Below are 57,671 nucleotides of genomic sequence, written 5' to 3'. Positions count from 1 at the left end.
CTGATGGGGACGTAAGCTGCGTTAATCGCATCTTTTTGCGCCTCAACAAACGGGTCATGGATAAACATAAACTGCTCGTTGTAACCGCTCAACACCACCCAATGTGGGCCTTTTTCGCCATTAAAACGATAGGTGCTGATCATCAACAGCACCACGCATCCCTGGTCTATCCAATATTTTAATTGAGTAATTGTTGGCGAGGCGTTATGCACCACAACGCCTTGTGAAGCCAACTGTTGGCAAAAATCATTGTGTACTAGGGTGATGACCGCTTTTTTGTTCTTGTCGCGCACGCTATCGATAAATGGTACCGATGAAGACTGGCTGTAAATGGCAATCTGTAAGCCTCGCTTGATTGCCGCCAAGGCTAAGCCATGCACGCTGCAACCGCCATGACCGCTGGTCATAAATATGGTAGTGGCTTCGCGCCAAATACTTAACTCATCGACTCGACTGGGATTATATTGCGGTTTTATCGCACTCATGGCCATCATCAAACACGCCGCGCCGCAGGTAAACGGCGTGGTTTGTACATACAAAGGCATATTGATCACTTTACTTGGCCCTGGCGGATCTAGGCGTTTGTGCATGCGCACGCCATCGGCTAAGTCATCGTAATAATGCACTAAGGTTTTCAGGACCTTATAACCCATTTTTAAGTAAAGATTTTTTGCAGCGATATTGTCGTTTCGCACTTCGAGGCGTAATGTAATAAAGCCACGTTCGACGACGATTTGCTCGCAGCGACTCACTAGCTCAAAGGCAATGTTACGGCCTCTAAATTCCGCCGCGACAGCAATTGAATACAGTCTGGCGAGCCTAGTGCCTCGGTTAAACAGCACTAAAGCATAAGCGGCGAGTGTGCCGTCTATTTCTGCGACGAACAAACTGTCTAAAGGTGAGTTGATAAAACGTTTCATTTGCCGAGGGCTAATTTTATCGCCGCTAAAGGCATTGTTTTCAATGGTATTGAGTTGGGGTAAGTCGGTGAGGTTGGCTTGGCGCAGCAGCATGAGTCGGCTCGAAATGGCAAACAACTAGTGGGTTAATTTACGCGCTAAACCGCATAAGAGGCAATAGATATTTATGGCTCAGTTTTTAATTGTCACCGACGATGTCAATGATTGGCGTCCTTATTTGCCCAGTGATCATATGGTCACGGTTCATGATTATTTAGAGATGGGGGCGTATTCCGATAAAAGCGCCATGCAAGTGATTAACCTATGCCGCAGTTATGACTACCTCACTACCGGCTATTATTGCTCGTTAATGGCTGAAGCCCGCGGACATCGAGTGATCCCTCGGGTGATGACTATTAACGATTTGTCGCAAGACCGTTTTTTTAGTTTACCTCAAGCAGGGCTTGATAAGCTGGCAGACAATGTGACTAGCATTGCGATGAAGGTGTATTTTGGCTACTGCGATAACCCTGCATTAGATAAAATAGCCCGTAAAATATTTGAACGTTTTACCGTGCCCATTTTGCAAGTGAATTTGCTTAAAGTGTCGGGTAAATGGCAGGTGGATATTATTGAACCTGCGGCATTTCAGGACTTAACCGAACCCGAACAAGATTTGTTTGCCCGCTATTTAGAAGTATTCTCTCAAAAAGTGTGGCGCTTGCCTAAGCCGTCAAAACGCTATCGTTACGAAATCGCCATGCTAGTGGATGAAACCGAAAAAATGCCGCCGTCTGATAAAGCGGCATTGAAATTATTTACCAAAGCGGCCAACCGTATTGGCATGGATTTAGTGCAAATCGGTAAACACGATTTGGCTCGTTTAAGTGAGTTCGACGGTTTGTTTATTCGTTCAACCACCAACATTAGTAACTTTACTTACCGTTTTGCAAAAGCGGCTGAGCAACTCGGTTTGGTGGTGATGGATGACCCTGAATCCATTATGAAGTGCACCAATAAAGTGTTTTTAACCGAGTTACTTTATAAGCATAAAGTGCCAGTACCTAAAAGCGTGATTTTTAAAGCGTCAGATAACAACTGGGCTGACGATGTGATAAATGCCATTGGTTTGCCCATAGTGTTAAAAGTACCCGACGGGGCATTTTCGCTTGGGGTGGTGAAAGTAAAAGACCGCCAAACCTTGCTTGAACAAGCAGAAAAAATCTTTGAGCATAGCGCGCTCATTTTAGCGCAGGCCTTTATGCCAACCGATTACGATTGGCGCATTGGCGTATTAAATCGCCAGCCAATTTACGCCTGCCGTTATTTTATGAGCCGGGGCCATTGGCAAATTTATCAACATCATCAAAGCGGTCGAGTCAGCAGTGGCGATTTTGACTGTATTGATTTAAAAATGGTGCCGCACAATATTGTTGATGCCGCAGTAAAAGCCTCGAATTTAATTGGCGCTGGTTTATATGGTGTTGATTTAAAAGAAATCGATGGCAAAGCGTTTGTGATTGAGGTAAACGATAATCCGAGTATTGATCATGGCGTTGAAGATTTGTTTTTAGGCGACTTAGTTTACGATAGAGTGATGACAGAGTTTTTAAGGCGTATTCAACTACGTGGAATGTAATAAACGTATAAATTAAAAAGCCCTATTCTTGCGAAGGAAAAGGGCTTTTTCTATTAATTAGTTGTCTATTCAAACCAACGCCATGGTGCTTGCACCTGAGCGAGTCTTCAAGCTACATTTGTAATCTGCACTGTTAACCTACATCGATGCGATAGCAATTGCGACCAGCCGCTTTAGCGGCATACATGGCTTTATCGGCGCGGTCGTATAAGTTGTCTGCCAGTTGCTCTGGGATGGATTCGGCAATCCCTAAGCTGCATTTTATGTCGTATTCGGTTAATTGAGCATGTTTTGGCATCATATCAATAATTCGCTGACAGACTATCTCAGCTGCTTGTGTGTCACCTTGAGTGATAATCACAAACTCGTCACCGCCAATTCTAAATGCCTGGTCGGTATTGCGAATGGCTTCGTTAATTAATTCGGCAAAGCCCACTAAAACATAGTCGCCAGCTTTATGGCCATGTATGTCGTTTAGTTGCTTAAATTTGTCCAGATCAATCACCACCAATGATACCTGACCTTGGTAACGATTTGCCCGTGCCAAGGCCGTGCCTATAGCCTGATTATAATAATGACGATTGCCCAAACCTGTTAACGAATCAAACATGGCCTGTTTAGACATGTTTTGATATTTCAGCGCGTTATTTAAAGGCTGGATCAACATTGCTTCTAACCGACTTAACGTATTCTCTTGATTGGCGCTAAGTGGCATAGCAAGCTGATAAACCAGGTTAAATTGGTCTTGTTTATCGGCAACGCTGCGTTGCAGTTCAATACCGTAATGACGTCCCCAAACAAATTTTTGTTTGTCTAGGGTCAACTGTAATCCTTTAATCGGCAAATGTTGTCCTAGAATTTTGCCGAAACAGGCAAAAACTGTCCTAGGATCTAAACTTCCATGTAGCTGTTGAATTACTTGAATCAGATCCAGTTCAGAATCCATATTCAAGTAAGCGTCTGAACGGTACCAGTAATCTTCAGGATACAACTCTGTAGCGAGTGCAAAATCCATGGTATTTTCTCCAGTACGTGACAACTAATTACTTTGTTATTAGCAATAATCGTGCCCATGAAAAAAATTCTTTAGTTATTAGTTGTTTGATGATTTACTGTAGGAGAGGTACAGCATTTATTTCCCTTATGACATTTTTTTGACAAGGAGCCCAGACCGTAATGGAACACAGCATTTTTATTCATATTCTTTCAATGCTTGTGATTGCGATTGTGGCGATTGCATTATTACGCCGCCTTGGCTTACCGGCCATTTTGGCGTATCTGCTAACGGGTGTGGTGAGCGGTCCTAGCGGTTTTCATTGGTTTACCCAATTACAAATGCAGTCGGTGGCTGAGCTTGGCGTCGTACTACTTATGTTTACTCTCGGGCTTGAGTTTTCGGTGCCGCGGTTATGGGCGATGCGCCGCACTGTATTTGGCCTAGGCAGTGCGCAAATGATTGTCACCGCATTGGTTGCCGGCGGTATTGCCATGTTAGTGGGCCAAAACCTGGTGGCTGCGGTGGTGATTGGCTCGGCGATTGCGCTGTCATCAACCGCCATTGTGCTCAAATTACTAAATGAACAAAATTGGTTACGCAGACGCCACGGTGAGTTGTCGGTCAGTGTGTTGTTATTTCAAGATTTAGCCGTGGTGCCTTTACTCATATTAATGCCGTTACTCGCCAATGATGGCACCCAAATGAGCTTTAATGCGATTGCGTGGGGCTTGCTCACCGGTATTTTGGCATTTTTAGGCTTAATGTCGTTTGGTAAATGGATATTGCCGCGTATTTTCGATGAAGTCGCGCGTTCACGTTCAAACGAGTTATTCGTACTGTCTACTTTGGTTGTTGCGTTGGTTACCGGTGCATTTACCCAGTGGCTAGGATTATCCATGGCATTAGGGGCATTTATTGCCGGCATGTTATTGGGCGAAAGCCAATACCGTAGGCAATTAGAAGCCGATATTAGGCCGTTTCGTGATTTGCTGATGGGGCTGTTTTTTATCTCGATAGGCATGCTGCTCGACTTTAACTTAGTGATGCAATATTGGTGGCAAGTGTTATTGATTTTAGTCAGTGTGGTGTTGGCAAAAATTGTCATTGTGTATGGCATACTGAAGTTGGTGGGTGAGAATGGCAAAATTGCATTAAGTACCGCTATCAGTTTAGCTCAAGTCGGTGAGTTCAGTTTTGTGTTACTGGCACTGGCAGTGAATTACCAATTACTCGAAAATGAAGTCAGCACGGTTCTCGTGGCAGTTGCGGTTATCTCAATGTCGATAGCGCCGTGGCTTATTCGTCACAGTATTGATATTGCTAAAAAGCTTACGGGAGGCCATAAAAAGCCGCAAAATGAACCGTTAGAGGTAAATTTACCCATTAGTGATGACAGCGATTTAGTGCTGATTTTAGGTTACGGCCGGGTAGGGCAAACGATTGCGCGGTTTTTAAAAACCGAGGCTGTACCGTATATCGTGCTTGATCTCGATCCTACACGAGTCACCGAAGCCCGAGCAGCCGGGGAGAATATCTATTTTGGTGATGCATGCCGTATGGCGTTATTAAAGAAAATGGGCATTCGTCAGGCTAGTTTAGTGGTAGTGACATTTTGCGAGCCAAGGCAATCAGAAGAGTGTCTTGCGGTAGCCAGAAAGCTCGCTCCCGAAGTGAAAATTTTAGTGCGCACTCGCGATGATTCAAACTTACATGAGCTCAAAGAGGCTGGGGCGACGCAAGTGATCCCTGAATCGCTTGAGGGCAGTTTAATGTTGGTATCGCAAGTATTATTTAAATGCGGCGTACCATTAGCGCGGATTATTAAACGCCTAGAATCGGAGCGTCGTAACCATTACCAGTATTTACACGGCTTTTTTTCCGGCACCGAAACCGATTTCACCCTCGACTTATTGCATGCTGTGTCGTTAGCCAATGGTGCCAGTGCCGTAGGAAAAACGGTAGCCGATATTCCTTGGCAAACTTTAGATGTCGAATTAAGAGCCGTGCGTCGCCGCGGTGAAGAAATGGACCCTCCACCGCCAGATTGGATTTTAAGGCGTAATGATATTTTGATGTTGGTGGGTAAACCGCGCAGCATCGAAAAAGCCGAAGAGTATTTACTGCAAGGCTAATCTGTACTGTTTATCTTAAGTGTAGATGTCAGTTATTTTTTAAACGAAAACACCCTCATTGCAAAGTGAGGGTGTTTTTTTTATGGCTCAACTTTCAGTATTCAACTTTCTATTTTCAACTGTGCCGCCGAGGTTATGGGTTAGGTTGATTGTTCCGTTTTATTTTTCAAATGATGCATCCAAAAGGCCAGTTGCGACGTATTGTCTTTATTGGGCCGTTATTTTTGCCAGCAGACCTACCAATAGGAAGCATCGTTGACTATGGAACAAGACACGTTATTAGGGTTGCTTAGTGCAACTGCCGCAGGCGATAAACAAGCCTTTGCAAATCTGTATAAACAGACGTCTGGCCAGTTATTTGCCGTGAGTTTAAAAATGCTCGGCAGGCGAGAACTCGCCGAAGAAGCCTTGCAAGAAGCCTATGTCAAAATATGGCATAACGCGACCGAGTATCAACACGGTAAAGGTCTGGTACTCACGTGGATGATTAGCATTGTACGTTACCGAGCACTAGACATGCTGCGCTATCACAAAGTGCGTAAAGAAGATCAATTTGAAGATGGCCAAGAAGCCATGTTCGAGGATCCTATGTCAGGTGAGGGAGCAGATGAAGGGCCTGATATCACCAAGACTAAGCTTGATAATTGTATGGGCGAGCTTGAACCTCAACAAAAACAAGCCATTCATTTAGCCTATTACAACGGCTTAACCCACCATGAAGTGGTTGGACATTTAGACTTACCATTGGGCACGGTTAAAAGCTGGATCCGTCGAGGCTTACAACAATTGCAGAGGTGTTTAGCATTATGAATTATCGCGACCCTGAAATACGAGATGCATTAGCCGCCGAATACGTTTTGGGCACATTACGTGGCCAGGCTCGTCGCCGCTTTCAAACCTTGATGATGCAGATCCCCAGCCTGCGTGAAAGTACCTGGCTGTGGGAGCAACACCTACATGGCATGAACGAGCGTTTAACCCCAGTTGAGCCTGACCAGGCAGTGTGGCAACACATCAGCCAACGTCTTGGTTTTACCGTGGCTAATGCCGATATTGACACGCGTGTTGCAACTGATATTGCTGATGTGCAAACCAGTGCGCCATCAACATCACCTCAGTCAAATGTGGTGTCATTGTCATCATTTAAGACTCGCTTATGGCAGGGGGCAGCATCGTTTGCGACCGCTGCGGCACTAATCTTGGCCGTCGTGTTAGTTAAACAACAATCCATTGATTTACCCGTTGCCCAGCAGATGGCCGTAGTGCAAGGCGCTGAATCGCAAGCTTTATGGTTAATTGAAGTGACTGAACGCAGTATTGAAGTGCGCTCAACCAGTAACTTTACGCCACTGGCCAATAAAGATTATGAGTTGTGGATGATTGCTAAAGGTGTTGAAAACCCAATATCACTGGGCTTGTTGCCAAAGTCGGGTCAGTTATCTTTGCCTAAAAACAGCCAATTTGATGAGGTTGATATTGTCGCATTAGCGGTCAGTTTAGAACCGTTAAATGGTTCGCCAAATGGCTTGCCGACAGAGGTGCTCTACACCGCTGAGTTAGCCATATTGTAGTTTAAGTTTGTCGTTACAGGTGCAGTTAGAGCTTGTAGCTCCAAGTTGAAGTATCAAGTTCTAAGTATCAGTTACTCAGCAACAAATACTCAACAACAAGTACTCAACAAGTGCTAAGTCACAGGTAAGCGTTATCATTGCTTTTGGGTGATGAGTTTAATCACCTAAAACGGCCTAAATTTTTTAGGCCGTTTTTTTATGATTTAGCGGAATGTGCATATTTTATTTTTAAAGTTTATTTTCCTTATAATCAATGTATTAAGTGTGATTTCTCTGAAGTGTAAAAATTAAATCTCATTTATTGCATCCAATATCGCATCTCATCCGTTTATTGACATGACTCTACTCAAAACAACAAGGACATAGTCATGCAAGTACTCAAAGTATCGCTCATCGCAAGTCTCGTTTGTAGCAGCTTTCTAGGCGCTAACGCCTTAGCATCAAGCCATCGAGAAGCACCAAACATTACCCGTATGCCAACATTAGACTCGACCGATTTTTATGCCTTTAACAGTTACGAGGCGGGACGCGAAGAATACGTCACGTTAATTGCCAATTATATTCCCCTGCAAGATGCCTATGGTGGACCTAACTATTACGCAATGGACCCCGCCGCGGTATACAGCATCCACATTGATAATGACGGTGATGCGATAGAAGATTTAACCTTCCAATTTCAATTTACCAACGAGCTCGCCAATAATAATCAAGGTATTGCTTTGACAGTTGGGCCTGCCGGTAATCAACGCAGCGTTGCCGTGCCGCTTAAAAATGTGGGTGCCATTAGCGCAGGCGATCAAAGCGCTGCAAACGTGACTGAATCTTATCAATTGAGTTTGGTAAAAGGCGCGCAAATGGACGGTAATGCTACGGTATTAAGCCACAGTGCTGGTGGCACCACATTCAATAAACCGCTTGATTACATTGGTAATAAAAGTTTTGGTGATACCGCGGCCTATGCCGACTACGCCAGCCAATTTGTGTATGAATTTGCTATAGAGGGCTGTGAAAGTCCAGCCAAAGTGTTTGTTGGCCAACGCAAAGACCCGTTTGTGGTTAACCTAGGTAAAACCTTTGATTTAGTTAACTACGTACCTGTTGAAGGCGACAGTGCTCCTGGTGCGGGCGATCAAGGTGGATTTCCTGGTGGTATTACTCAATCAAGTGACAACGATGACTTAATGGATAAAAACGTCACCGCCCTGTCGATTGAAGTCCCCAAGTCATGTTTAACCACCCAGGGTAACGGCACGATTGGTGCGTGGACTACTGCGAGCTTACCGCAAGCACGCATTTTAAACCCGAACGCTAAAAACGGTAAAACGGAAGTTAACGGTGGTGCATTAACTCAGGTATCTCGTTTAGGTAATCCATTGGTTAATGAGTTGGTGATTGGCTTAAAAGACAAAGACACCTTCTCGAGTGCCCATCCAAAAGATGATACTCAATTTGCTGATTATGTCACTCACCCAAGCTTACCTGAGCTGTTAAACATTCTGTTTAAAGATGCCGTTAATCAAACGCTGGGTGCCAATATTGCAACCCTAGCACCAACAAACTTTCCACGAACAGATTTAGTCACCGCCTTTTTAACCGGCTTTGCTGGTGTTAACCAACTTGAAACCGTGACGCCATCAGAAATGCTGCGTTTAAATACCGGTATTCCCGCTAAGCCACAAGCAATGCAATCTGCATTTGGTGTTGCTGGCGATGATTTAGCCGGTTTCCCAAATGGTCGTCGCCCAGGTGATGACGTGGTGGATATAGCCCTGCGCGTGGTGATGGGGCGTTTATGTTATCCCATCCCGGTTAACGGAACAGACACAGACTTAGGCTTGTGTACTAAAGATGATGCCAGTGTCGGTGACGTGCCATTTACCGATGGTGCTCCGATTAATGCAAGCATGATGATGGATCACTTCCCTTACTTAGCGACGCCATTGTCGGGTTCAAAATAAGGAGTCAATAATGAATACATCGACTAAATCTATCACTAAACCCTTGTTGTTAATTAGCCTATTAAGCGCTGGTTTGCTGGCTGGATGTAACTCAGATGACCATAAGAAAAATGCTGTCAATAAAGCGCCAATGGTTGACGACATCATGTTAACCACAGAAACCGAAACGGCAGTGATGGCGAAAATTACAGCCAGCGACAGTGACGGCGATGTTTTAGGGTTTACCTTAAATCAACAACCGACTTTGGGCATGGTGAGCTTAAAACCCAATGGCGAATTTACGTATACGCCAAACACGGAGGTCACAGGTACAGACAGCTTTACCATTGCTGTGACTGACGGCATTAATGACTCTGTTAATGCCACGATAATGGTGACGATTGATGCACAACAGTTGCAGTTTTCAAGTTTGAGTCGTCAGGCATTTTCACAAGATGCTAACGATGAGCCGTTACGACTCAATGGTCGCGATGTCAGTAATGATGTCAGTGAAGCTAACTTCTATGACGATCTGTTACTAGATTAAGCCTCAACTAACTGTTAAAAAGGACGAAAATAGCCAGGGATGGCACTAAGGAGAATTTATGCAAGGTGTAGCAACTAGGATAATACGCACAACATTAACCGCCTTGATGGGGCTGGGTAGCGTGTTTGCAAATAACAGTGTGGCTGCGCCATACACGCCGGTATCGCAAGATGAAGTCATTGCCACCTGGAAGGTACTTGACGATTCACCCTCCTATGCAAATGATGCAAACCAGGAAGTTAGCCTCGCGCAAATCAGCGAGTTTATTGAGCAAGGCCAGTATCCTGGTGAGGCCGATTATCGTTATGGCCGGGCCAAAGCATTGTTGCAAGCCAAAATGAGTCAACAAAGCCCCGATGCGCAAACCTTTTATTTGTATGCGCGGGTGCTACAACATCAGCATCAATTTTCTAAAGCGATTAAGGCATTAGATCGCTCAATTACCTTAGACCCACAGGCCGTTAATAGCTGGTTATTAAAAGCCAATATTCATTTAGTGCAAGGTGATATCGTCGGGGCGCGCGAAGCCTGTTTGGCGTTAATCGGTAAAGCCGATATTTTACTCATTTCGACCTGCGCGTTAGAAGTGGCAGGGCAAAATGGTAAGTTGCCAGAAAGCTACAAAGAGTTGGCGCGATTATACAATTTATATCAACCCATTAATGAACAAGAACAATATTGGATTGTGCAAATATTAGCAGATATGGCCATGCGACAAAGTCTTGCTGACAGTGCCTTAACGTATTTAAATCAGGTTGATTTACAGCGCGCACCAGTGAGCTTATTAGCCCTTTGGGCCGATGTGCAAATGTCTTTACAACAGTATCAGCAAGTTGTTGATACATTGGGTGATATTGTTAACGGAAATCCTATACAAGATGATGCACTCTTGCTGCGTTTAGCAAGAGCTGAAAAGGTGCTTAACGATTCTGTTGAATGGCAATGGGCCTTTGCGCAACGGGTTGAACTGCGTGAACAAAGGCAAGACAGCTTACACGCCTCTGAGTTGGCACAATATTATTTATATGTCGATGTGCAACCAACAAAAGCACTGTACTGGGCCAAAATAAACTGGCGTATAGCAAGGCAAATTAATGATCGCACTTTGCTTGAAGAAGCGCGTTTATTGCTCAAACAACAAACCAAAGAGACGGTTTAAGCCGTAACCAGTAAAAAGGAATACACTGTGAACCTATCTAAGTGGTTAATGACCGCAACTAAAAGTATCGCATTAATCGGTTTGTTGATTATCAGTCACGCCAGCGTTGCTCATCAAATGAGTACCAGTTATTTGTCGGTAAACTTAGATCAACAAGGGCAATTGCAGGGCGCCTGGCAAGTACGTTTTTTCGATCTTTATCAAGTGATTGATATCGACCAGAATCAAAATGGCCAGTTAACCTGGGGCGAGCTACAGCGCAATCAGCTTGCGGTAACCCAATATTTACAATCAAATTTAATCATAAGCCGCAATCAAGACTGCGAACTGGTGTTTGATGTCGCCCAGCAAGTGGACCAACATTTTAACGAGGGTTATTTAGTTGCATCATTTAATGGCCAATGCCAGGGTGATGGTGCGTTAAAAATCGATTATCAAGCTTTTTTTGATGTCGATACCGACCATAAATCGATTGTTACACTCGACACGCCTGAGCATCAATATACCCGGGTTATCAGTAATGATAACCGTACATTACTGATTAATTTAGCCGAGAGTTCAACCTACGACACCTTCACAGAATATGTTTATCAAGGTGTGATTCATATTTGGAAAGGTACTGATCATATTTTATTTTTATTGGCCTTATTATTAACTTGCGTGCTTATTCGTGAGCAAAAAAGCTGGCAGGCAATTGAAAGCCCAATAAAAATTATCAAACAGACCGCATGGATTATTACTGCGTTTACCTTGGCTCACTCGGTGACATTAACGGCCACAGCATTAGGTATTTTAGATTTTAGTAGCCATTGGGTTGAACTTGGCATTGCTTTATCGGTCTTATTTGCAGCACTTAATAATATTTGGCCGATTGTATTGCGTTTAGGTTGGATAACATTTGGCTTTGGTTTACTGCATGGGATGGGGTTTGCCGGTGTGCTCGGTGAGTTGGGATTACCTGAAAACCAAAAGTTACTGGCCATTTTAGCGTTCAACCTAGGTGTTGAAGTGGGCCAGTTAGCGATTTTAGCCGTAGTGTTACCCATATTGTTTTTTTGCCGTCATCAACACTGGTATCGCGTGTGGGGCATGCAAATAGGCTCAGTTGCGATTGGTATAATGGCGATTCAATGGTCGGTAGAGCGTTTTTAATACGCGCTCATTTTAACATTGCCATCGGCAAATTAGCTTGTTGGTGGCGTTAATACTCATTGTAAATAGAGGTAGGAGTCGTGTTGGTTGCAATTATTGGGACAATAGTGACACTGATAGCCGCGATATGTGCGGTTTATAAACTCAATCAATGTACTCATGGTATTTGTTTATATATTCAACAACATTATCAAGATGAATATCAACATTGTGAAACACTTGCTCGTATTGCTGGTGGTGGGCAACGCAATACATCGTTGTTTGTCATGGAGTCGTTTCACTCAGGTAAACTGGCGAGTATTGACGACCCGCAATTACAACATATGCGTCAACAACTTACGCGCTTAAAAACACTGTTTATTTTATCGCCGACATTGATCTTTTTAAGCATAGCCATCATTGCTGAGCCCTGGGCTAATTAAAACGTTACATGAGCTCGAGTCACACTTAACCGAGCATCTCTGAACCACCTCATTAATCTTGGCTGATGTTTATACTGCATTTTCAGCGAATAGCGCTATTCATATCAAGTCAATCCTGCAAAACCACTACTATCAAGGCGCAGTATTATGCGCCTTGGCAGCAAAGTTTCGTTCTGTTGTGAACACATTCTAGGCTTGCCCTCAGTTAAATAATTGAATTGAGCGACAAAGGGTAAACCGAATTTCTGTCATCAACGTATCAAGATGCAAAGCGCATTTACGTTTATTCGTGGTTAATTAACGGATAACAACACGCAAAAGCTAGATATTGCATGCTTTCTTCCATAGAATGGTAAGTTAACTTTTTATCAGCAGTGATAATTTTCTGCTGGGTTTTTATTAGGTATATTGATGTCGGCGAAACTGTTTAATCTTCCCATTAAGCTTTCATTAGAGATGATTGCGAAACTGTTTTCGGCTACCCAAATTCAAAAAGCACAAAACTACTTGATCCAGGGTCGAGTACTTGAAGTGACTGCCAGCAGTAATAACCATGATATTGAAGCCTATGTTGAAGGCTCTGCAGATGAGCCATACCGTCAAGAAATTACCCTCGTTAATGTAAACCACAAAATTGTTATGCGTTCGCATTGCACTTGCCCAGTGCGTACCAACTGCAAACACGTTGCCGCCGCAATGCTGGCGCTGGTGGATAAAAAGCCCGTAGAGGAGCAGCGCATCCACCAGTGGTTACGTCAGCTTGACGAGCAAAAAACGGTGACTGATTTTGAAGATGAAGAAGAGGAAAAAGACCGCATTATTTATGTGCTGTCCAACGACCCTAACGGTATCTTTGTCGAATTTAAGCGCAGTAAACTCAATAAAAAAGGTCAATATAACAAAGGCAGTAAGCTGGCGTTAACCGACATTCGCTACAGTATGCCGTGGTGGATTGCCCCAGACGATAAGCAAATTATTAGTTTATTATTGTCGTCAAATAACCAGGGCTCAAAAATTTATATCGACGGTGAAATCTCATACCTGGCGTTGGTTAAAATGCTCGCAGAGCAAGTGTGTTTTTGGGAAGAAAATCGCACCCCACTGACCTGGGCTAAATCTATCGCGCCAGAGTTTATCTGGTGTGAGCTCGATAAAAAACACACGCAAATGCAAATGCGTATGCCCGGTCTTGAAAACTGGGAGTTTATTGCCACTGAGCCGCCATTGTATGTTGAATTAGATTACTTGCGCCTGGGTAAAATCGACACTGACTTATCGGCTAAAAAACTCAGTTTATTGCAACATATGCCGCCTGTGCCACTGGCGCAAGTGGACCAAATTAGCCACAAAATGTTGCAACACTTTTCGCCTAAAACCGTGCCTGTACCCAGCGAAATTGATTTTTGCGAAATCAACGACCCACTCAAAACCAAACTGATTTTTACTCGTGAAATCTATGCCAATAATCCTATATTGCAACCGGTTATTCGGGTTGAACAGCATTACGGCGATATCAGTTTTAATGCCTCATTGAAACCCGAACGCATTAGCCTGGTTAAAAAGGGCAGTGTGCAATATCAAGTGCATCGCCATGTCGACCAGGAACTCGCCATTTTACAAGCGTTGACCGAAGCCGGCCTAGTGACATTTATTCCGAGCGAATACGGTAAACAACCTGAATATTTTTTAAGTGTTGGCTTATTGCCTGAATCGATTTTTGAATGGTCTGACTTAACTGAGAATGGCCTTGATGCATTAACCGCGCTTGGCGTAGACATTGAGTTTGAAGATGATTTTGATTTAAAAATTGTCGATGCACAGTTAGATGTTGATTTGGTTGATGATGACGAGTCTGGTTGGTTTTCGCTGTCGCTGAGCGCCGATATTGAAGGCCAAAATGTACCGTTATTAGCACTGGTTGCCCGCTGGCTGCAACAAAATGGTGAGCCGGCCGATGACGATGAATTAATTCTTCCAGGCCCTAATGGCGGCTTTATTAAAATTAAAGCTAAAACCATTAAGCCGCTGATTTCAATCATTCAAGAGTTGTTTAATCGTCACTCTGGCGATCATATTGCGATACCGCGCAACCGCGCCCACATTCTTAATGATTTATCAGCTAGCGATGTGCGCTTGCTCAATGGCGAGCGGGTGCGCAACCTTGCGGCAAAATTAGCGGAATTCAAAGGGGTAACAGAAGTTGAGTTACCTGCAGGCTTAAATGCCACATTGCGCGACTATCAAAAACAAGGGTTTGATTGGCTGTGTTTTTTAAAAGAGTACCAACTGGGTGGCATTTTGGCCGACGACATGGGCTTAGGCAAAACCATCCAAACGCTGGCTTTTTTACTGAAAGCTAAGCAAGAAGCTAGCAAGCATCGCACCAGTTTAATTGTGTGCCCAACCAGTTTGGTGGGTAACTGGTTTAAAGAAGCCAACAAATTTGCCCCGTCACTGAATGTGGTGGTTATTCATGGCAATAAACGCCAGCCATTGTTAGAACAAATCGATGACTTTGATGTGGTGGTGACAACGTATCCGCTCATGCTGCGTGATGAAGCCATTTATAGCGATTATGTGTTCGACCATATCATTTTGGATGAAGCCCAGCAGATTAAAAACGCCCAGGCTAAAGTTACCCAGGTGATCAAAACCTTAAAGGGTAAATTTCGTTTGTGTTTGTCGGGCACCCCGCTTGAAAATCACCTTGGCGAACTTAAATCATTAATGGATTTCTGTTTACCTGGGTTATTAGGTCAGCATACTTACTTTAATAAAGAGTTTCGTGGCCCAATTGAAAAACAAGCGGATGTAGAAAAGTCAGTATTGCTCAGTAAGCGTATTTCGCCGTTTATGTTGCGCCGCACCAAAAAAGAAGTGGTGTCTGAGCTGCCAGAGAAAACCGAGATTATTCAGACACTCGAACTTGAAAAAGATCAGCGCAATCTTTACGAGTCTATTCGTTTAGTGATGGAGAAAAAGCTGCGCGAACTGTTCGCTAAAAAAGGCGTGTCGAGTAGCCATATTGAGTTTTTAGATGCGTTATTAAAATTACGTCAGGCTTGTTGCGATCCACGTCTTGTTAAGCTCGAACAGGCGCAACAAGTGAAAGACAACGCTAAACTCACCTGGTTAATTCAAAACCTGCCCGAGATGATTGAAGAAGGTCGTAAAATTCTTATTTTCAGTCAATTCACCGGCATGCTGGCGCTGATTGAAGATGAATTAAAAACCATGGCAATAAGCTACAGTAAATTAACCGGTCAAACTCGTGACAGACAAAGCCAAATTGATGCATTTCAAGAGGGCGATAACTCGGTGTTTTTAATCAGCTTAAAAGCAGGCGGAACGGGGCTTAACTTAACTGCAGCAGACACGGTTATCCATTTCGATCCCTGGTGGAACCCCGCAGCAGAGCGTCAGGCAACCGATCGCGCCCACCGTATTGGTCAACTCAATCCGGTATTTGTGTATAAGTTAATTGCCCAGGGCACGGTTGAAGAGAAAATTCAGGAAATGCAGCAGCATAAACAAGGTTTAGCCGACAGCATTTTATCCGATGGCACTCAAGGACCATGGCAGGGTAACGCTGAGGATTTATTGGCGCTGTTGAGTTAAGACTTAGTCTTTAGGTGTTGATCATTTTGAGTAAACGCGAGCTAATTTGAGGTTACAGCATTGCCATCAATGTATTATAAACGCGGTTCTGGTGCACCAAGGTCAAGACGTGGCAATCGTGCAACGCCAGCGCTGCATATGGACTATTTTGAGCAAGTGTTTGCCGAGCTGCGCCGTCATCCTGACAAAATTGCCATTGTTAGGCATAACATCGCAGAATTTCAGGCACAGCCTTTTTTGAAAAAGGGGCTACACACCGCCATTGATAGACTGCTACTGGTGTTTGAAGACAGTGATGATATTGAGTTGCTCTATAGGCAGGTGATGAGTGAAGATATTGGTCAGCGGGTAAGACGCTACCCGCTGATTTTTAAAGGCATAATATCGCCGACAGCCAATGCACCAGATAATGACTAGCCTTGCATCACCTTGTGAGCAAACTCCACTGGGCCGGCCAAAATAGCTCGACCTACTGCGACTAAATCCACTTGCCTGGTGGCTAAAATGGTTTCTATGTAATCCACGCTTTCAATGCCGCCAACACCAATAACCGCCGCAGTAGTTTTGCAGGTTAACGGCGCGGCATCTTCGACTAAAAAGCCTTCGCCGCGTTTATCTTTAGGTCGATTCCAACCGCCAATACCTGATGATACATTGAGTATTTCAACACCCGCAGTCACTAGCCATTGGCTCACCTGCGCCATGTCTGCATGAGTTAAACCACCAGGATATCCGTCTTGGCCCGGAATGCGAGTCATGACCGCTAACCTCGGCGCGACTTGTTTAATTTGAGTCACTATTTCAATTAATATTCTAGCGCGGTTTTCAAGATTGCCACCGTATTCATCTTCACGCTGATTGGTCAATGGTGATAACCACTGATTAATGCCATAACCGTGAGCACAATGGATTTCAACTAAATCAAAGCCGGCTTTGTCGGCACGAATAGCAGCAGCCACAAAGTCTTGTTGCCATTGATTAATATCATCTAGTGTCATGGCCCGTGGCGTAGGCAATACACGGTCGTATGCGGGCACCGTAATGCCAGAAGGCCCCATGATATCGCAGCTAATGCCAGCACTGTCTTTACCGCCACAATGGGTAATTTGTAAGCCCGTTTTAACGCCAGCATCATGCAGTGTACTGGCTATCTGGGTTAACCCTGGTAAACACGCATCATCGTGGGCCCCGAGTTGGTTTTTCTCACTTCGCCCAGCCAGATTCACATGGCTATATTCAACCATCACTAGGCCAGCACCCGATTGAGCTAAATTGTGATAATGGCTAAAGGTTTTTTCGGTTGCCAAACCATTTTCGTTTGCGGTTTGAGATGCCATAGGCGGGACCACTAAACGATTTTTAAAGGTTAATCCGTTGGTTAAGGTTAACGGGGTAAAACGCAGTGCAGTCATTGAAATTCCTATAAGGTAATGGCAACCAAGATACCCGCAAGCAGCATAATACTGCCTGCGGTGCGATTAATGATGTTGGCAGCTTTAGTTGAGGTAAACACTCGTTTAGCCCCAGATGCCAGGTAAGCATAAGCGAGGTTTACCGAACCAAAAGCAGCTGTGGCGATGGTTAAAATAATGATGACATCCAACAAGTTGACTTGAGTCATAGGCACAAATGCGGGGAAAAAACTCACATAAAAAATCAGCGCTTTAGGGTTACCTAAAGTAATTAAAATGCCAGTGAAAACATTTTTAGTTAAACTGGCTTTAGCCGTATCAACAAGTTGAACGCCATGTGCTGTTGCGCGCAGCATACTGATGGCCAAGCCAACACAAATATAAGGCGCTGGCATATTTTATCAGTTCAAATGCAGGCCCCATTGCATTGGCTATGGCAGACAATCCAAATAGGGCTAATAAGATATATGCAAAGTCGCCAAGTAGCACTCCAATTGTCATCGCGACGCCATGAGAAAAGCCATTTGAGAATGAGCGCGACACCACTGCAAACACTGCCGGGCCTGGCACAATGGCCAAAACCAGCATGGTAAAAAATAACGCGATAATCTGTTGGTAAGCCATTAATGTTCTTCAGTTCTGTTTTTATTATGGTGGATGGCACCTGTGCTAATTGTTGGCGATTATAGCGTAAATGGGTCATAAAAATGCCATTGAGATAGTGCTAAAAACTATCAATTATGTAATTCATTATGTCTGAAAATTAGAGCGTAGATGTGTTACATTACTCGATTATTCAGGCGTATAGCACTTTTTTAAGGGTTGTTGTGCAATTCATCTTATTAACCCACTCAAGAGAGTTACTTCGTGCCAGTAACACCGGCCAATTAGTGCTGCAAGTGTTAGGCGAGCGCGCTCGTGTGATTGAGTGGCATCGTAAGCAGCCTGATATGGCATTACTGGCGGCCATTGAGGCTGGACGTTTGGGTTTAGTGTTTCCAACCGATGATGATTCGCTAAACGTGAATGTAGACTCTGCGAAACATGTAAATGCGCCTGCAAAAGATTGTGTTCCCCATCTCGAGTATCTGTTGTTGCTTGATGCCACCTGGCAAGAAGCCCGTAAAATGTATAATCAAAGCCCATATCTTAAAAGCGTAGTCAAAGTGGGATTGCAGCCAACACATGCCTCTATTTATCCGCTAAGGCGAAATCAACTTGAGGGCGGGTTATGCACCGCAGAGTGCGTGGCGTTATTGCTTGAAAAAGCCGGAGAGGCTGGGTTAGCGCAGCAACTAACTGAATGTTTAAAAGGGTTTATTGAGCGCTAGTTTACTGAAAATTGATAAATATATTGGCGGTAAGGCGACCGGTTTGCGGGTTGGCATCAATGTCGGTATCTGGATTGACTAGGGTTGAATGCAGCAAGTTACCGGGGTAAATAACCACCCGATTTGGCCGATATGCTACCCGATGATACAAGCTGTAATGCTCATTGCTGGTAACGCAATAACGCGGATTTGATTGGGTTATTTGATCAACAAAAGGCTGTGCCTGGGTAAAGTATGAGTCAATGTTGTCGTTATTAATCCGCTCAAAACCGCTGGCGTTGTGCCTAAAAAATCCGGTGTCGCCATGGGGACCGTCATTAAGGTAATGCAAAATAGCAAAGTAATATGGATTAGGCGTGTCAAAGTGGGGCAAACATTGCAGTGGTAACAGGTCTTTTTCCTTGGTGTCGATTAACGAAAATACCCCTTGTTGCGGTTTTAAGCGCCGGGTTGTTGGAATACGATACACATCGTAAATAAGCTGGAATACCGCGTTAAGCACATCGATAATATATTGCCTTGGCAGTGCAGTACGCTGACCAGGATAAAACGAGCTTTTATCCTGGTTAAATTGACTGTCATTAAGTGCGATATCAATCAACTCAGAAATATCACCTGCAAAATTATCCATCACAATAACCGGCGTTTGTTGTTGGCCAATCAACTGCACCTGCGGCGCAATAGGATTGACCTGTATTAGTGGTTGAGTGGCTTGCGACGACATCGTTAGCTAGCCTTGCATCGCCGTTGACTTGCAATAGTGTTGCACAAAGTCATGATGCGCTGGCAGGGTGTCAACTTTGCGTTTAACCGTGGCTTTAATGTTATTTAAAAAGCTTTGCAGTTCAGCGGGCTCCATTAAATCGACAATCGGGTGATATTCTTTTGGTAGCAAGCCTTGTCCCATCATCACCTGTATCCACGAGCTTTCGCCAAACAGCTCATTACCGTATTTATAAACTTTGCCAGATTGACTAAACATATCAATACGATGCTGCAATGAGGCGGGAATTGGCATGTTTTTACAGTAGCGCCAAAAACGGCTGTCTTCACGGTCGGTAACCTTATAATGCAAAATAATAAAGTCGCGAATATTGTCCATTTCAATTTTGGTTTGTTGGTTAAATTCGTCGACGTCAGCCTGAATGACGCCATGCGCCGGAAACAGTTGCAGTAAACGCACGATACTGCGCTGGATCATATGAATGCTGGTGGACTCGAGTGGCTCTAAAAAGCCTGCAGATAAGCCAACCGCAACACAGTTTTTGTTCCAATGTTGGCGACGCGTGCCAGTTTTGAATTTAATCACGCGCGGTTGATTAATCGGTTGGCCTTCAATGTTATTGAGCAGTAACTCGGTGGCATCGGCATCCGAAATAAATTTGCTGCAAAACACCAAGCCGTTACCTGTACGGGTTTGTAGCGGAATACGCCATTGCCAGCCCGATTGATGCGCGATAGAGCGAGTATAAGGTATAGGCTGTTGTACCGCTTCGGTTTGTACCGCTATGGCGCTGTCGCACGGTAACCAGTGGCTCCAATCTTCAAAGCCAGTATTTAGCGTTTGTTCTATCAGTAAGGCTTTAAATCCGGTGCAGTCGATAAATAAATCGCCGTCAATGATGTCGCCATTTTCAAGCTGTAACGCTTTAATATTGCCTGAATCATCATGCTGTAATACATCGGCAATTTTACCTTCAATGCGCGTCATGCCGTGTTGCTCGGCAAATTTGCGTAAGAATTTGGCGTATAAACTGGCGTCCATATGATAGGCATGGTTGTAATCTTGATTGGGTAATACGGCAAAACGGCCCTGGCGTGCGGCTAAATGCTCAGTGCAATAATCGCCGATCTCACTGACCATATTTTGCTGCTTGCCTTTAAGCCAAAAGTGCTGAAAGCCACATGCCCAGCAGTCTTTGCCTAAAAATCCAAACGAGTGCAAATAGTCTTTATTGACGTCATGCCAGTTTTCAAATTGGATCCCCAGTTTAAATGTGGCATTGGTCGCGGCCATGACATCTTGCTCTTTTAAGCCTAATAATCGATGAAAAATGTGCAGGGTAGGGATGGTCGCTTCACCGACGCCGACAGTGCCGATATCGTCAGACTCAACTAATACAATATCAAGGTTTTTGCCCATGAGTTTGCTAAACGCGGCTGCGGCCATCCAACCTGCAGTACCGCCGCCAGCAATGACGACTTTTTTGATTGATTTATTCATCTCGGGCTTCCTGTTTAATATCTTAGTTTCTTGCTGTATTCAGCATTATCGTTTTAATTTATTGATTAAATCTGCGCGTAACTTACGGACATTTAACTCATCTAACGGTTTGGTTAACATGCCTTTAGCGGTATCTGGGATATAACTGTCGTCTATATCATCATGATCGAAGATGTAATGGTCGAACATCGCTTTCCACGCCTGGCGCTGCGCCTTTGGTAATGAACGAAGGCTTAACATGCTGTGCAATAATGCGTTATTAGGACGACCTAAATAACCTGGCGTATCACGCCACCAGTGGGTAATGAGCACATTAATATCGTCAATGCCGCGTACATGGTGCCACCACATGCTAGGGATAAATAACACATCCCCCGGGGTTAACTCCGCAGTTAATGCCGCACCTAATGCCTGTTTAAATTGAGGGAAACGCTCAAAATCTGGTTTATCAAAATCCACCATGCTGATGTCCTGTCCGCCAGGAGCAAACTCCATTGGGCCAACATAAAGATTGCTGATTTGCTCTGGTGGAAACAGGGTGAAAGTGCGCTTACCCACTACGTTGCAGGCCAGGTTTAGCGGAAAGTCAAAATGGGCCGCCACTTTAGTTTTGTTGCCTAACCAAATACTGGTCAGTGGATTGATAGGCTGTAAATTAAGGCTGTTTTGCTCACCAAGTCCGGGCAGGCATTGATGAATATCAGTAGAACCCATGTAAATGCCGGCAGGATTAGCGCTGGCGTTTTCTTGCTGTAAGCGTGCGAGTAGCTGATTAAAATCAAGTCGGCCGGCCTGGTAATTAAAACCATCGAGCTGCTGATTGTAAAACACTCGTCCTTGTTGCTCTGGTGGTAAGTAGTAGGCCGTTACAGCAGAGCCTTGATAAAACTGGCGTAAATAGTCTAATGCCTTGTCGGATGATTCAAGCCCTGCTTGCACTAAAGGCCAATGACGACACAACCCTTTAAATACCATGGGTTTGTCGGCATGCTCAATGTGCGCCATCACTTGCGCTAACGTCCAATCGCTGACGCAGTCGACGGGCGTTAATGTGTCATTGGACATCAGCGCGATTCCTTAGCCTTGAGCATTTTTAAGGTTAAGTAAATCGCGCACTTTGCTTTGTGAAGCCAGCGCCATATAAATGGCTTGCAAGTAACCTTGTTGATGCAAGGTGGCGAGCGTGTCGGCAGACAGCGTGGCTAAGGTATTTTCGTTAATGGTGTAAAAGCCAATCATTTGGTGCTTTTTACCGTTGTCGAGTTCGATATCTAAGGTGAAGGACTCAAGTAATTCATGCTCAATGAGCGCGTCAATAAAACGCTGGCTGTCGATAAGACCGTGATGAATGATTTCAAGCATTTCACCGACTTCATCTAATAACGGAGTGTTGCCGCCGTAGGGTAAAAACAGCGCTTCGCCTTCCGTTTGACTCACTCTTGGATGATCTAAATCCACATGAATCACCCGTTGTTGACGCTCTATGCCATCTTCGCGCACGGTTTGTTGGCCGATTAAAAAGGGCTGGCGGCGCACACTGAGCGGCACATAAGAGGCGTTCCAGCCTGAATCGGTTAAAAACAGGTTTTCATTTTGTGCAAACCCAAATAAGGCCACCGAATAAAATTGACCGGTAGCGGCATCTTTATGAAAGAAAATAGGGTAATGAGCCTGAATACTGCGAAACTCTTGCGGAAAAGTGACGCTAAACCACAGGTTGTCGCCTAAGGCGGCAGAGCGGCTGGTGTTTACCTTTAAGTCTTTATGGTCGATGCTGTTCAGTAATACGTGTTGGCTCATGTTGATGTCCTATCTTATTCGTTCAAATACAGTATGTTGTTATGGTTTTTGTAAGTGATGTTATTTATTCAATCTATCTCATTAAAGCTTAGGAAAACCATATTGGGCCACTTTAGCTAATAAAGCACGGTTAGTCGGTAAACTTTTACTCAATGCCTGAGTACGTTGTTGGTTATCGTTAAATAATCGTTGTGCAAGTTGCAACTGAGACGGTTTAACATGGCTTGGTAACTGAGTTTGAAAGCCCATCCCATAAAGCACATATTGAAAACTGGCGGCAGGGAATAGCGCCTCTTTATAGCTAATGTCATGCTGGCTTGGCGCCTGGTAACGCCATAATTCAAGCTGTGCCTGTAAGCGTTCGGGTATTGAGCTGCTGTCACGATGGTCGCGCCAATAAGCATCAGCTTCGCGTTGGCTAATAACATAGTGCAGTTTTAAAAAGTCGATGATTTGTTGCCAATGCTGCTGATAACGTAAGTTGACTCTATCTGCAATCGTGTCCATTACCTGGCGATTGGGTGGTAATTGCTGCGCGAGTGTAGAAGCTGTCCACTCAATTAACGCAAGGGCGGAGGCTTCTAACGGTTCGATAAACCCTGCGGCCATTCCAATGGCAATACAGTTGTTTTGCCAGCATTTAGCATGATAACCCGGGTTAATATTGAGTTTTCGCGGCTCAAGTTGTGAGGCGAGTTGATTACTGGTGCCGTTGGCGGTTACGTAATCTCGTAGCACTTGCTCAGCTTGGCTGTCATTACTGTGGCTTGATGAATACACATAACCGACCCCTTTGCGGGTTGGTAAGCCTATATCCCAAATCCAACCATTAGGCTGCGCGGTTGAGTGAGTACAAGAGGCTATCGCGGTTGCTGGGTCTTCATAAGGCACTTGCATCGCTAAAGCGCTGTCGTTAAACAGCACGGATTTTTGGCATAAAAACGGTACTTGTAAATGTTTGCCTAATAGCAATGATTTAACGCCTGTACAGTCAATAAACAATTGGCCGCTTATTTCGCCGTGTTGCTGGGTGATAAGCTTTTCAATGTCACCTTGCTCATTATTGACGATATGTTCGACATGATCGCGAACATGAGTCACTCCCAGTTTTTGGGTGCAATGCTCGAGCAGTAGTTGGCTGAATTTGCCTGCATTGAGGTGATAACCGTAATTATTTTGAAAATGATATTGCGCTGATGAGATGGTTTTTGGCGCTAAACCGAGCTGTGATAATACTTCCTGGCTACTGACGGCCTGCGCAAAGCTCACTTTTTCTGAGTGAGGTAACCAAAATGGGCATAAATCGAGTTCTTGATGTCCATGTGGCAGGCTAAAAGGATGCAAGTAGCTGTTTGATTTATCGACCGCGTCGGTGCGCCAATTAATAAAGCGAGAGCCTTGTTTGAAGCTGGCATCACAACGGCGAATAAAGTCATTTTCATCAATACCTATTTTGCTCAAGGTTGAGCGCATTGACGGCCAGGTGCCTTCTCCCACACCAATGGTGGCTACATCGGGCGATTCAATTAAGGTGATGTTGAGCTTAGGAGAGATAGCCAATACGCCCTTGTCGACATTATGCTCAGCCGCCAGTAATCCTGCGGTGATCCAACCTGCGGTGCCGCCACCAACAATGACGATTTGGGTGATTGGTTTTTGCATTCTCTCTACCTACGCTTTGAGCGTTATTGTTATTTTAACGGTTCTATGATGTTTATTGGCATCAGAAACATCATAAGTAGAATTTGGTAAAATGTAAGCTGTTTCAATTATTTGTTTTACAGGGTAAGCGAGTTATCCGCAAACAAAAATAGTAACGTCCTTGTTACTCAATATATCGCAATAAAAAGAGGTGACAAAGTGTGTGCACCTCAACGACCTAAATAAAGCCTTGATGTATCCCGTTCAAACTGGGGTAAGACGGGATAACATCAAGTGGGTTATCATTTAGAAAGTGTAACGTGCGCCAATGCTGTAACGTGCGCCAGTTTCGGTTAGGTTTAACACTTGCTCGTCAGCCAGTCCGTGTACACGAACATACTCTTCAGTAATGTTAAGTCCTTCGAAAAACACGGTTAAGCCTTCAACTTGCTCGATGTCATAACTCACTGACAAATCGATTTGCGAGTAAGCTTCAGTGTACTGAGGGAACAAACCAGTACCTTGGCTGGTGGCACTTAAGAACTCATCGCGCCAGTTGTAAGCCACACGAGCCTGGAAGCCATAGTTTTCGTACACTAATACTGCGTTGGCGGTATCACTGATACCGACTAGCGCTAAATCACTGTTAACTAATGTGTAGTTTGCTATCACACCCACTCCGCTTTCGCCGAAGAAGTGCTGCGCTGCAAATTCCCAACCGTCAATGACTGAGTTTTCTGAGCTGTTTAATGGGGTGTTGATGTTAAAGTTTAATAACTCATCATTGTTAGCAGCACTGCCGCTAATGATTTGGTTATCAACATCTACTGCCGCATTGTCAGCAAAGTTTGCGAAAATATAATCACGTACTGCACCCGCTTCAGTGGTGCCTGTTGCAGCCACTGCAGCTTTGTATAAATCACCTGATGCAGGGTTATAAATTCCGTTAGTGGTTGCAACCGGATCGACACTGATAAAGTTTTGCGTGTCTTTACGGAAATATCCCACAGAGACGTAGCTTGATGGCGCGTAATACCACTCTGCCGAGAAGTCGATGTTTTCAGATTCTAGTGGTAATAACGTTGGGTTACCCGCAGAACCACCACCGTTAGTACGGTTAGCCAGTGTGGATAATACTGTGCCGCCTTGAATGTCTGTGTAGCTAGGACGACCAATGGTTTCACTGTATGCTGCACGTAACATGACATCTTCTACCACTTCAATATTGAAGTTAAAGCTTGGTAGTACATAGTCATAATCACCGGTTTTGGTTTCAAAGACTTGCTCACCAGTAGGCGATAATAAAATCTCTGTTTCAGCAATCCAATCTGCGCCATCGTAACCGGCAACTGCCGCAGTTGAGGTGACATCAGTTTGCTCATAACGCAGTCCGAAATGCACGTCATACGGCATACCAGAAATTTCGTTATCGTAGTTGTACTGTACGTAAATCGCTTGTGACTCTTCTTCAGTATAACGATCAGTTTCAGCTGCATAGTTAGTTGAAGGGCAGAAGCCATTACCACAATCGCCACTGACAGAAGAAGCATAATTTGCCGCAGCGTAATCACGTACAGAGGCAAAGTCCCACATGAAAATGGTGTTTAAGATGTCAAAATTACCATCAGCAAGTGAGAAGTCACCGCCATTGGCATCAAATTTGTCATGAATAGTGTCAGCTGGGAACCAGGCATCATCTAAATCGCCTGCTGAGCCTACGCCACCCCAATCATTACGTTGCACGTTAACGGTTTGAGAGTGGTTGTTGACGTTAGTTAATGCAATACCAAAATCAATGCTGCCTGCATCTTCAAGGTAGTATTCACCGTCAAATTGATACTGGTCAATTTCAGACTTGTTACGTGAGTTGGTAAATACTGAACCGGTTACCATCATGTCTGCCGCGGTTACTGCGTTGCCGCCGCCCACTGCAAGCACAGGTAAGTCGCCGCTAAAGTCGGTTGCTGCGCTGGTACGGATAAAGGCTGCTGTACTTAATGTGTTGCTTGAACCGTAAGGGCTATTAGGTTTGTTTTCAGCCACTGAGTTGTGCGCATCAAAGGTCAGCTTTAAGTTATCTGTTGCTTGCCACTCGATGTTGAAACCTAATGAACCACTTTCGTTACGCACGCCCGAATCACCGGCGGCCATTGATAAGTCAGCGGGTGAGTCGTAGGTTTCTGAATAAATAAGCGGTGTTGCATACGGGCCATCAGACCAAACGTTTTCAGTAGGAACAAAGTTAAACCATGCTGATACGTCATTGAATTGGGTGTCGATGTCGTTGCGCATGTAAGTGTAATCTAAACTCGCAGTAACGGTGTCGATTGGGCTGTATTGCAGAACTAACTGGCCGTTTGTGCGGGTGCGCTGTTGTTCTTCAAAACGGTATACCGTGGTTTGTGGTACTGAATAGAAATCATCATCACCAGGGCGGTTAACCTGGGTGTCGTCATTGGCGACGCCGCCCCATTCACTGGCATTAGTCGCGGTACCTGGGAAAGTACGCCAGCCTGTACCGACTTGTGCTTGTTGGTTGCCGCTTTCACGATCTTGGTAGCTTGCAGACAATGAAATACCAAATTTGTCATCGGCAAAGGTATTTGAATATAAGCCAGATACCTCAGGTGTCACTGATCCGTTGTCAGTTGATTTATCATCAACAGCTTTAACGCCCACAGTGGCTTTAAGGCCTGGTGAGCTTAGTGGCTTGTGAGTCAAAATATTGATAGTTGAGCCGATACCACCGGTAGAGTCCGATGCTTGGCTGGTTTTATGAACTTCTACACCGCTGATACTTTCAGAGGCGATGTTAGCAAAGTCAAATGAGCGAGTGCCTGTTGTGACGGGCATTTGACGACCATTGAGGGTAATCAGGTTATAATCTGGGCCAAAACCACGCACCGAGACTTTACTGCCTTCGCCGTTCGAGCGGTCAATCGATACACCGGTAATACGTTGAAGCGATTCTGCTAGGTTAGTGTCTGGAAATTTACCAATATCTTCAGCAGAAATAGAATCTACAACGCCACTTGAAGAACGCTTTACATCCATTGATTTAATTAAACTGCCACGAATACCAGTCACCGAAATGACTTCGATATTTTCTTCGCTGGTTTCATCTGCAGCATAGGCAGGTAGCATACTGCCAACACCAAGCACTAGCGATAAACTGGTCGCAAGCTTAGTTTTTGTAAATTTTGTCGTTTTCATCTAGGAAATCCCCATTGACTAGATTTTATTTTTTTCAATATTGCGAGTTGGGCGCAAATCGTTTTTGTAATTCTCCATCGGCGCTGCAATCATTATTTATAAATTGTTGTCATATAAAACAGCTAATGTAAGCGCTTACATAAAACTAGTGTAAATTGTGACCGTAGTCAACAAAAACAAGTTTAAATTATTACATTTCATTAACTCATGTGATAGGGGAATGTGCATATTCAATTTAAGTTTATGTTTTTATTGTTGTTAATATTTACGTGTTTTTATCATTAAAATGTAAGCGCTTTCTTTTGTTGCAAGAAATGTTATACCAACTTTACCAATTTTAGTGCAGATTTGTCTGATAAATAGCCATGAATAACATCATCAGAATAGCTTTTTGGAGTAATTTTTGAACGTGATGTTCAAGACAATAAAAAACCAGCAAATGCTGGTTTAATACCATAGTGATAGTTGCTTTTACGCTAGCGACCCGGGTTAATCAACCGCTTTGGTGGAGGTGCGGATAAATAATTCCGGCAGGAACGAGCTCTCAACCTCAATCGATTTGTCGTTATAGACGTGTTGTAGCACCCATCTTGCTGCCATTTTGCCCATTTCGTGAATAGGGTTGCTGACCGTCGTTAACTTAGGCGAAATGTATTGTGGGAATGGAATATTATCGTAACCGATAAATGAGATGTCTTCAGGCACACGCAAACCCTGTTCTAAGCAAACCGATATCGCCCCAGATGCCATCTGATCGTTTGCGCATACCACTGCGGTAATGGTTTTGTTTAGCGACAACAAATGCTCCATAGCCTCGCTGCCGCCCGCTTCTTTAAAATCACTTTCAATGCAGAGACTGTCATCAAAATTAATGTTGTATTGCTTAAGTGCGCGTTTATGACCTTTTAAGCGGTCTCTTACGTCGAGCTTAAACAGCGGCCCTGAAATATAAGCAATGTCTTTATGGCCAAGTGACAAAATATGGTTAGTCGCCATAAAGCCACCGAGTTCATTTTCAAGAAAGACGCAGCGCTCTTTAATCGAGTCGATATAACGGTTAATAAACACGATAGGGGTTGAGCCTTTGCTCAGTTCTATAAGGTATTCATCTGACACGGCTTCAATGTCTAAAATTAGTGCATCACAACCGCGGCTCATTAGAAACTCAACACTGTCTTTTTCTTGCGCTTCATCGCTGTGGCCAGCGGCGATGATTACGTGTTTGTTGGCGCTACGAAGCACGGTTTCAATCTCGGTCATCATTGGGCCGTAAAATGGACCGTCGAGTTGCGACACCAACACGCCAACGCTATTAGAACAATTAGATGCTAAAGACTGGGCAATCGTATTGGGGCGATAGCCTAAGGTTTGCATCGCATCTAATACTTTCTGTTTGGTTTTGTCACTGACTTTGGTGTTGTTGTTCATCACTCGCGACACTGTCGCCAGAGAAACACCTGCCATTACAGACACATCGTAAATCGTTGCCATATCGTCATTTCACGTTAAAGAGTTCAAATTAGCCTTGGAGCACAGGCCCCAAGACTAACATGCTTTTATTTTACTTCTCTATTTAATTCTAAGTGGATTTCATCAACTCTTTTATTGTCTAACACATACCAGCGCATCACCAAGGCCACCAAGATTGAGCCAATGGCTGGGAATAGCGTAAATGACATTAAAATACCTTGTTGCGTTGCTTCTGTTTGTGCGGTATCGGCTTGATAACCATAACCGGCCAACAACCAACCTGCAGCAGCACCACCAATGGCAACACCCAGTTTGATGAAGAATATCACCGAAGAATAAATCATTCCCGTGATACGTACGCCATTTTTGTATTGACCATAATCGACCACATCGGCCATTTTTGCCCACAATAATGGGGTTGCCATGTTGAAGGTAAAGCCCCACACAATAAACATAAAGAAGGCCAATACCACTTGATCGCTCGGCACAAAATAGCTGAGTACACATATTGCCGCAGCAATAATTTGTAAGCTGATATAGGCTTTCACTTTACAGACGCGTTTAGCGAGCGGTTCAGCCAAAATACAACCAAAGATGTTACCGACCATCCCCAGGGTGATGAATAGGGTGATGGAATCTGGCATGTTGAGATAATACTTAACATAGTAAATAGCCAAGCTGGTGCGCAGTACCATGCCAGATAATAAACACACCGCAGCAACAGAAAGTACCCGCCATTGATCATTTTTAAGCATGTCGCCAAAGTCTTTCTTAAAACTTGATTGCTGATCGACAGGCGGGTGAAGGCGCTCTTTGGTGCCCCAAAAACACACTAAAAACATCGCCACGCCTAAAATGCTCATTGCGGTAATCGTTAGTTGGTAACCTTTTGCCTCATCACCCTGACCTAAAAACTCGACCAGGGGTAAGGTTAAACCAGACACCAGTAAGCCGCCCAACATGGCAAATACAAAACGGTATGACTGCACCGATACGCGCTCTTTAGGATCGGCGGTTAATACGCCACCTAACGCACAATATGGAATGTTAATAGCGGTATAGACCATCATCAATGCCGTATAAGTCACAAAGGCATAAATCATTTTGCCGTCTTCGGTCAAATCAGGGGTGGTAAATGCCAGCACACTGATAAAGCCAAAGGGCAGGGCAAACCATAATAAGTAAGGTCTGAATTTACCCCAGCGGGTATTGGTTCTATCGGCTAGTGCGCCCATCAATGGGTCTGTGACCGCATCAATTAAACGCACGGCTAAAAACATGGTGCCGACAAATGCAGGCGAAATACCGAAAATGTCGGTATAGAAAAAGGTTAAAAACAGCATCACCGTTTGGAACACAATATTACTGGCTGTGTCTCCAAGCCCGTAGGCGATTTTTTCTTTAATACTGATCATACGTGCCTCAATAATTGTTGTTATATTTTTAATTTGATGCGTTACATAAAATAAAGCCGCTCATTAGGAACGGCTTAACTGTAGGGTTATTTTCTGTTAGCTAATAAGTCTTTGTAGGCATAGGCGCTCGACTTAAGCGTGCGCTTTTGGGTGTCATAATCAACATAGACAATACCAAAGCGTTTTAAATACCCTTCAGCCCATTCAAAGTTATCCATTAGGCTCCAGGCAAAGTAACCCACAATATTAACACCTTGTTCTATGGCGTTATTCACAGCATTTAAGTGGGCATCATAATAAGCGAGTCTGTCTTGATCATCCACCTTACCGTCAATCAATTTATCGTCCATGGCAGCGCCATTTTCGGTGATGTACATCGGCGGTAATGGATAAAGTGCATGCAATGAGACTAATAAATCAGTGAATGATTGTGGGTAAATTTCCCAACCAATATCGGTTTTAGGATTATCAACCATATCAATTTGGCTAAAGCCTGTTACCGCATCTGCTTTGTACACTGCACGGGTATAAAAGTTGATGCCTAAAAAGTCGATAGGCTGCGCAATAATATCAAAATCGCCAGCTTCAATAACCGGCATATCCTCTGGTGCAAAGTCGTTAATAATCTCAGGGTAGCAGCGATCAAACAGCGGTTTAATGTACCACTGATTAAAATACTGGTCGGCTTTACTGGCGGCTTGTACATCTTCGGCAGACTCTGTTGCACTGTAACAAGGGGTAAAGTTAAGCACGATGCCGTTTTCAGTGTTTGGACTGTTTTTTTGCAATACTTTCATGGCCAAACCATGAGCTAACAATAAATGATGCGCTGATTGACGACCATAAGATTTTTTGGCTAATCCTGGTGCATGTACGCCAATTTCATAACCTAGATACGAGCTGCAAAAAGGCTCATTAAACGTCGCATAAGAGTAAACCCGGTCGCCAAAGGCTTGAGTGATTTTGTCGGCATAGTCTGCAAATAGGTAAGCGGTTTCACGGTTTAACCAGCCGCCATTGTCTTCAATGTGTTGCGGTAAATCCCAGTGATATAAAGTGACAAACGGTTTAATGCCGCGACGATTAAGCTCGTCTAATAAGTCGATATAAAACTGCACGCCTTGAGTGTTTAAGCTGCCATCTTTGTGCAGTACTCGCGGCCATGAAATAGATAGACGATAAGCGTCTACGCCTAATGACTCAATTAAATCAATATCTTCACGCCATAGTTTTACGTGTTCGCAAGCTTGTTCGCCGTTTGAGCCATCACGTACTTTGCCTGGCGTGGCACAAAAGGTGTCCCAAATGCAGGCTAAACGAGACTCTGCAGCGCCTTCGATTTGAAACGAAGCGGTTGCTACACCATAGGTGAATGCTGTTGACTGCATCTTCGAGTTGGCTGGTAACATTATTTTCATATGATTATTCACTTCGCATTAATTGAGTTTGAGTCTTTAATATTGATAGTTTTTTGCGCTGAAACACCCGTGATAACAGGTTAATGCCGATTTGCTCTAGGATGAAAAATTCTATTCGAGCGGTTAAAAATCGTTGACATCAGTTATCGATATGTTAAAAATGAAAGCGCTTACATTGAGATTAGTGATTAATTATCCAAAGGTCAATATCTGATTTTGCAAATTAATCACAATAGGTCTGTAGGGGAAATGATTAACTGGACGTGAGTCTGAGTTAATGATTTATGGACATATTTTGTCGCTACTGCATGGTAGCAATCAATAATATCGATTGATAACAACCCAATATAACGATTTATAACATAGGGAATGTCATGGCGACTTCACACAATCAAACAGAATTCACAGGCGTTGATTCTACTCATCAACAAGGGGATTTTCGCTTTGCATTAGTAGCGTTAACCTCATTATTTTTTATGTGGGGCTTTTTAACTTGCCTCAATGATATTTTAATTCCTTACTTAAAAAACATGTTTGAGCTTAACTATGCTCAAGCAATGTTAGTGCAGTTTTGCTTTTTTGGTGCTTACTTTATTGTGTCGATCCCAGCAGGTTCGCTGGTGGGTAAAATTGGTTATCAAAAAGGGATTATTACCGGTCTGGTTATTGCCTGTATCGGGTGTTTATTATTTTATCCATCAGCCAGTTATGGCTCGTACAACATGTTCTTGTTCGCATTCTTTGTACTGGCATCAGGTATCACCATTTTACAAGTATCTGCTAATCCTTACGTGAGCGTGCTTGGCCCTGCTGAAACGGCATCTTCTCGCTTAACCTTAACTCAAGCATTTAACTCACTGGGCACAACTGTGGCTCCTTTCTTTGGCAGTTGGTTAATTTTATCGACGGTTGAGCATGATGAGAAAATCACCGAAGTGGGTGAGGTCATTGGCCAGTTATCGGTGCAGCAACAAGCCAGTGCAGTGCAAACCCCTTATTTGATTTTAGCTGGTGCATTATTTGTTTTAGCGCTTATTTTTATGCTGTTAAAGTTGCCGTTGTTAGGCAAAAAAGTGATAAGTACTCAAAAAGATCCAGGTGGCAGCGCGTGGAAGTATCCTCACCTCGTATTGGGCGCTGTAGGTATTTTTGTCTATGTTGGCGCCGAAGTGGGCATTGGCAGCTTTTTGATTAGCTTTTTAACTCAAGATGACATTGGTGGTTTATCAGAATCCCAGGCTGCGCATTACATCGCTTATTACTTTGGCGGTGCCATGGTAGGGCGCTTTATTGGTGCAGGTGTGATGCAAAAAATTCAAGCCGGCAAAGTGTTAGCTTTTAATGCTCTGTGTGCTTGTGTATTAATTGTGGCGGCGATGTTTAGTGCTGGCACGGTCGCCATGTGGGCATTATTGTTAGTGGGATTATGTAACTCTATTATGTTTCCGACCATCTTCAGCTTGGCGTTACAAGATTTAAAACAACATACCAGCCAGGGCTCAGGTATTTTATGTTTAGCTATTGTTGGCGGCGCGGTTTTACCGCTGTTACAAGGTTTTTTGGCCGACAGTTTAGGTATTCAATTAGCGTTTATCGTGCCGCTACTATGTTACGGTTTTATTGGTTATTACGGTTTAGTCGGTTGCCATGCTGCGCGCCCTACCGCTAACGTTAAGCAACAAGGATAAGGACATCACATGACTATTATTTCTGTAAAAACTGAGCGTAAATCAACCACGCTAACGATGAAGGGAAGCTACTTAAGTTTAGCCGTTTTATTGGGTCTGGGTGGTTGCGGCGAAGCGCAACAAGCCGCTCCTACTAACACGGTTACACCACAAGCGGCTACAGTAGAAACTAGCGCAAAAAACACCATTGATTTATGGCCGGCATTAACACCTGCCATTGCCAAAGATGCTGAGCTCGAAGCCAAAATTACCGCCCTGGTGAGCAAGATGACGGTAGAGCAAAAAGTGGCGCAGATGATCCAGCCTGAAATTCGCGATATCACCGTTGAAGATATGCGCAAGTACGGTTTTGGCTCGTATCTCAATGGCGGTGGTGCTTACCCTAATAACGATAAGCATGCCACGCCAGCGGATTGGATTGCCTTAGCTGAATCGCTATATCAAGCCTCAATTGACGACTCTGTCGATGGTATTAATATCCCGACAATGTGGGGAACTGACGCTGTACATGGACACAACAATGTCATTGGGGCAACGTTATTTCCGCACAATATTGGTCTAGGTGCGGCCAATAATCCAAAATTGATCGAACAAATTGCAGCGATAACCGCCAAAGAAGTGATGGTCACTGGTATTGATTGGGTCTTTGCACCCACAGTCGCCGTTGTGAGGGATGACCGTTGGGGCCGCAGTTATGAAGGCTACTCTGAAGACCCGGCCATTGTAAGAGATTACTCATTTGCGATTGTTGAAGGGTTACAAGGCGCTGTGAGTGGTGACTTTTTATCGGATCAACGCGTGCTGTCGACTGTTAAACATTTCTTAGGTGATGGCGGCACAGAAAAGGGTATTGATCAGGGCGACAATATTGCCACTGAAAAAATGTTAGTCGATGTGCATGCTCAAGGTTATGTTGGCGGCTTAAATGCAGGCGCACAGAGTGTGATGGCCTCGTTTAATAGCTGGCATGGTGAAAAAAATCATGGCAATAAATACTTACTGACCGACGTATTAAAAGACCGCATGGGCTTTGACGGTTTTGTGGTGGGTGATTGGAATGGCCATGGACAAATTCCGGGTTGTAGCAACGAGTCGTGTGCTCAAGCGGCGAATGCGGGCCTAGATATCTTTATGGTGCCAACTGCTGCATGGAAACCGTTATTTGAAAACACGGTGGCACAAGTCAACAGTGGCGAAATTAGTCAGGCTCGATTAGACGATGCAGTATCGCGTATTTTACGGGTTAAATTAAGAGCCGGTTTGTTTGAAAAGCCAAGCCCTGCTAAGCGCCCATTATCGGGTAAGACAGAGTTAATCGGCCAGGCAAGTCATCGTGAAGTTGCCCGTCAGGCGGTGCGTGAATCTTTAGTATTGCTGAAAAATAATCAAAATGTGTTGCCGCTTTCACCTAAGCTATCGGTCTTGGTAGCGGGTGATGCCGCCGACAATATTGGTAAGCAATCTGGCGGCTGGACTATTACCTGGCAGGGTACCGACAACAAAAATGCAGATTTTCCGGGCGCAACATCTATTTACTCAGGTATTGAGCAAGTTGTCAGTCAGGCCGGTGGTCAAGCAATGCTAAGTGTTAATGGCGAGTTTACTGAACAACAAAAGCCAGATGTCGCCATTGTAGTGTTTGGTGAAGAGCCTTACGCCGAAGGCAATGGCGATATTGATAATCTTGAATATCAACGTGGCGACAAGCGTGATTTAGCCTTGTTAAAGCAGCTTAAAGCACAAGGTATTCCAGTAGTATCGGTATTTATCAGTGGCCGCCCAATGTGGGTGAATGCTGAATTTAACGCATCTGACGCCTTTGTTGCCGCATGGTTACCGGGCTCTGAAGGCCAGGGCATTGCCGATGTGTTGTTTACTGATGCAGACGGTAAGGTCAAACATGACTTTGGCGGTAAATTATCGTTCTCATGGCCAGCAACGCCACAGCAAACAACGGTTAACGTGCCTTTAGCAACAGAATCAGCTGAAGTTAAAGCGCAATATCAGCCATTGATCCCATTTGGTTACGGGTTAACTTATCAGTCGAAGGTCAGTGATGCTGTGGTGCTTGATAATTTATCTGAAGACAATTTAGCTGCTGAGCAAACGCTAGTCGACTTGCCGTTATTTGAGCGTGCAGTTAAGTCGCCGTGGTCAATGTACATTGCTAATAGCGCAGAGCGTCAGGGATTATCGAGCAGTGTGGCACAAAACAGCGCGTTAACGATCCGTACTATGGATCGTGTTGTGCAAGAAGATGCCCGATTGGTGTCCTTTAATGGTAGCGAGCAAGGTGTAGTTGGCTTAATCAGTAACTTTCCGCGTGACTTTAGAGCCTACAGCAATAGCGATTCTGCGTTGACCTTAAGCATTAAGACTACAGCATCACTGCAAAAGCCTCTTTGGTTAGGCATGGCCTGTGAAGGTGATTGTCGCAAGCAAGTTGATATTGCTCAACAAGTGAATGGCAAGTTAGGTGAGTGGCAGAATATTAGTGTGTCATTGGCGTGTTTTGCTAGCGAACCAATGGACTTTGGCAAAATCACTATGCCGTTCTATCTCGCGACTAGCGATAAAGTTGATGTGAGTTTCAGTGATGTAGTGATCCATACTCAGCCAGGTGAAAGCACGGTTCAATGTAAAAAGTAAGCTGTGCAGAGAGCTGGGCCAGACCCTAAATACACTGGTACGGTCTGGCTCAAGCCTTGTTAAATATTCAACATCATGAGTAAACTAATGACGCATTTTGCTAACTACAACTCATTGTTAACGGGCTTAACAGTTTTTACGTTGGCTTCGTTTATTCTCTCGGGTTGTCATTCAATTAATACCGAAAGCCAAACTCAAACAGCAACCAGCCTGACAAATTCTGGCTGGCAAATGGTGTGGCAAGATGAGTTTGACGGCAATGCAGTGAATGCCAACAAATGGAGTTTTGCAGTTGACTGTTATGGCGGCGGCAATAATGAAGCACAGTGTTATACCGCAAGAGCTGAAAATGCTTCAGTTGCCGATGGTTTATTGACTATTACCGCGATTAAAGAGCGTTTTTCTGGCCCTGCGGTCAATGACGCTGACCCGAGTTATGATGTCAATGACACCAGTAAAACCTTGGATTATACCTCGGCGAGATTAGTGTCAAAAAACAAAGGCGATTGGAAATACGGCCGTTTTGAAATTCGCGCAAAATTGCCACAAGGACAAGGTACCTGGCCTGCTATTTGGATGCTGCCGACCGATTGGGTATATGGCCCATGGGCAGGTTCTGGCGAAATCGACATTATGGAAGCGGTTAATCTTAAAGTGGTTGTTGAGGATAGCGCGCCGGTTTCAGCCGTACACGGCACACTACATTACGGCAAACAATGGCCTAATAATGTCTATACAGGTCAAGAATATCACTTAGCGAATGGTGCTAACCCTGCCGATGACTTTCATGTTTACGCCGTTGAATGGCAACAGGATGAAATACGTTGGTATGTTGATGATGTTCATTTTGCCACGCAACGTTCATCTGGCTGGTATAGCCAATATGTCGATGATAAGGGCGAAACAGTAAACGCGCCCAATGATGCCCCTTTTAATCAGCCTTTTCATCTGTTGCTAAATCTTGCTGTCGGCGGCGATTGGGCGGCAAACGTGCACAACAAAGGGATTGATCCTGATGTATTTCCTCAATCAATGTTAGTGGATTATGTTCGTGTTTATCAATGCGGCGACTCACCCACCACGGGTGCAGGCTGTGAAACCATTGATGAAAATGCGCCGTTGGTATCAGGCAAAACACTTACCGACACCGTTAAGTAACCTTGATTATCGCGATGGTTTCCCAGTTTTTGTGGTGTTAATTATACAGTCAATCCAGTGTTTTCTTGGGTTTGTTTACGCGGTGTAAACTGTGTAAGTGGGATTGAATACGAATGCAAAGATGCACTGTTTGCTTTGAGCAGCGCAACGCTTAGCTTAGTATCGAGCAACAAGGCAAAGTGTTACCGATTTGTTGTTTTGATGTGGGGTTTTTAACGACCAATTTGCGCGTTTTGGTTTAACTACAATCAAATGATTATATCAATTTACGGTGGGAACGATGGCATAATGTATATCAATGGTATCGAACCGCTATAAATTTTTAAGGAATTGATTTGTCGAACATTACATTTACAGCCGCAGATTTACAAACAATCGTTGAGCTGGCCAAAGAGGCTGGCGACGCCATTATGCAGGTATATGCCCAGGCAGATTTGGGTGTTGAAGTTAAGCAAGATGATAGTCCGGTCACGGCGGCTGATATCGCCAGTCATCATGTGATTGTTGCTGGGCTGAAGCGCCATTTTGCCGATATTGCCGTGATGAGCGAAGAAGCGGCTGATATTAGTTGGGCCGAAAGACAAACATGGCAAACCTACTGGTTAATTGACCCACTTGATGGCACTAAAGAGTTTATTAAACGCAACGGCGAGTTTACCGTCAATATTGCGCTTATTCATCAAGGCAAAGCCGTTGCGGGGGTGGTTTACGCCCCAGTGTTGAAAAAGTGTTATAGCGGGGTGATTGGCCAAGGCGCCTGGCTTGAACATAACGGACAAGTATCAGTATTAGATATTCGTGATCGAGCACTGCAATCGCCCGCTATCGTGGTCGGAAGTCGTTCACATATCAGTCCTGATGTTGCTGAGTATTTACAGACTATTGGTGAGCACCAAATGCTCAGTGTCGGCAGTTCATTAAAGTTTTGTATGGTGGCCGAAGGCCAGGCAGATGTGTACCCAAGGCTTGGCTTAACCAGCGAATGGGACACCGCAGCCGCGCAAGCTGTTTTAGAAAGTGCAGGTGGCGTTGTGTTGGCATATCCTGCCATGACACCACTTGAATATAATCAAAAAGAAAACATTTTAAATCCATATTTTATTGCTGCGTCGCCGGCGTGGTTTGCAAAAAGTTAGGTGTTACCTCGCTTTGCTAATATGGAAATAACATTACATTAATAATGGAGAGGCTAGTTATGATGCGCATGGGCGTCGATCTCGGTGGTACCAAAATTGAAATAGTGGCGTTAGCCGAAGATGGCGCTGAAATATTCAGAAAGCGTATTCCTACTCCTAAAAATTATCCAGGCACAGTAGAAGCCATTGTCAGCCTGGTGACTGATGCTGAAACAGCAACAAAACAAACTGGCTCAGTGGGTGTCGGTATTCCTGGTGTGGTGTCGCCCTTTACCGGTTTGGTTAAAAACTCAAACTCTACCTGGATAAACGGTCACCCGTTAGATAAAGATTTAAGCGAAGTATTACACCGTGAAGTGCGCGTGGCCAATGATGCAAACTGTTTTGCGGTATCAGAAGCGGTCGATGGCGCGGCAGCCGGTAAACGTGTGGTATTTGGCGGGATTATTGGCACCGGTTGTGGTGCGGGAGTGTCGATAAACGGCACCGTTCATGGTGGTGGTAATGGTATTGGCGGTGAGTGGGGACATAATCCGCTACCGTGGATGACCCCAGATGAATTCAATTCTACCACCTGTTTTTGTGGTAATCGTGATTGTATTGAAACCTTTATTTCTGGTACTGGCTTTGTGCGTGATTTTCGTGAAGCGGGTGGCGATGCCACCAGTGGCATTCAAATTGCTGAAATGATGCAACAGGGTGACCCATTAGCTACTGCCGCATTTGAGCGCTACATTGACCGTTTAGCACGTTCTTTAGCGCATGTGATTAACATGATGGACCCAGACATGATTGTATTAGGTGGCGGTGTGTCAAACATTGATGCGATTTATACCGAGTTGCCTAAAGTGCTACCTAAATATGTGGTGGGCCGTGAGTGTGAGACCCAGGTTGTGAAAAATAAATTTGGAGCATCATCTGGTGTTCGCGGCGCAGCATGGTTGTGGGGCAAAGACGAAAAGTAATCAGGCTTAGGTTTGTATCGCATTTAATATTAACGGCACTCAATAGTGCCGTTTTTGTTTTGCGTTGACTAAGTTACACTAGCGTCAATATTACTAAGTTGGTATTACTGACTGAATAAAGATTGAGTGAATCATTGATGTTTTGGTTAAAAAAAGTCTTGTCGCAATTGGTTATGCCCATTCCGTTAACCGTTTTATTGCTATTGATTACGGCATTATTGTGGCGCAGTCAGCGTCAATTATTGCTTAAATTAGGCAAAGTCTGCCTATCACTCGCCATTGCCGTGTTGCTGTTGTGCAGTCAGTCGCAAGTCAGTTATTGGTTAACCGACTCACTAGAGTCACGCTATACCACCAATAATCAAATGATGACAAATCCCTGTGTGGTGATGGTTTTAGGCTCTGGGAATCTTGAAAAACCTGGGTTAACAGCTGTACAGCAGTTATCTGCCACAGCATTAGCGCGCTTAAGTGAAGGGATAAGGCAACTGAGTTTGGGACAAGGTTGTACCTTAGTGGTAAGTGGCTACAGTGGCGGTCAACAACCGACACCTCATGCAAGTATAATGGCTAAAGCGGCTGTTGAGCTTGGGGTTAACCCAGCCAATATCATTAAGTTTGACCAGCCCAAAGATACCATCGAAGAAGCATACGCATTACAGCAATTAATCGGCCAGCAACCTTTTAGGTTAGTGACCTCTGCTACTCATATGCCACGTGCCATGAGCATCTTTACTCAATTAGGCATGCAACCACAGGCTGCGCCAAGCGATTTTATTGCGCGTGTAAGTTTTTGGTGGCGTTTAGATGCAGATCAACTATTGGCGTCACAGCGCTCAATTCATGAATATGTCGGTATGCTTTGGCTACAAATTAAAGGGTTATCTGCACAGCAGAACACCAAGGAGACACTTTAAATGACCGATGAGCTATTGATCAGTCCTTTTTCAAAACGCAATGGCATTACGTTAACTATTTTGGGCTCTGTTAGTCTGTTAATAAGTCTGATTGTTTTTATAAGCTTTAGCAGTTTATTCGCACTGGGTATGATGTTTTTTGCGCTGGGGTCAGTGGGCTTAATTTTAGGCGTTGCCAAAGTGTACCAACCTGCGGTCAGTTTTAAATTTACCGCCGACGGTGTAGCGTTTTATCATCGTCGCGGCCAGGTATTTATTGAATGGGATAACATTCAACGCCTTGATAATGTAAGAGTAAATCAAAATATGGAATTAATTGAATTACCTTATATTGGCGTTAAACTTAAAAAAATCAATCCTATTTTAGACTGTATTTCACCGCGTTTAGCGACTGGCTTATTAACCGAGCAGCGGCCACTGTTGATGACTGCAGCTACACAAGATGAAGATTTACAAAGTCTAGAAGGGTATTTGGGCGCAGAATATACCCCGTTAATCGTTAATGGCGATCGTTATCGCGGCGTGTTAGCCATGTTTGGCCATCGCTGCCAAACCTTAAATGAACAACTGGGTTACCACTTATATTTATCAACTGACAGTGTCGATCGCGACCCCAAAGAGTTTGTGAGTCTGTTACGCCAATGGCAACAACAAGCCAGTGTTTCTGCAAAGCAGCCATTTCAATAATGTGCGAGGAGGTAATGACTATGGTGTTACAAGGTGGTTGTTTATGCGGTGCAATACGTTATCAGGCGACTGACATGCCATTTGATGCCGACCATTTTTACTGCGTTATCGACTTTTTATGTAAAATAACTACACCTCTAAGTCTCTGCCGCGCAGTTGTAAATGTGAGTAATGGCCAACATTTCGCTGCAAAAACAACCTTGAGAGATCAGCTGGCCTTAGTGAACAAGCAGCTGGCTAAGCATTAATGTCACTTGCCAGTGCTTTAATACCAATAAAACCGCTTAACTATTATTGAGCGGTCGCTGTGGTTGAGAGAGGATCCCGATGGCGATATCCTAAAAATTGGCCACCATCTAAGATTTCAATATTTTCACAAAATGCATCGCCTTCAAACACGCCTTGTTCATGCAAGGTGATTTTTTTACAACGTGCTTCACCAGACAACTGCCCGGCAATCTTTAACTCGCGGCATAAGATATCGCCTTCAACCGTGCCACTAGGTTCAATGGTGACATTGCCCTGTGCCTGAATGTCACCACTAACATGGCCTGCAATTAACACATCACCGCTAAACATTAGCTTGCCTGTTAAATGACATTCTTGAGCGATAAAGCTCAATGGATTGACCGGCTTTTTTTGACCAAACATCTTAGAGCCCTTAGGTATATGGCTAAATTGGGGTGCTAATATAGCGTTAAAGTCAGCATAACAACACTACAAACTGTGGGTATTGTTAACTGACGGTTTACTCAGTTGGCATTAACGTAACCGCATCAGCTGGGCAAGGTGACACACATGCACCGCAGCCGGTACAGGCGTCGATATCAATCACGGGTTTTGGAACCTGGCCCACGGCCATACTAAAACTAATTGCGCGAGGTTCACAGGCATCTTTACAACTTTGGCACCAAACACCTTTAGCGGTTAAGCAGTTGTCTTTTATGCTGGCAGCATAAGTCCATGGTTGTGCCAACGTGGTATCAAAAACTGGTTCTGGGCATACCTCAACGCATTGTTTGCAAAAGGTGCATTCATCATTGCTGAAGTCAATTTCAGGAAAACCGCCTTCACCACGCTTAATAATTTGCGTGTCGCAGGCAGTAATGCATTTATCGCAACGGGTGCAATTATCAGTAAAGGCTTGCTCTGGTTTGCTCCACGGCGGGCGGATCACATTGGTTTTGCGGCGGCTAAAGAGGTTACGGCGACTTTGGTTAATACCTTGGGTCATTTCGATTCCAATAAACGGTCAATAGGCTTTTATTCATTATTGCAGTGCATATTAGCATTAGCTGCAATAAAAAATTGTTAAGCACTTAGCAATTTATACCCATCAGGAGCATTTATATTGCAATAGACGATCAATCGGCTGGTATTCATTGCTGCAGCGAATATTAGTATTAGCTGCAGCAAAAAATGGTTAAGCGTTTGGTAATTTATATCCATCAGGGTTATTGGATTGCCATTTCCAGCTGCTGCTCGCCATATCTTCAACGCTATGGGTTGCACGCCAGTCTAATTGTGCTGCTGCGAAGCTTGGGTCGGCATAACAGGCGGCAATATCGCCAGGGCGGCGAGGGCTTATTTGATACGCAATGGTTTTACCACAGGCTTTTTCAAATGCTTTAACCATGTCTAACACGCTGTAGCCAATGCCGGTTCCGAGGTTATAAGTGACTAAACCAGGTTTGGTTTGTAACTTTTTAAGTGCTTGTAAATGACCCACCGCTAAATCAACCACGTGAATATAATCACGCACGCCGGTGCCGTCAGGCGTGTTGTAGTCATCGCCAAATACACTTAATTGCTCGCGTTTACCCACAGCTACCTGGGCAATAAACGGCATTAAGTTGTTTGGAATATCATTTGGATCTTCACCAATTAAGCCACTTTCGTGGGCACCAACCGGATTAAAATAACGTAAACGGGCAATGTTCCAGCTGTTATCTGACTGATATAAGTCCGCTAAAATATGCTCAACCATCAATTTTGACTGGCCGTATGGATTCGTCGCGCCAGTAGGGAAATCTTCTTTAATCGGTAAGCTAGCAGGGTCGCCATAAACCGTTGCCGATGAGCTAAATACCAGGTTTTTAACCTTATGTTCGGCCATCACTTGGCACAAAATAATGGTACCAGTAACGTTATTTTCGTAATACTTAAGTGGCTTTGCAACAGATTCGCCAACGGCTTTTAAGCCCGCGAAATGAATAACAGATTCGATACTGTGATCGGCAAAGACTTTTTGCAGCAGTGCTTTATTGAGAATATCGCCTTGATAAAAGGTCACATCTTTACCGGTAATAGTACGAACTCGCGCTAATGCTTCAACACTTGAATTTGATAAATTGTCTACGATGACCACTTCCTGTCCAGCATTTAGCAGTTCCACGACTGTGTGTGTACCAATATAGCCAGCGCCACCGGTTACCAAAATTGCCATAGTTTAATCGTCCTGTGAATAAATGAGTCATATTGCTCTACATTGTAAATTATCACAGTTCAAGTACCAGCAAAATTATTGATATTACCCATAAAAAATCACTGGTCGGCTGTGCATTCATTGCGTTCAATAAACATAAAATGATCAGCTGAAAATGATGACAATTATGGGTCTTTGTATGTATTTGTTTACAATTACCCCTGCATTATCACCAGACAATAAACTGTGAGGGAGTTAACAAAAGCACAACGTTAGCACACTATGTAGAGAGTGAAGTTTACGTAAAGTGGAACCTATGACAGCAGCAACAAAGTATATTGCCCATCAACCCGATGCCCAGGGTTACATTGATTACTCTGAACATGAGAATCAATTATGGCAGCAGTTATACCAGCGCCAAGTGACCAATATGCCCGGGCGCGCATGCCCCGCATACCTTAATGGCTTAGATGCATTAGGAATGTCGATTGACCGTATCCCGCAATTACCCGACATCGACAAAGTCCTTTTAGCAGCTACTGGCTGGAAAACGGCCGCTGTGCCAGCATTAATTTCTTTTGGACGCTTTTTTGAATTACTCGCCAATAAAGAGTTTCCAGTGGCGACATTTATTCGCACTAAAGAAGAGTTCGATTATTTGCAAGAACCTGATATTTTTCATGAAATATTTGGCCATTGTCCATTATTGACCAACCCTTCATTTGCCAATTTTTCGCATATGTATGGCCAGCTAGGCCTTGCCGCAACCAAAGAGCAGCGGGTGTTTTTAGCGCGTTTGTATTGGTTTACCATTGAGTTTGGCCTCGTTCAGGCTAAAGATGAGCCCTTACAAATTTATGGCGGTGGCATTTTAAGTTCTCCCGGTGAGACCATGTATGCATTAAGTGATAAACCTGAGCGTAAACCGTTCGATTTACTCGACGTGCTGCGCACACCTTATCGCATTGATATTATGCAGCCGATTTATTACGTGATTGAAAATATTGACTACTTAGATGAAATCGCTCGTATGGACATTATGAGCATGGTGACTCAAGCTCAGCAACTCGGTTTGTTTGCACCGAAATTTGAGCCAAAAACTAAAGCAAGTTAACGATTAAGAGCAGCAGAGCTTAGCGCTCATTAAGCTGCTAGTAACACATAACTAAATTAAGCCAAGGAGTACAAATGAGCGCATTAACCGAGATGAAGTGTGAAGCATGCCAAGCTGACGCCCCAAAAGTAACCGATGCAGAGCTAGAAGAGCTTATTGGCATGATCCCTGATTGGGGAGTAGAGGTGCGTGACGGCATTATGCAGTTAGAGCGGGTGTATAAATTTAAGAATTTTAAGTTGGCCATGGCTTTTACCAATAAACTGGCCGATTTAGCTGAAGCAGAGTTTCATCATCCAGGTATATTAACGGAATGGGGTAAAGTGACGGTAACCTGGTGGTCGCATTCTATTAAAGGTTTACACAAAAACGATTTCATTATGGCTGCCAAAACAGACCAGTTACTCGGCTAGTTATTATTATATCGTTTTCAGCATGTTACGTTAACGTAATATGCTGAAAAATTTCTCTGTTACAATTCTACTGTAAACTTCACTTGCCACCGAAGTATTATCCCTCTAACGTTGTCACTAATTTCCGTCACAAAACACTAATAAATAGGGAATCGTTACATATGCGTTTGGAAGTCAGCTGTATTGATCGCGTAGGTTTAGCGAAAGACATCCTCGTCGTGCTTGAAAAACATGGCATTAATTTAATTGCCATTGATGCCAGTAATAAAGGTTTCCTATTTTTGCAATTTGCAGAAATCAGTTTCGAAACCTTGCGTGAACTGATGCCACAAATCCGTAAAGTCGAAAGTGTACACGATGTGCGTACCGTGTCTTTTATGCCATCAGAACAAGAGCACTACGCCTTAAAAACATTATTGAAAACTTTGCCAGATTCGGTTTTTTCAACTGATTCAAAAGGGCGTATTCGTATTGCTAACGAGTCAGCACTATTAACCCTCGGCATGGCAGAGCATGAAGTGGTCGACGAATCATTAAACCATTGGGTGCAAGGCTTTAACTTTGCCCGTTGGATGAGCGAAACCCCAGTGCTAGCCCAGGCCACCCGTGTGCAGATTAATTCCAATGAATACCTCGCCGAAATGCTACCAATTTATTTGCCAGACGATGACGACACCACTATTTTAGCTGGCGCGGTGATTTCACTTAAATCTCCTGCCCGAGTGGGTAAACAATTTAATGCACTGCAAAATCAAACCACGGGTTTTGATAATGTATTAGCCAATAGTGACAAAATGAAAGACGTATTAAAGCAAGCCAAACGTATGGCTCAGCTCGATGCGCCGTTATTGATCACCGGTGAAACCGGCACCGGTAAAGAGTTAATGGCCCGCGCCAGTCACGATGCCAGCATGCGCCGCGAACATCCGTTTATTGCCATTAACTGTGCAGCATTACCAGACAGTGTGGCAGAAGAAGAATTATTTGGTTTTGTCACCAACGGTACCGTGGTGAAACGCGGTTTATTTGAAGAAGCTAAGGGCGGCACGGTCTTTTTAGACGAAATAGCCGAAATGTCTAAAGCTGCACAAGTTAAGTTGCTTCGTTTGCTGCAAGATGGCACGTTTAGACGCATCGGCGGCGATGTAGAAGTGCGCGCAGATGTGCGGATAATTTGCTCGACCCAGAAAAACCTTGCTGAGCTTTGTCAAATGGGTGAGTTTAGAGAAGATTTATATTATCGCATCCATGTGTTGAGTTATCACATGCCCTCTCTGCGCGAACGCAAAGTGGATGTGATACCGCTGACCGAGATGTTTTTAGAGCATTACAGCCAGCAATTATCGAGCCCGCTGCGTCGTATTTCTGCCAGCTGTCGAGACTATTTGTTTACTTATGCCTGGCCCGGTAACGTTCGTCAGCTTAAAAATGCCATTTTTAGAGCAGTATCGATGTGGGATGGCTCAACCGAACTGACAGTCGAACAGCTTAAACTGCCGTCTTATGCCGAAGGTTTTGGCTATTTTGACGAAGAGTTTGAAGGCACACTCGACGAAGCCATGAAAGAGTATGAATCGGGTTTATTGCGCCGTTTGTATCCTGCATATCCAAGTACGCGACAGTTGGCGAAAAAGCTTGGTGTATCTCATACCGCCATTGCCAATAAACTGCGCGATTATAATATTAGTAAGAAAAAGTAATGTAACGATTTAATGCCAGCTAATTGCTGGCATTTTGCTCATTTTAATCCTGTAAACCAGTGTTAGAGTGGCTTTTTATCACCTGTAAATAATAATGTACAAATTACGATTTATTTCAGTACCGCGTGATTTGGCGCACATGCTAGGATTTTTCGGCTTTTTATGATCAAAATGAGTGCACAATGCCATTCATGCAATTGATCTCAAGCGCGGATGCCACCCAGAATTTAGGAGCAATAATGAAACTTGCAAGTTATCACAACGGACGTCGCGACGGCCAATTGATGTTAGTCAGTAAAGATTTGACCAAAGCGGTAGCCGTGCCTGCCATTGCTAAAACAATGCAGCAATTACTTGATGCATGGGATTTATTGTATCCACAGTTAAGCGAATTATATGAAGCATTAAATGACGGTCAAATGGATAACGCCATCGCTTTTGATGAAACACGTTGTTTATCGCCATTACCGCGTGCCTATCAATGGGCAGACGGTAGCGCATACGTTAACCATGTAGAGCTAGTGCGTAAAGCGCGCGGCGCAGAAATGCCAGAATCATTTTGGACCGATCCATTAGTGTATCAGGGCGGTTCAGACAGTTTTATCGCGCCTAAGGCCGACATTGAAATGGCCAGTGAAGAATACGGTATCGATTTTGAGTCAGAAATAGCCATTGTCACCGATGATGTCGCCATGGGCGTGTCGACTGAGAATGCCGCTAAGCACATTAAATTATTAATGCTAGTGAATGATGTGTCACTGCGTAACTTAATTCCTGGTGAGCTCGGTAAAGGGTTTGGTTTTTTCCAATCGAAACCATCAAGTGCGTTTTCTCCGATTGCGATAACCCCAGATGAATTAGGCGACAAGTGGCAAGACAGTAAGGTGCATTTACCACTGGTGACTCATTTAAACAGTGAGTTATTTGGCCGCCCAAATGCAGGCGTCGACATGACGTTTAACTTTAGCCAGCTAGTGTCGCATGTGGCTAAAACCCGTCCATTAGGTGCCGGAGCGATTATTGGGTCAGGCACCATTTCAAATTATGATCGCAGTGCCGGTTCAAGCTGTTTAGCTGAAAAACGCATGCTAGAAATTATTGCCGACGGCAAAGCATCAACTCCGTTTATGCGCTTTGGCGACACGGTTCGCATTGAAATGTTTGACGAAAATGGCGTGAGTATTTTTGGTTCTATCGACCAAAAAGTCGTTGAATATAAAGCGTAAAGATTTTGTAGCAGTATTTTTTAGAAGGCAATAGCGCATCATCGTTATTGCCTTTTTTGTTATTGATGGCTCAACAAATTAAAAAGTAAAAACAAACAACTAAAACTAAAAAGAGGATAACACATGAAACTCTATGGTTATTGGCGCTCAAGCGCAGCCTATCGCGTGCGTATTGCCTTAAATATAAAGCAGTTATCGGCACAGCAGATTTCAGTGCATTTGGTTAATAATGGCGGTGAGCAGCACTCACAGGCTTACCACCAACTTAACCCGCAACATCTTGTGCCCACCCTGGTTGATGAAGGCATAGAAGGCGAGCTTAATTTATCGCAATCACTGGCCATTATTGAGTACCTCGAAGAAAAATATCCACAGGAAGCCGTATTGCCGAGCAATATTGAGCATCGCGCCATTGTACGTAGTATGGCGCAAGCCATTGCGTGTGAAATCCACCCGCTAGACAATTTACGGGTATTGCAATATTTGGTGAAAGACATGGGCGTGTCTGATGCCGACAAAATGCGTTGGTATCAACATTGGATAACGCTAGGTTTTACCGCGTTAGAAGCGCAATTAAGCCAGTATGCAGGGCGTTATTGTTTTGGCGATACACCAACACTTGCCGACATTTGTTTGGTGCCACAAGTGTACAATGCAAAGCGCTTTAATGTCCCGCTTGATGATTTTCCTAATATTGTGCGCATTGACCACGCCTGTAATCAGTTATCGGCGTTTGCCGATGCCGCGCCAGAGCAGCAACACGACGCCAGCTAGTTTTTTGCTATCAGTTTAAATCCCACTTTCAAACCATCGCTAACTTGCTAGTTAGCGATGGTTGCATGACCCAATCATGCCATATCACATTCACTCAAAATGACGAATTTGGTATGGCATCATGGTTTTGCTCAATGTCTAACTCCATTCAGCCATAAACCCATGATCTTTATCGCATAAGCTAACTTATAAATGCATCTTTAGTCTATTTTGCGGATCGTTTTGTGATCTAAATCAAGCTAAAGGCAAGCAATGTGCTACCTCAATAGGGGTACTGTCATTTTATTGATCTACATCAATATTGTTAATGAATAACTTAGGTAGGTTAGCGGCAATTGTTAAGGATGTTACAGGCTTACATCTATTTATTGTTGTCATGGAGTCTTAAAATGAATAAGAAAATCACCCTAGGTTTAGTTGCTGCATCATTACTTTCTGCTGGCTTATCGTTTGGTGCTGCTGCGCATCAAGCGGGCGACATTATTGTGCGTGCAGGTAGTGCAACGGTAGCGCCGAATGAATCAAGCCCAGTTGTCGCCGGTGTTGCAGAGTTTACCGTTGATAACAACACACAATTAGGCCTTAACTTTGGTTATATGCTGACCGACAACATTGCTGTTGAGTTATTAGCCGCTACGCCATTTAGCCATGATGTGTCTCTAGGTGAGTTAGGTGTTATTGCCAACACCAAGCATTTACCACCGACACTTGTTGCTCAGTATTATTTTGGTGATGCGCAGTCTGCGCTGCGTCCATATGTTGGGGTAGGGGTTAACTTTACTAACTTTTTTGACAATGACTTTAATCAAGATGCCAAAGATTTAGGCCTAGATAATCTGTCGATGTCTAACTCCTGGGGCGTTGCGGCGCAGGTCGGGATTGATTACCAGATTGATAAAAAATGGCTCGTAAACGCATCGGTATGGTATGCGCAAATCTCTACCGACGTGAGCTTTGATATGGGGGCTGATCATGTGGTTGTTGAAACTGATATCGACCCTTGGGTTTATATGATTAGCGTCGGTTATACTTTCTAATTGTAGTTGATTAGCATCAGCTTTTCATTGTAACAAAACAGGAACCCGCAGGTTCCTGTTTTGTTATGTGAGATTAACCAAGCGTCAAGTTAACCGCGTTTCTTTTTCGGTTTCCAATGACGGGTGTTGTAAATATATTCGGGCAGTATCCGGTTTATCCATGCCACAAGACGCCAGCGTTTGGTGACATATACGCGGCGTTTTCCCTTTTTAAGTGCTGTTAGTATTTGCGTTGCCACTTTATCAATGGGCGACAGGAGTAATTGAGTATTTAAGTGCACCGCTTTATCAAACAAGCCCAATTGAATATCGCTAATCGTTACTGGCAGCTTTAAGCGCTGTGCATGCATGCTCAATCCTTGCAGGTAATTTGCAGCAAAGGCTTTAGAGGCGTGGTAAGCCACATTGGGGCCGCCGCGTTGCCCTGCAATGGAGTTTATCGCCGCTAGTTGACCGTAGCCTTGCTCACACATCAATTTAAAAACACATTGGCTGGCCGCAGCAAATCCCATCACATTAACATTAATGGCTTGTTGGTCAATTAACCAGGGAAGCGCAGGGTCGTATTCGTTTACCCCAGTATTCACTATCACTAAGTGGGCGCCATTATGTTGCTTCCAGGCTTGATTAAGCTGTTCGATTAACGTTTGTGGCTGGTCAATGGCGAGGGGATAAACACTGACCTCGCCAGGAAGGCTTTGAGCAAACTGTTTGAGTGATTCAGGGTCATGCACAAAGAGTACTAAAGACACCTGTTGTGCAGATAATTGCTTTGCTAGCGCCTGGCTGAGTTGAGAGCTGGCACCAATGATCATTGCTGTCGCGACAGACATAGTTAACCTCTTCATTTTCAATGACTCATAATAGGAATAACCTCGTTTGATAACAAGAGAGAAAAAAATTCAACTTAAGACGTGTAGACTTCTAGACATCCTTGTGTATGATTGATGACATCAATCAGTGCTTATGTGACTATTGCTTTATAGCGCGTGTTAACAGTGTTTTGTGTCAATCAATGTGCTCAATCGCATCCGGTGTGTGTGTCGCATTGACGAATTGGCATAATGTTGAAACTGTGATCAATCAAACATATTGATTAATAGCGCGTTGACGATTGTTAAGTCACTACACAAGGTCTGTGTTTAATTAACCCAAAAGGTGAGTCGTATGCCGGTTCGAATTCCAGATAATCTTCCCGCTGCAGGTATTTTAGAGTCAGAAAATATTTTCGTGATGTCTGAAACCCGCGCCGCCAATCAGGACATCCGTCCGATGCGGGTATTGATCTTGAATTTAATGCCAAACAAAATTGAGACCGAAACTCAACTGTTACGATTATTGGGCAATACACCGTTGCAAGTTGGGGTTGACCTGCTGCGTATTCACGACAAAGAGTCAAAGCATACTTCTGTCGATCACATGAACACCTTTTACCGTGATTTTGAAGATGTTCGTCATAACAATTATGACGGCTTAATCATCACTGGCGCTCCACTTGGACAAATTGATTTTAAAGATGTGGTGTACTGGGATCATATCCGCGAAATTATCGACTGGTCGCAAAATCATGTCACCTCAGTATTGTTCTTATGTTGGGCGGCCCATGCTGGTTTATATCATTTGTATGGCTTAAAGCGTCAGCTACTGCAAAACAAACGCTCTGGCGTATTTAATCACAGCCGCACCAGCGACCCACACCCGCTACTGCGTGGTTTTGACGATGAGTTTTATGCGCCGCACTCACGCTTTGCTGAGATGAATGTTGAAGAGTTACGTCAGCACCCAGAGGTTGAAGTGCTGGCGGAGTCTGATGAAGCTGGTGCCTATATTGCGATCAGCCGCGACAATCGTAATTTGTTTGTTATGGGGCATCCTGAGTATCAAAAAGGCACCCTAAATGATGAATATACTCGCGATGTTGGCCAAGGATTAAACCCAGACATTCCGCAAAATTATTATCGTAACGACGACCCAAGCCAAGACGTTATTGCCCGCTGGCATAGTCACGGCAGCTTATTGGTGAGCAATTGGCTTAACTATTATGTTTACCAGTTAACGCCGTATGATTTAAACGACATGAGCGCAAAAACGCCATGGGAAAACAAAAAACCATAATCAGTCACTAACTGACCTAAAAAGCCGTCATACCCCAAGGTATCGCGGCTTTTTTGCTTTTACTCTCGTTATCAACCCCCAGTAGACTAAAGTTTAACCTTGGCTATATTCACTAGCGCGTTCAAGGTGGTCTGTATTTTATATCAATATAAACAGAGTGTTATCCATCATTTAATCTCGTTTCCTATCAAGTGTAAATCTGCAATGACAACCGCATCGGATTAACATCACATTTTCGACCATTTTTTACTTGCTTTACGTTAGCGTCAACGTCAAAGTGGTGTGATATGGTTTTGATATTTTTTTATGCGCATAAAAATTGGAGTGGTTATGAGTACAGAGCAAACAGGTCAAGATATCGTTATTGTTGCCGCGAAACGTACACCAATGGGTGGATTTCAAGGTGCATTGTCTGAGGTAGCATCTCCAGTATTAGCTGCAACAGCGATTAAAGGCCTTTTGGCACAAACTGGCATAAGCGGCGACAGCGTAGATGAAGTGCTAATGGGCTGTGTGTTGCCAGCCGGCCTTGGTCAAGCACCTGCTCGACAGGCAACATTAGGTGCCGGCTTGCCATTAAGCGTTGGCGCAACCACGGTCAATAAAGTGTGTGGCTCAGGTATGAAAACCGTGATGTTAGCGCACGATTTAATTAAAGCTGGCAGCAGCCAGGTGGTTGTTGCGGGCGGCATGGAAAGCATGAGCCAGGCACCATACTTACTCGACAAAGCCCGTGGTGGCATGCGTATGGGTCATGGCAAAGTCATGGACCATATGTTTTTAGATGGTCTTGAAGATGCTTATACCGGCGGTGCAATGGGCACTTTTGCCCAAAAAACTGCCGATGACTTTGGTTTAACGCGTGAGCAAATGGATGCCTTTGCACTAAGCTCACTCGAAAAAGCGAACGCCGCAATTAACTCTGGTGCTTTTAAAGATGAAGTGGTGCCTGTCACCATGAGTACTCGTCGTGGTGATGTCACTGTCGACACCGATGAGCAACCAGGTAATGCCCGCCCTGAAAAAATTCCAACTCTGCGTCCAGCCTTTACTAAAGACGGCACCATTACCGCAGCTAACTCAAGTTCAATTTCAGACGGCGCCGCAGCATTAATGTTAATGACTCGCGCTAAAGCAAATGAATTAGGCTTAACCGTTATGGCGACCATTAAAGGCCACACCACCCATTCGCAAGAACCATCATTGTTCACAACGGCCCCTGTAGGCGCAATGCAAAAACTGTTCGACAAAGTGCAGTGGAGCAAAGATGACGTCGACCTTTATGAAATTAACGAAGCATTTGCCATGGTGACCATGCTAGCAATATCTGAGTTAGGGTTAGACGCCAACAAAGTCAACATTAACGGCGGTGCATGTGCTTTAGGTCATCCAATTGGTTGTTCGGGCACACGTTTGTTGGTCACCTTGATTTATGCCTTAAAAGCTCAAGGGCTTAAACGTGGTGTTGCCTCGCTTTGTATTGGCGGCGGCGAAGCCACAGCCATGGCGATTGAGGTTTAAACAGCTAGACAAGATTAAGTTAGGCAAGACTATATAAGACTAAGTTTAAAAAGATTAAGTTCAACAAGACCACTGTACAGGTAGAGGCAAATGCAGCCACATAACATGTGAGACTGACAACCAAAATAATCGCATCACCTGTGCAGTCACTCAATAGCAGTGAGCCTGACTCACTCAAGATGTTCAAGGATCGAGGAAAGCAACATGATCACACAAGTTAAGCATTACATTGATGGCGAATTCACTCATGGCAGCGGCGATCGTAATATCGATGTGACCAACCCAGCTAACAATAGCGTTATCGCAAAAATTAATTGCGCGACAACAGCAGAAGTCGAATTGGCTATTCACAGCGCCAAAGAAGCGTTTAAGACCTGGAAAGAAGTGCCAGTATCAGAGCGTGCGCGCGTTATGTTGCGTTACCAGCATTTATTAAAAGAACATCACGACGAGTTAGCGACCATTTTGGCGCAAGAAACCGGTAAAACCTTTGAAGATGCAAAAGGTGATGTATGGCGCGGTATTGAAGTGGCCGAGCATGCCTGTAACGTGGCGTCGTTAATGATGGGCGAAACTGTTGAAAACGTCGCGCGTAATATTGACACCTATAGCTACACGCAACCGCTTGGCGTGTGTGCGGGTATTACCCCGTTTAACTTCCCAGCCATGATCCCATTATGGATGTTCCCGCTATCGATTGCCTGCGGTAACACCTTTATTTTAAAACCGTCTGAACAAGACCCAATGACGCCACAGCGTTTAGTCGAATTATTTGTTGAAGCAGGCGCACCAAAAGGTGTGTTACAGCTTATCCATGGCGACAAAACCGCCGTTGATATTTTGTTAACAAACCCAGCCATTAAAGCGATTTCGTTTGTCGGTTCAGTGGGTGTAGGCCAATACATTTACAAAACAGGTACTGACAATCTAAAACGTGTGCAAGCTTTTGCGGGTGCTAAAAACCACTGCGTGATCATGCCAGATGCTAACAAGCAGCAAGTGATCAACAACATGGTCGGCGCTTCAGTTGGCGCTGCAGGTCAACGCTGTATGGCCATTTCAGTGGCAGTATTTGTCGGTAAAGCCAAAGAGTGGATCCCTGAGTTAAAAGAGGCGTTAGCCAAAGTGCGTCCAGGTTTGTGGGACGATAAAGACGCCGCTTATGGCCCCGTCATCAGCCCTGCAGCCAAAGAGCGCGTGTTAAAACTCATCGCCCAGGGCAAAGCAGAAGGTGCCGATTGCTTACTCGATGGTAGCGACTTTACCCTTGAAGGTTATGAGTCTGGTAACTGGGTGGGTCCAACTATGTTTTCCAATGTCACCACTGACATGAGCATCTACAAAGAAGAGATTTTTGGCCCAGTATTGTGCTGTATGGAAGCAGAAACATTAGACGATGCCATCGAGCTTGTGAACAACAGCCCATACGGCAACGGCACGTCAATCTTTACCGCATCAGGCGGCGCAGCGCGTAAATACCAGCATGAAATTGAAGTGGGACAAGTGGGCATTAACGTGCCTATTCCTGTGCCATTACCGTTCTTCTCATTTACCGGTTGGAAAGGCAGTTTCTATGGTGACCAACACGCCTATGGTAAGCAAGCTGTGCGTTTTTGCACTGAAACCAAAACCATCACTACTCGTTGGTTTGACTCAGAAGCCGTTAGCGGTCCTAACATGAGCATTAACTTAAAATAAGTGTGCTGTGATGAGTCACCATTTGTCGCGATACATCATCGATATATCGCGACAATCTAATCGAAGTACAACAAGACAATCTTGACTCACACCATTGCTTTTTGTACTCAATGGCTAAGCAACATAAGTTGCTGTGAGCAAGTGACTAAATGACCCAAGAGTCATCTAAGACAATATTAGGAGTCCAGCATGGATTTTAATTTAAACGAAGATCAGCGCCAATTTGCTGATTTAGCCCGCCAATTTGCCGCAGATGAACTCGCTCCATTTGCCGCTAAATGGGACGAAGAACATCATTTTCCTAAAGACGTGATTCAAAAAGCCGGCGAACTGGGTTTTTGTTCATTGTATTCGCCTGAGTCAGAAGGCGGCATGGGCTTATCTCGTTTAGATGCATCAATTATTTTTGAAGAATTAGCCCACGGCTGTACCGCTACAACAGCCATGTTAACCATTCATAATATGGCGACCTGGATGGTGACCACCTGGGGTACAGAAACCTTACGTCAACAATGGTCAGAAGGCTTAACCACAGGACAACTGTTAGCCTCTTATTGCTTAACTGAACCAGGTGCTGGCAGCGACGCGGCATCATTGCAAACTAAAGCCGTGCGTGATGGTGATGATTACCTTATTACTGGCTCAAAAATGTTTATCTCTGGTGCCGGTGAAACCGAATTATTAGTGGTGATGTGCCGTACCGGTGAAGCGGGCCCAAAAGGCATTTCTGCTATCGCGGTACCGGCTGATGCTGCTGGTGTTACTTATGGTAAAGCGGAAGATAAAATGGGTTGGAATGCTCAACCTACAAGACTCATTAGTTTTGAAAACGTACGCGTGCCTGTCGCTAACTTACTTGGCGATGAAGGCCAGGGTTTTACCTTTGCCATGAAAGGGCTCGACGGCGGGCGCATTAACATTGCCACGTGCTCTATTGGTACTGCGCAGGCGGCATTAACGCGCGCGACACAATACATGAATGAGCGTAAGCAATTTGGCAAACCGTTAGCGGCATTCCAGGCACTGCAATTTAAATTAGCCGACATGGCAACAGAGTTAGTTGCTGCCCGTCAAATGGTGCGATTAGCGGCATTTAAACTTGACACCCAAGACCCAGAAGCCAGCGCCTATTGCGCCATGGCCAAACGCTTTGCGACTGATGTAGGTTTCCAGGTGTGTGACAGCGCGCTGCAAATTCATGGCGGTTACGGTTATATCCGCGAATATCCGCTTGAGCGTCATTTCCGTGATGTGCGCGTGCATCAGATTTTAGAAGGCACTAACGAAATTATGCGCCTGATTATTGCTCGTCGCTTGTTAGATGAGAATGCTCATCCGATTTTGTAATGGATTGAACACCTCACAATACCAAGATTTTATCACCTGCGCTTAGGTGAACATAAGGACATAGCATGATGACAGCACACACTGCGATTATTGAACATATTATTGGTCATACGGCCATTTTGACTCTCAACAATCCGCCAGCCAATACCTGGACCGCAGACAGCTTACAGTTATTGAAGCAAACCATTATTAAGCTAAATCAAAACAACGATATTTATGCCTTAGTGATCACCGGTCAAGGTGAAAAGTTTTTCTCAGCAGGTGCTGATTTAAATTTATTTGCCGATGGCGATAAAGGCACCGCTGCAAGTATGGCAAAGCATTTTGGTGAAGCTTTTGAAACCCTAAGCGCCTTTCGTGGCGTGTCGATTGCCGCGATTAACGGGTACACCATGGGCGGCGGTTTAGAAGTTGCATTAGCCTGTGATATACGCATTGCTGAAGAACAGGCGCAAATGGCGCTGCCTGAAGCCACGGTCGGTTTACTGCCTTGTGCGGGTGGCACCCAAAACCTCACCGCATTAGTGGGCGAAGGCTGGGCAAAACGCATGATTTTATGTGGCGAACGTATTGATGCTGCTAAAGCAGAAAAAATTGGCCTAGTTGAAGAAGTGGTCGAAAAAGGCCAGGCACTAGATGCTGCCGTTGCCTTAGCAGCCAAAGTGGCTAAACAGTCACCGAGTAGTGTGAGTGTGTGCAAAACCTTAATTCAGGCTGGGCGAACAATGCCGCGCACTCAAGCCTTACCGCTTGAGCGCGAATTGTTTGTCGGGCTATTTGATACTGAAGATCAAGCTGAAGGTGTGAACGCCTTTTTACAAAAACGCGCCGCAATCTGGAAGAACTGCTAATGACTCAAGATGTAATATTTCAAACACTCGGCACACTCTCTGGCCAATCAATTGGCATCGTGACGCTTAACATCGAAAAAGCGCTCAATGCGTTAACCCTTGATATGGTTGCCGCGATGCAAACTCAATTAACTCACTGGCAAACAGACGACAGCATTGCGTGTGTGGTGCTACAAGGCGCGGGCGAAAAAGCATTTTGCGCTGGTGGTGATGTGCGTGCCATTTACCATGCATCCATTGCCAACCCCAACAA

50 protein-coding genes (2 of these 50 cut by a window edge) are annotated in these 57,671 nt (G+C 44.3%); 32 read left to right on the top strand and 18 right to left on the bottom strand.

What is annotated here, in order from left to right:
• Positions 1-1,013, bottom strand: partial view of a GNAT family N-acetyltransferase/peptidase C39 family protein gene (locus GQA99_RS10700; RefSeq protein WP_160053871.1) — the 5' portion only. 82 nt of this gene lie to the left of the window's left edge; 1,013 of the gene's 1,095 nt are visible here — the first part of the coding sequence; it begins with the start codon at positions 1,011-1,013; its stop codon lies off the left edge, out of view.
• A gap of 73 nt (positions 1,014-1,086) precedes the next feature.
• On the opposite strand from GQA99_RS10700, the gene GQA99_RS10695 reads away from it, so the two are divergent.
• The gene (locus GQA99_RS10695) at positions 1,087-2,538 is read left to right on the top strand and encodes a RimK family ATP-grasp domain-containing protein (RefSeq protein ID WP_160053870.1); all 1,452 of its coding nucleotides are present in this window, start codon (positions 1,087-1,089) and stop codon (positions 2,536-2,538) included.
• Between the two features lie 133 nt (positions 2,539-2,671).
• Here the strand turns inward: GQA99_RS10695 and dgcS are convergent, their stop codons facing one another.
• The gene (dgcS, locus tag GQA99_RS10690; protein ID WP_160053869.1) at positions 2,672-3,553 is read right to left on the bottom strand and encodes a diguanylate cyclase DgcS; all 882 of its coding nucleotides are present in this window, start codon (positions 3,551-3,553) and stop codon (positions 2,672-2,674) included.
• Between the two features lie 161 nt (positions 3,554-3,714).
• Between dgcS and GQA99_RS10685 the strand changes: the two genes are divergently transcribed.
• The 10 genes from GQA99_RS10685 (at position 3,715) to GQA99_RS10640 (ending at position 16,490) form a co-directional block, all read left to right on the top strand.
• The gene (locus tag GQA99_RS10685) at positions 3,715-5,667 is read left to right on the top strand and encodes a monovalent cation:proton antiporter family protein (protein ID WP_160053868.1); all 1,953 of its coding nucleotides are present in this window, start codon (positions 3,715-3,717) and stop codon (positions 5,665-5,667) included.
• 261 nt (positions 5,668-5,928) lie between these two features.
• The gene (locus GQA99_RS10680; protein WP_160053904.1) at positions 5,929-6,477 is read left to right on the top strand and encodes a sigma-70 family RNA polymerase sigma factor; all 549 of its coding nucleotides are present in this window, start codon (positions 5,929-5,931) and stop codon (positions 6,475-6,477) included.
• Positions 6,474-7,238, top strand: a complete 765-nt coding sequence (locus tag GQA99_RS10675) for an anti-sigma factor (RefSeq protein WP_160053867.1) — start codon at positions 6,474-6,476, stop codon at positions 7,236-7,238. The genes GQA99_RS10680 and GQA99_RS10675 overlap by 4 nt, the downstream gene beginning before the upstream one ends.
• Before the next feature lie 368 nt (positions 7,239-7,606).
• Positions 7,607-9,196, top strand: coding sequence for a DUF4331 domain-containing protein (locus GQA99_RS10670; protein WP_160053866.1), 1,590 nt, complete (start codon positions 7,607-7,609; stop codon positions 9,194-9,196).
• A 10-nt stretch (positions 9,197-9,206) separates the two neighbouring features.
• Positions 9,207-9,722 (top strand): Ig-like domain-containing protein, encoded by a 516-nt coding sequence (locus GQA99_RS10665; protein ID WP_160053865.1) that lies wholly within the window; start codon positions 9,207-9,209, stop codon positions 9,720-9,722.
• A gap of 58 nt (positions 9,723-9,780) precedes the next feature.
• On the top strand, positions 9,781-10,881 hold the full coding sequence (locus GQA99_RS10660) for a tetratricopeptide repeat protein (RefSeq protein ID WP_160053864.1): 1,101 nt from the start codon (positions 9,781-9,783) through the stop codon (positions 10,879-10,881).
• Between the two features lie 48 nt (positions 10,882-10,929).
• Positions 10,930-12,033, top strand: a complete 1,104-nt coding sequence (locus GQA99_RS10655) for a HupE/UreJ family protein (RefSeq protein WP_160053903.1) — start codon at positions 10,930-10,932, stop codon at positions 12,031-12,033.
• A gap of 80 nt (positions 12,034-12,113) precedes the next feature.
• Positions 12,114-12,455 (top strand): hypothetical protein, encoded by a 342-nt coding sequence (locus GQA99_RS10650; protein WP_160053863.1) that lies wholly within the window; start codon positions 12,114-12,116, stop codon positions 12,453-12,455.
• A gap of 411 nt (positions 12,456-12,866) precedes the next feature.
• On the top strand, positions 12,867-16,073 hold the full coding sequence (locus tag GQA99_RS10645; RefSeq protein ID WP_160053862.1) for a DEAD/DEAH box helicase: 3,207 nt from the start codon (positions 12,867-12,869) through the stop codon (positions 16,071-16,073).
• Positions 16,074-16,133: 60 nt separating this feature from the next.
• Positions 16,134-16,490: a hypothetical protein gene (locus GQA99_RS10640; RefSeq protein ID WP_373291429.1), complete on the top strand. Its 357-nt coding sequence runs from the start codon at positions 16,134-16,136 to the stop codon at positions 16,488-16,490.
• Here the strand turns inward: GQA99_RS10640 and GQA99_RS10635 are convergent.
• From GQA99_RS10635 to GQA99_RS20885, 3 genes are read right to left on the bottom strand one after another with little or no spacing between them, the layout of a single operon-like run.
• Positions 16,487-17,485, bottom strand: coding sequence for an NADH:flavin oxidoreductase (locus GQA99_RS10635; protein ID WP_160053861.1), 999 nt, complete (start codon positions 17,483-17,485; stop codon positions 16,487-16,489). The genes GQA99_RS10640 and GQA99_RS10635 overlap by 4 nt on opposite strands.
• 8 nt (positions 17,486-17,493) lie before the next feature.
• A complete protein-coding gene (locus GQA99_RS20890) occupies positions 17,494-17,841 on the bottom strand; it encodes a LysE family translocator (RefSeq protein WP_268244223.1) in 348 nt (115 codons plus the stop codon).
• Positions 17,804-18,109, bottom strand: a complete 306-nt coding sequence (locus GQA99_RS20885; protein WP_268244222.1) for a LysE family translocator — start codon at positions 18,107-18,109, stop codon at positions 17,804-17,806. Before GQA99_RS20885 ends, GQA99_RS20890 begins: the two co-directional genes overlap by 38 nt.
• Positions 18,110-18,312: 203 nt before the next feature.
• Here GQA99_RS20885 and GQA99_RS10625 point away from each other — a divergent pair, with 203 nt between their 5' ends.
• Positions 18,313-18,816 carry a DTW domain-containing protein gene (locus tag GQA99_RS10625; protein ID WP_160053860.1) on the top strand — a complete coding sequence of 168 codons (504 nt, stop codon included), beginning with the start codon at positions 18,313-18,315 and terminating at the stop codon, positions 18,814-18,816.
• Between the two features lies 1 nt (position 18,817).
• Here the strand turns inward: GQA99_RS10625 and GQA99_RS10620 are convergent, their stop codons facing one another.
• The 9 genes from GQA99_RS10620 to GQA99_RS10580 form a co-directional block, all read right to left on the bottom strand.
• The gene (locus GQA99_RS10620; protein WP_160053859.1) at positions 18,818-19,540 is read right to left on the bottom strand and encodes a DUF6445 family protein; all 723 of its coding nucleotides are present in this window, start codon (positions 19,538-19,540) and stop codon (positions 18,818-18,820) included.
• Between the two features lie 6 nt (positions 19,541-19,546).
• On the bottom strand, positions 19,547-21,040 hold the full coding sequence (locus tag GQA99_RS10615) for a tryptophan halogenase family protein (protein ID WP_160053858.1): 1,494 nt from the start codon (positions 21,038-21,040) through the stop codon (positions 19,547-19,549).
• A 45-nt stretch (positions 21,041-21,085) separates the two neighbouring features.
• Positions 21,086-22,045 (bottom strand): cupin-like domain-containing protein, encoded by a 960-nt coding sequence (locus GQA99_RS10610; RefSeq protein ID WP_373291430.1) that lies wholly within the window; start codon positions 22,043-22,045, stop codon positions 21,086-21,088.
• Between the two features lie 72 nt (positions 22,046-22,117).
• Entirely contained in the window at positions 22,118-22,840 is a 723-nt protein-coding gene (locus GQA99_RS10605; RefSeq protein WP_160053856.1) for a SapC family protein, read from the bottom strand.
• A gap of 81 nt (positions 22,841-22,921) precedes the next feature.
• Complete coding sequence (locus GQA99_RS10600; protein WP_160053855.1) at positions 22,922-24,502, bottom strand: tryptophan halogenase family protein; 1,581 nt, start codon at positions 24,500-24,502, stop codon at positions 22,922-22,924.
• Positions 24,503-24,787: 285 nt separating this feature from the next.
• Positions 24,788-27,694, bottom strand: a complete 2,907-nt coding sequence (locus GQA99_RS10595) for a TonB-dependent receptor (protein WP_160053854.1) — start codon at positions 27,692-27,694, stop codon at positions 24,788-24,790.
• Positions 27,695-28,183: 489 nt separating this feature from the next.
• The gene (locus GQA99_RS10590; RefSeq protein WP_160053853.1) at positions 28,184-29,185 is read right to left on the bottom strand and encodes a LacI family DNA-binding transcriptional regulator; all 1,002 of its coding nucleotides are present in this window, start codon (positions 29,183-29,185) and stop codon (positions 28,184-28,186) included.
• Positions 29,186-29,250: 65 nt separating this feature from the next.
• On the bottom strand, positions 29,251-30,579 hold the full coding sequence (locus tag GQA99_RS10585; RefSeq protein WP_160053852.1) for a glycoside-pentoside-hexuronide (GPH):cation symporter: 1,329 nt from the start codon (positions 30,577-30,579) through the stop codon (positions 29,251-29,253).
• Positions 30,580-30,665: 86 nt separating this feature from the next.
• Positions 30,666-31,997 (bottom strand): GH1 family beta-glucosidase, encoded by a 1,332-nt coding sequence (locus tag GQA99_RS10580; RefSeq protein ID WP_160053851.1) that lies wholly within the window; start codon positions 31,995-31,997, stop codon positions 30,666-30,668.
• 374 nt (positions 31,998-32,371) lie between these two features.
• On the opposite strand from GQA99_RS10580, the gene GQA99_RS10575 reads away from it, so the two are divergent.
• The 8 genes from GQA99_RS10575 to GQA99_RS20660 all read left to right on the top strand — a co-directional run bounded on the left by GQA99_RS10575 (position 32,372) and on the right by GQA99_RS20660 (position 41,445).
• Positions 32,372-33,685 carry a sugar MFS transporter gene (locus tag GQA99_RS10575; RefSeq protein ID WP_160053850.1) on the top strand — a complete coding sequence of 438 codons (1,314 nt, stop codon included), beginning with the start codon at positions 32,372-32,374 and terminating at the stop codon, positions 33,683-33,685.
• A 9-nt stretch (positions 33,686-33,694) separates the two neighbouring features.
• Positions 33,695-36,334: a glycoside hydrolase family 3 protein gene (locus tag GQA99_RS10570; protein ID WP_206194575.1), complete on the top strand. Its 2,640-nt coding sequence runs from the start codon at positions 33,695-33,697 to the stop codon at positions 36,332-36,334.
• An 87-nt stretch (positions 36,335-36,421) separates the two neighbouring features.
• The gene (locus tag GQA99_RS10565; protein ID WP_160053849.1) at positions 36,422-37,492 is read left to right on the top strand and encodes a glycoside hydrolase family 16 protein; all 1,071 of its coding nucleotides are present in this window, start codon (positions 36,422-36,424) and stop codon (positions 37,490-37,492) included.
• Between the two features lie 335 nt (positions 37,493-37,827).
• A complete protein-coding gene (cysQ, locus tag GQA99_RS10560; protein WP_160053848.1) occupies positions 37,828-38,628 on the top strand; it encodes a 3'(2'),5'-bisphosphate nucleotidase CysQ in 801 nt (266 codons plus the stop codon).
• Between the two features lie 59 nt (positions 38,629-38,687).
• Complete coding sequence (gene mak, locus GQA99_RS10555; RefSeq protein ID WP_160053847.1) at positions 38,688-39,593, top strand: fructokinase; 906 nt, start codon at positions 38,688-38,690, stop codon at positions 39,591-39,593.
• A 137-nt stretch (positions 39,594-39,730) separates the two neighbouring features.
• The gene (locus tag GQA99_RS10550) at positions 39,731-40,510 is read left to right on the top strand and encodes a YdcF family protein (RefSeq protein WP_160053846.1); all 780 of its coding nucleotides are present in this window, start codon (positions 39,731-39,733) and stop codon (positions 40,508-40,510) included.
• Positions 40,511-41,197, top strand: a complete 687-nt coding sequence (locus tag GQA99_RS10545) for a DUF2982 domain-containing protein (RefSeq protein ID WP_160053845.1) — start codon at positions 40,511-40,513, stop codon at positions 41,195-41,197. It begins immediately after the preceding gene.
• Between the two features lie 14 nt (positions 41,198-41,211).
• Positions 41,212-41,445, top strand: a complete 234-nt coding sequence (locus GQA99_RS20660; RefSeq protein WP_189386219.1) for a GFA family protein — start codon at positions 41,212-41,214, stop codon at positions 41,443-41,445.
• A 43-nt stretch (positions 41,446-41,488) separates the two neighbouring features.
• On the opposite strand, the gene GQA99_RS10535 is transcribed toward GQA99_RS20660, so the two are convergent.
• The 3 genes from GQA99_RS10535 to galE all read right to left on the bottom strand — a co-directional run bounded on the left by GQA99_RS10535 (position 41,489) and on the right by galE (position 43,643).
• Positions 41,489-41,848 carry a bactofilin family protein gene (locus tag GQA99_RS10535; RefSeq protein ID WP_160053844.1) on the bottom strand — a complete coding sequence of 120 codons (360 nt, stop codon included), beginning with the start codon at positions 41,846-41,848 and terminating at the stop codon, positions 41,489-41,491.
• 97 nt (positions 41,849-41,945) lie between these two features.
• Complete coding sequence (napF, locus tag GQA99_RS10530) at positions 41,946-42,431, bottom strand: ferredoxin-type protein NapF (RefSeq protein ID WP_160053843.1); 486 nt, start codon at positions 42,429-42,431, stop codon at positions 41,946-41,948.
• 189 nt (positions 42,432-42,620) lie between these two features.
• Positions 42,621-43,643, bottom strand: coding sequence for a UDP-glucose 4-epimerase GalE (galE, locus tag GQA99_RS10525; RefSeq protein WP_160053842.1), 1,023 nt, complete (start codon positions 43,641-43,643; stop codon positions 42,621-42,623).
• 295 nt (positions 43,644-43,938) lie between these two features.
• Here galE and phhA point away from each other — a divergent pair, with 295 nt between their 5' ends.
• The 6 genes from phhA to ompW all read left to right on the top strand — a co-directional run bounded on the left by phhA (position 43,939) and on the right by ompW (position 49,886).
• On the top strand, positions 43,939-44,736 hold the full coding sequence (phhA, locus tag GQA99_RS10520; protein ID WP_160053841.1) for a phenylalanine 4-monooxygenase: 798 nt from the start codon (positions 43,939-43,941) through the stop codon (positions 44,734-44,736).
• A 74-nt stretch (positions 44,737-44,810) separates the two neighbouring features.
• The gene (locus tag GQA99_RS10515) at positions 44,811-45,149 is read left to right on the top strand and encodes a 4a-hydroxytetrahydrobiopterin dehydratase (protein WP_160053840.1); all 339 of its coding nucleotides are present in this window, start codon (positions 44,811-44,813) and stop codon (positions 45,147-45,149) included.
• Between the two features lie 161 nt (positions 45,150-45,310).
• Entirely contained in the window at positions 45,311-46,849 is a 1,539-nt protein-coding gene (tyrR, locus tag GQA99_RS10510; protein ID WP_160053839.1) for a transcriptional regulator TyrR, read from the top strand.
• A gap of 239 nt (positions 46,850-47,088) precedes the next feature.
• Positions 47,089-48,075, top strand: a complete 987-nt coding sequence (locus GQA99_RS10505) for a fumarylacetoacetate hydrolase family protein (protein ID WP_160053838.1) — start codon at positions 47,089-47,091, stop codon at positions 48,073-48,075.
• Positions 48,076-48,198: 123 nt separating this feature from the next.
• A complete protein-coding gene (gene maiA, locus GQA99_RS10500) occupies positions 48,199-48,849 on the top strand; it encodes a maleylacetoacetate isomerase (RefSeq protein WP_160053837.1) in 651 nt (216 codons plus the stop codon).
• A gap of 389 nt (positions 48,850-49,238) precedes the next feature.
• Positions 49,239-49,886: an outer membrane protein OmpW gene (ompW, locus tag GQA99_RS10495; RefSeq protein WP_160053836.1), complete on the top strand. Its 648-nt coding sequence runs from the start codon at positions 49,239-49,241 to the stop codon at positions 49,884-49,886.
• 89 nt (positions 49,887-49,975) lie between these two features.
• Here the strand turns inward: ompW and GQA99_RS10490 are convergent, their stop codons facing one another.
• A complete protein-coding gene (locus GQA99_RS10490; RefSeq protein WP_160053835.1) occupies positions 49,976-50,719 on the bottom strand; it encodes an SDR family NAD(P)-dependent oxidoreductase in 744 nt (247 codons plus the stop codon).
• 334 nt (positions 50,720-51,053) lie between these two features.
• Here GQA99_RS10490 and metA point away from each other — a divergent pair, with 334 nt between their 5' ends.
• From metA to GQA99_RS10460, 6 genes are all read left to right on the top strand, one after another.
• Complete coding sequence (metA, locus tag GQA99_RS10485; protein ID WP_160053834.1) at positions 51,054-52,001, top strand: homoserine O-acetyltransferase MetA; 948 nt, start codon at positions 51,054-51,056, stop codon at positions 51,999-52,001.
• Positions 52,002-52,331: 330 nt separating this feature from the next.
• Positions 52,332-53,522: a thiolase family protein gene (locus tag GQA99_RS10480; protein ID WP_160053833.1), complete on the top strand. Its 1,191-nt coding sequence runs from the start codon at positions 52,332-52,334 to the stop codon at positions 53,520-53,522.
• 204 nt (positions 53,523-53,726) lie between these two features.
• Positions 53,727-55,220 carry a CoA-acylating methylmalonate-semialdehyde dehydrogenase gene (locus tag GQA99_RS10475; RefSeq protein ID WP_160053832.1) on the top strand — a complete coding sequence of 498 codons (1,494 nt, stop codon included), beginning with the start codon at positions 53,727-53,729 and terminating at the stop codon, positions 55,218-55,220.
• 189 nt (positions 55,221-55,409) lie between these two features.
• Positions 55,410-56,567: an acyl-CoA dehydrogenase family protein gene (locus GQA99_RS10470; protein ID WP_160053831.1), complete on the top strand. Its 1,158-nt coding sequence runs from the start codon at positions 55,410-55,412 to the stop codon at positions 56,565-56,567.
• Positions 56,568-56,635: 68 nt separating this feature from the next.
• Entirely contained in the window at positions 56,636-57,418 is a 783-nt protein-coding gene (locus tag GQA99_RS10465) for an enoyl-CoA hydratase (RefSeq protein ID WP_160053900.1), read from the top strand.
• On the top strand, positions 57,418-57,671 hold the beginning of the coding sequence (locus GQA99_RS10460; RefSeq protein ID WP_160053830.1) for an enoyl-CoA hydratase/isomerase family protein. Its footprint extends 868 nt past the window's final position; only the first 254 of its 1,122 coding nucleotides appear in the window; it begins with the start codon at positions 57,418-57,420; its stop codon lies off the right edge, out of view. Before GQA99_RS10465 ends, GQA99_RS10460 begins: the two co-directional genes overlap by 1 nt.

The organism is Shewanella litoralis, assembly GCF_009828585.1.
In the GTDB taxonomy this organism is placed as follows: domain Bacteria; phylum Pseudomonadota; class Gammaproteobacteria; order Enterobacterales; family Shewanellaceae; genus Shewanella; species Shewanella litoralis.
Note: the sequence above shows the minus strand (reverse complement) of the source record. Positions and strands in the feature narration are given on the sequence as shown.

Bases quoted from the DNA above. Each gene is read 5' to 3' on its own strand.
- GQA99_RS10695 (WP_160053870.1), top strand. From the start codon at position 1,087: ATGGCTCAGTTTTTAATTGTCACCGACGATGTCAATGATTGGCGTCCT.
- dgcS (WP_160053869.1), bottom strand. From the start codon at position 3,553: ATGGATTTTGCACTCGCTACAGAGTTGTATCCTGAAGATTACTGGTAC.
- GQA99_RS10685 (WP_160053868.1), top strand. From the start codon at position 3,715: ATGGAACACAGCATTTTTATTCATATTCTTTCAATGCTTGTGATTGCG.
- GQA99_RS10680 (WP_160053904.1), top strand. From the start codon at position 5,929: ATGGAACAAGACACGTTATTAGGGTTGCTTAGTGCAACTGCCGCAGGC.
- GQA99_RS10675 (WP_160053867.1), top strand. From the start codon at position 6,474: ATGAATTATCGCGACCCTGAAATACGAGATGCATTAGCCGCCGAATAC.
- GQA99_RS10670 (WP_160053866.1), top strand. From the start codon at position 7,607: ATGCAAGTACTCAAAGTATCGCTCATCGCAAGTCTCGTTTGTAGCAGC.
- GQA99_RS10665 (WP_160053865.1), top strand. From the start codon at position 9,207: ATGAATACATCGACTAAATCTATCACTAAACCCTTGTTGTTAATTAGC.
- GQA99_RS10660 (WP_160053864.1), top strand. From the start codon at position 9,781: ATGCAAGGTGTAGCAACTAGGATAATACGCACAACATTAACCGCCTTG.
- GQA99_RS10655 (WP_160053903.1), top strand. From the start codon at position 10,930: ATGACCGCAACTAAAAGTATCGCATTAATCGGTTTGTTGATTATCAGT.
- GQA99_RS10645 (WP_160053862.1), top strand. From the start codon at position 12,867: ATGTCGGCGAAACTGTTTAATCTTCCCATTAAGCTTTCATTAGAGATG.
- GQA99_RS10635 (WP_160053861.1), bottom strand. From the start codon at position 17,485: ATGACTGCACTGCGTTTTACCCCGTTAACCTTAACCAACGGATTAACC.
- GQA99_RS20890 (WP_268244223.1), bottom strand. From the start codon at position 17,841: ATGCTGCGCGCAACAGCACATGGCGTTCAACTTGTTGATACGGCTAAA.
- GQA99_RS20885 (WP_268244222.1), bottom strand. From the start codon at position 18,109: ATGGCTTACCAACAGATTATCGCGTTATTTTTTACCATGCTGGTTTTG.
- GQA99_RS10620 (WP_160053859.1), bottom strand. From the start codon at position 19,540: ATGTCGTCGCAAGCCACTCAACCACTAATACAGGTCAATCCTATTGCG.
- GQA99_RS10615 (WP_160053858.1), bottom strand. From the start codon at position 21,040: ATGAATAAATCAATCAAAAAAGTCGTCATTGCTGGCGGCGGTACTGCA.
- GQA99_RS10610 (WP_373291430.1), bottom strand. From the start codon at position 22,045: ATGGCGCACATTGAGCATGCCGACAAACCCATGGTATTTAAAGGGTTG.
- GQA99_RS10605 (WP_160053856.1), bottom strand. From the start codon at position 22,840: ATGAGCCAACACGTATTACTGAACAGCATCGACCATAAAGACTTAAAG.
- GQA99_RS10600 (WP_160053855.1), bottom strand. From the start codon at position 24,502: ATGCAAAAACCAATCACCCAAATCGTCATTGTTGGTGGCGGCACCGCA.
- GQA99_RS10595 (WP_160053854.1), bottom strand. From the start codon at position 27,694: ATGAAAACGACAAAATTTACAAAAACTAAGCTTGCGACCAGTTTATCG.
- GQA99_RS10590 (WP_160053853.1), bottom strand. From the start codon at position 29,185: ATGGCAACGATTTACGATGTGTCTGTAATGGCAGGTGTTTCTCTGGCG.
- GQA99_RS10585 (WP_160053852.1), bottom strand. From the start codon at position 30,579: ATGATCAGTATTAAAGAAAAAATCGCCTACGGGCTTGGAGACACAGCC.
- GQA99_RS10580 (WP_160053851.1), bottom strand. From the start codon at position 31,997: ATGAAAATAATGTTACCAGCCAACTCGAAGATGCAGTCAACAGCATTC.
- GQA99_RS10575 (WP_160053850.1), top strand. From the start codon at position 32,372: ATGGCGACTTCACACAATCAAACAGAATTCACAGGCGTTGATTCTACT.
- GQA99_RS10570 (WP_206194575.1), top strand. From the start codon at position 33,695: ATGACTATTATTTCTGTAAAAACTGAGCGTAAATCAACCACGCTAACG.
- GQA99_RS10565 (WP_160053849.1), top strand. From the start codon at position 36,422: ATGACGCATTTTGCTAACTACAACTCATTGTTAACGGGCTTAACAGTT.
- mak (WP_160053847.1), top strand. From the start codon at position 38,688: ATGATGCGCATGGGCGTCGATCTCGGTGGTACCAAAATTGAAATAGTG.
- GQA99_RS10550 (WP_160053846.1), top strand. From the start codon at position 39,731: ATGTTTTGGTTAAAAAAAGTCTTGTCGCAATTGGTTATGCCCATTCCG.
- GQA99_RS10545 (WP_160053845.1), top strand. From the start codon at position 40,511: ATGACCGATGAGCTATTGATCAGTCCTTTTTCAAAACGCAATGGCATT.
- GQA99_RS20660 (WP_189386219.1), top strand. From the start codon at position 41,212: ATGACTATGGTGTTACAAGGTGGTTGTTTATGCGGTGCAATACGTTAT.
- GQA99_RS10535 (WP_160053844.1), bottom strand. From the start codon at position 41,848: ATGTTTGGTCAAAAAAAGCCGGTCAATCCATTGAGCTTTATCGCTCAA.
- napF (WP_160053843.1), bottom strand. From the start codon at position 42,431: ATGACCCAAGGTATTAACCAAAGTCGCCGTAACCTCTTTAGCCGCCGC.
- galE (WP_160053842.1), bottom strand. From the start codon at position 43,643: ATGGCAATTTTGGTAACCGGTGGCGCTGGCTATATTGGTACACACACA.
- phhA (WP_160053841.1), top strand. From the start codon at position 43,939: ATGACAGCAGCAACAAAGTATATTGCCCATCAACCCGATGCCCAGGGT.
- GQA99_RS10515 (WP_160053840.1), top strand. From the start codon at position 44,811: ATGAGCGCATTAACCGAGATGAAGTGTGAAGCATGCCAAGCTGACGCC.
- tyrR (WP_160053839.1), top strand. From the start codon at position 45,311: ATGCGTTTGGAAGTCAGCTGTATTGATCGCGTAGGTTTAGCGAAAGAC.
- GQA99_RS10505 (WP_160053838.1), top strand. From the start codon at position 47,089: ATGAAACTTGCAAGTTATCACAACGGACGTCGCGACGGCCAATTGATG.
- maiA (WP_160053837.1), top strand. From the start codon at position 48,199: ATGAAACTCTATGGTTATTGGCGCTCAAGCGCAGCCTATCGCGTGCGT.
- ompW (WP_160053836.1), top strand. From the start codon at position 49,239: ATGAATAAGAAAATCACCCTAGGTTTAGTTGCTGCATCATTACTTTCT.
- GQA99_RS10490 (WP_160053835.1), bottom strand. From the start codon at position 50,719: ATGTCTGTCGCGACAGCAATGATCATTGGTGCCAGCTCTCAACTCAGC.
- metA (WP_160053834.1), top strand. From the start codon at position 51,054: ATGCCGGTTCGAATTCCAGATAATCTTCCCGCTGCAGGTATTTTAGAG.
- GQA99_RS10480 (WP_160053833.1), top strand. From the start codon at position 52,332: ATGAGTACAGAGCAAACAGGTCAAGATATCGTTATTGTTGCCGCGAAA.
- GQA99_RS10475 (WP_160053832.1), top strand. From the start codon at position 53,727: ATGATCACACAAGTTAAGCATTACATTGATGGCGAATTCACTCATGGC.
- GQA99_RS10470 (WP_160053831.1), top strand. From the start codon at position 55,410: ATGGATTTTAATTTAAACGAAGATCAGCGCCAATTTGCTGATTTAGCC.
- GQA99_RS10465 (WP_160053900.1), top strand. From the start codon at position 56,636: ATGACAGCACACACTGCGATTATTGAACATATTATTGGTCATACGGCC.